This window comes from Aliiroseovarius pelagivivens (assembly GCF_900302485.1).
Taxonomy (GTDB): domain Bacteria; phylum Pseudomonadota; class Alphaproteobacteria; order Rhodobacterales; family Rhodobacteraceae; genus Aliiroseovarius; species Aliiroseovarius pelagivivens.
This window is the reverse complement of sequence record NZ_OMOI01000002.1, coordinates 737,710-794,418: the sequence shown is the minus strand read 5'-3', so window position 1 is coordinate 794,418 and position 56,709 is coordinate 737,710. Positions and strand designations below refer to the sequence as shown.

The following is a 56,709-nucleotide window of genomic DNA, read 5'->3' as shown; positions in this document are numbered from 1 at the left end:
CCTGATCAAGACGATCTATGGGGCAGGCTATATTTTTCTGGGCGATGTGCGCTGGGGTTAAACCAGCGTAACTTTGGTATCGTTGACCTGACACAGCGCGGCGCAGTCCTCTGGCAGTGGCTGATCGGTAAAGATCGCGTCTACATCCGCTACATTGCCAATGCGCACGGGGGCCTTGCGCTCGAATTTGCTGCGATCGGCGGTCAGCCACACATTGTCACTTTGCGCCATGATGGCCTGACTGACGCTGACTTCGTGCAGGTCGAAATCCAGCATGTCGCCCGACGCGTTCAAAGCAGAACATCCGATGACCGAGATATCGAAGCGGAACCGGCGGATCAGGTCGGTCGCCAACTCGCCCACCAGCCCACCATCTGAGCGGCGCAGGCTGCCACCCGACACGATCACCTGCACGTCTGGGTTTGCCGACAGAATCACCGCGATGTTGATGTTGTTCGTCACAACCAGAAGGCCTTTGTGGCGCAGCAGCTCCTGCGCGACGGCCTCGGTCGTGGTGCCAATGTTCAGAAAGATGCAGCAATCATTCGGAATTTGCTGCGCACAGGCCCGCGCGATGTCGACCTTGGCGGCTTGGTTCAACTGTCGCCGGGCATCATAGCCAATATTCGCGGTCGACGACGGCAGCACCGCGCCACCATGCACCCGGTCCAGCGCGCCTTCGTCGGACAGCTCGGTCAGATCGCGACGGATGGTTTGAGGTGTCACACCCAGCAGCTCGACCAAACGGTCGACCGTCACCTTGCCTTCACGTCGGGCGATGTTCAGGATCTCGGGTTTGCGTAGGGTCGTGCTCATGTCAGCCTCGGTGTTCGTTTCACGTCATATGACCCGGTTTCATGCGTGAAATCTAGCGCATCCTTCATTTTTCCGCTTATTACGAATATTTCCGAACATAATCATCTTCTCTTTTTCACCCATTTCAAGCAAGCTCCGCGTGAACGCGACTCACCTTTTGGGGCGAACATGCAAACGGATTTTGACCTTCTGATCATCGGCGGCGGCATCAATGGCTGCGGCATCGCGCGCGATGCTGCGGGCCGTGGACTGTCCGTCTGCCTGGCCGAGATGGGGGATATCGGCGGCGCGACCTCGTCTGCCTCGACCAAGATGTTTCATGGCGGGTTGCGGTATCTTGAGTATTTCGAGATCCGGCTGGTGCGTGAAGCTCTGACCGAACGCGAGACGCTTTTGCGCGCCATGCCACATATTTCGTGGCCGATGCGGTTTGTCCTGCCCTATCACCACAGCATGCGGTTCGACAGCTCAACACCGGCGTCTCGGCTGCTGAATGCCGTCATGCCGTGGATGAAAGGTCGCCGCCCCGGATGGCTCGTACGGCTGGGGCTATTTCTTTATGACAATCTGGGGGGACGGAAAATTCTTCCCGGTACAACCCGCGTTGATCTGCGGAGCGACCCGGAAGGCCAGCCCCTGAATCCGATGTTCGAAACCGCGTTCGAGTACTCAGACTGCTGGGTCGAAGACGCCCGGCTGGTTGTTCTGAATGCCCGTGACGCCGAAGCGCGGGGGGCCGAGATCAACCCGCGCCACAAGGTCACGAGCGCCGAACCACACGACGGCGGCTGGCGTGTGACTTTGACAAACACCGATACGGGCGACACCCGACAGGTCACCGCCCGCATGTTGGTCAACGCCGCTGGCCCGTGGATTGCCGACATGTTGGGCAAAACGCTTGGCAGCAACACGCCCGCCAACATCCGTCTGGTCCGCGGCAGCCATATTGTCACCAAGCGCCTGTTTGACCACGATAAATGCTATTTCTTTCAGGGGCAGGACGGGCGGATCATCTTCGCCATTCCATACGAGACCGACTTCACCTTGATCGGGACAACCGATGCCGATCACGTGGATGCCGACACGCCCCCGCGCTGCACAGATGACGAGCGTGACTATCTGATCGCCTTCATCAATGGGTATTTGAAGGACCCAATTGCGGCTGACGATGTGGTCTGGACCTATTCCGGCGTCCGCCCGTTGTTCAATGACGGCGAAGGCTCGGCGGCGGCAGCCACCCGCGACTATGTGCTGCGCACCGACCACGTAGAGGACGCGCCGGTTCTGAACATATTCGGCGGCAAGATCACCACCTATCGCCGCCTTGCCGAAAGTGCTTTGGAAAAGATCGGCGCAGTGCTTGGCCCGCTGCCCGACAGATGGACCGCAGGTGTTCCCATGCCGGGCGGAGACTTCCCGGTGGATGGGTTCGACACGCTGGTTGGCAAGATCGAACAGGACTTCCCTTTCCTAACCCCACGACATGCCAAGCGACTGGTCCGTGCCTATGGGACCGAGGCGCGCGACATCCTTGGAAATGCGACGTCCATGAATGATCTTGGCCAAGATTTCGGCGCGACCCTGACCGAGGCCGAGCTGCGCTGGCTGATGGACAAGGAATACGCCCAACGGGCGGAGGACGTGGTTTGGCGTCGTTCGAAACTGGGGCTTTTGCTTGATGCGGATCAGATCAACGCTATCGACGCTTGGATGTTAGCCGCACGGGAAACAGCCTAAGCTTTCTCCCATTTCAGGAAATGCTTGCGGATTTTGTTCAGCTCGCTTCCCAAAACCTCGACGGATAGCGGGTTGCAGTGGGTCGTGATCTTCAGCCCCCATTGAACCGGATCACTTTCCAGTCGCACGATGATGTTGGCCTCATTTGCGCCCATGACGCTGACGCAAATATACTCGCGTTCAAATTGGGCCACTGATCGTAGACCAGAGGTTTTGAACGCGGGCCAATCAGTCTTTTTTCGCGCCCCAAGCCCCGAGATCAAGCCGCGCCTGCTGGCCTTAAAGTGATCACGCACGATCTCTCCGAACGAGATCTCGGGCGTGGTCTCACACAGTGTTATGCCCGCTTCATCTTCGACATAAATCCCGTCATAGAGCATCGGAACAACAATCGCCCTCGAGGTCTCGCGGTGCATATAGACATTGCACAATCGGCGGAACTTGCCCTCTTTCAGCTCTTCCGCCGGCGTTCTTGTCTTCCGCTTTCCAAACATGAAACCGCCTTCATCCCATAAACCAACACACGCGCAGTTTTGCATGCGCGTGTGTCAGTCCGCCACGACTAATCGTGCCTATTGGGATTTACTCTGCCGCGATCTGGGTCGGCACTTCGACCTTCACCGCGCAGAACTTCATCTCGGCGATCTTGCCGTAGGGATCCAGCGCCGGGTTGGTCAGCAGGTTCGCCGCCGCTTCCACGTATGCGAAGGGCAGGAAGACCATGTTTTCGGCCACCGCATAATCCGCACGCGCCATCACGTCGATGGTACCGCGACGGGTGGTCAGGCGGATCATATCGCCCGGCTCAATGCCCATTTCGCGCAGGGTTTTCGGGTTCATCGAACAGTTCGCCTCGGGCTCGATCGCATCAAGAACGGTGGCGCGACGGGTCATCGATCCGGTGTGCCAGTGCTCCAGCTGACGACCCGTGGTCAGGACCATGGGGTATTCGTCATCCGGTGTCTCTGCCGGCGGAATGATCGAGGCCGGCGCGAACCGTGCGCGCCCGTTTTCACGCGGGAATTTATCCCCGAATACAACGGCTTGACCGGGATCTACGGGCGACAGTGACGGATAGGTCACGGCGTTCTGGTTCTCCAGACGGTCCCACGTGATGTTGGCCAGCGACGGCATCACCAGCTCCATCTCGGCATAGATCTGACTGGGGTGGTCATAGGTCCAGCTCATGCCCATGCGCTTGGCCAGAGCGGTGGTGATTTCCCAATCCTCCATCGCCTCGCCTGGGGCAGGTACGGCCGGGCGGCACATCTGCACCTGACGGTTGGTGTTTGACGTCGTGCCGGTCTTTTCAGCCAGTGCCGCCGCCGGAAAGACGACATCCGCATAACCAGCGGTCTCGGTCAGGAAGATGTCTTGGCTGACCAAGAACTCCATCCGACGCAACGCTTCGCGCACGTGGTTCACATCCGGGTCCGACATGGCCGGGTTTTCACCCAGAATATACATGCCTTTGATCTTGCGATCGTAAACGGCGTCCATGATTTCCACCACGGTCAGACCGGGGTTCGGGTTCAGATCTTCGACCCCCCAGACGTCACGGTACAGCGCTTGAACGCCCTCGTCCTTCACCGACTTATAGTCCGGATAGAACATCGGGATCAGGCCCGCATCGGATGCGCCCTGCACGTTGTTCTGACCGCGCAGCGGGTGCAATCCTGTGCCCGGACGGCCAACATTTCCGGTCATCAGCGCCAACGCGATCAGGCAGCGCGAGTTGTCGGTGCCGTGCACGTGCTGGCTGACGCCCATACCCCAGAAGATCATGCCGTTCTTGCCGCTGGCAAAGGTGCGGGCGGCGGCGCGCAGCTCGTCCGCGTCGATGCCGCAGATCGGGGCCATGGCTTCCGGCGTGAAGGCTTTCAGATGCTCGCGCATCGCCTCCCAATTCTCGGTGTGCTCGGCGATATAGGCATCGTCTTGCAGGCCTTCCTCGGCGATCACATGCATGATCGCGTTCAGCATCGACACGTCCGCACCGGGCTTGAACTGCAGGCGGTGGGTCGCGAAACGGCCCATGCCCACGCCGCGCGGATCCATCACGATCAGCTTGCCACCGCGCTGGGTGAACTGCTTGAAATAGGTCGCGGCAACGGGATGGTTCTCGATCGGGTTCGAGCCGATAACGATCGCCACATCCGCGTTTTCGATTTCATTGAAGGTCGCCGTTACAGCGCCTGAACCGACGTTTTCCAGCAGCGCCGACACCGACGAGGCATGGCACAGACGGGTGCAGTGGTCGACGTTGTTGTGGGTAAAGCCCTGACGGATGAACTTCTGGAACAGATACGCTTCTTCGTTGGTGCATTTGGCCGAGCCGAAACCGGCAACAGCCTCGCCGCCATGTTCATCACGCAGCTTCATCAGGCCTTTGGCGGCGACGTCCAGCGCTTCGTCCCAGGTCGCTTCGCGGAAATGGGTCAGCGGGTTGGCCGGGTCGACGTTCATGCCTTTTTCAGCGCCTTCCTTACGGATCAGCGGCTTGGTCAGGCGATGCGCGTGGTTGATGTAGTCAAAGCCAAAGCGACCCTTCACACACAGACGGCCTTCGTTTGCGGGGCCATTGATGCCCTCGGCATAGACGACCTTGTCGCCTTTCACTTTCAGGCTGACCTGACAGCCAACACCACAGAAGGGGCAAATGCTTTCGACCTCTTTGTCGAAATCCGAAGTATCCTGCACCTTGGCAGGCATCAGCGCACCCGTCGGGCAGGCCTGAACGCATTCACCACAGGCCACACAGGTCGAGGCACCCATCGGGTCCGCGATATCAAAGGTCGGAAGGGCATCGTGACCGCGGCCAGCCATGCCGATTACGTCATTCACCTGCACTTCACGGCAAGCACGCACGCAGAGGTTACACGAAATACAGGCATCCAGATTGACACTCATCGCGACGTGGCTGTCATCCAGAAGCGGCACGCGACCTTCGGCCATCTTCGGGAAGCGGCTTTGCTCGACCCCGTTCAGGTCAACCATATCCCAGAAATGCGCCGCTGCATCGTGGCGTTCTTCCGGCTGGTCGGCGACCAGAAGTTCGATCACCATCTTACGGGCGGATTTGGCGCGGGCGTTGTCGGTGGTGACCACCATGCCATCGGCCGGTTCCCGGATGCAGGACGCGGCCAGCGTACGCTCGCCTTCGATCTCGACCACACAGGCGCGGCAGTTACCGTCGGCACGCAGGTTGGGCACATCCTTGTGGCACAGGTGCGGGATAAGCGTGCCTTCACGCTTGGCCACATCCCAGATGCTTTCGCCATCACGCGCAACAACTTCGCGCCCATCAAGGGTGAATTTGATACCGTCGCTCATCCGTACCTCCGTATTCCGACTCTCAGTATAAACCATGCTCGTCGCGTCGTCAGTTCGCCATTCCCGACGCAAGGCATCGTTTTTGCGCCAGCCCCCCTTTTCGAATTGGATCCAATTCTCTAGCAATGGGCGGAAAGGAGTCGCCAATGACCACCATCACCCTGATCCGACACGGACAAGCGAATAACACCGCCACGGACGAGGCGGGCTATGACCGGCTGTCCGATCTGGGGCGTCAACAGGCGCGTTGGTTGGGCGAACATATGCGCGACACCGGCCAGCGATATGCCCGCCATTACACCGGGACTCTGACGCGCCACCAGCAAACCGCACAGGAATGGGGCACCGAGGACTTCACTGCCGATGCCCGTCTGGATGAGGTCCGCTATTTCGATCTGTCCGAACGGATGCACGCCCAATTCGGCATTCCGCATCCGACCGGGCACGGAGACTTCATCGACCACCTGCCGCTGACCTTTGCCGCGTGGCAAGAAGGCAAAATCGATGGGGCGCCCGAAACCTTCCACGACTTCCAGACCCGCGTGTCCGAGGTGATTCACGAGATTGCCGAAGGCGGCGAAGACGCGATCATCTTCACATCGGGCGGGTTTATCGGCATGGCCACGCGGGTGGTGATGGGGCTGGACCTTGGCCCGTTCACCCGCACCATTCTGCCGATCATGAACAGCTCGATCCACCGGATGCGGCTGATGCCAGCGGGGCTGACGCTGACTCAATACAACGCGGTTCCGCATCTGGAACACAAAGATCGCCACCACGCGCAAACACATTTCTAGGGGGATAACGGATGACACATCTTTGGGTCCGTGCAGAACAACGTGAAAACGAAGATCGCGTCGGTTTGACGCCGGAAGGGGCTGCTGAACTGATCAAGGCTGGCATCCGTGTGACGGTCGAGGAAAGCAGCGTCCGCGCCATCAGCATTGAGGGCTACAAGGATGCCGGGTGCGAGATCGCGGCTGAAAACAGCTGGCCCGACGCGCCGCTGGACGCGATCATCTTCGGCCTGAAAGAGTTGCCCGAGGACGGCACCCCCCTGCCCCATCGCCACATCATGTTCGGCCACGCCTTCAAGGGCCAGCACTCGGGCCGCGCGCTGTTGGAGCGCTTCAAGGCGGGCGGCGGGACGCTTTACGACCTTGAATATCTGGTGGATGAAACCGGCCGTCGTGTGGCCGCGTTTGGTTATTGGGCTGGGTTCGCGGGGGCCGCTGTCACGCTGAAAGCTTGGGCTGCCCAACAGCATGGCAAGCTGTGTGGCCCGGTTGGCGCCTACAAGAACAAAGACGCCATGATGGGCGAACTGCGTGCCGAGCTGGACGCCACCGGCGCCGCCCGCCCGAACGCCATCGTGATCGGCGCCCTTGGCCGTGTCGGTACTGGCGCGTCTGACCTGATGGAAGCGATGGGCGTCACCGTCACCAAATGGGACATGGCCGAGACCGCCAGCGGTGGCCCCTTCCCCGAAATTCTGGACCATGACCTGTTCATCAACTGCATTCTGGCCGGACCGCAAACCCCGGTGTTCGTCCCGAAGGACGCACTAACCGCCGACCGCAAACTCACCGCCATTGGCGACGTGGCCTGCGACCCCGACAGCGACTACAATCCGGTGCCCGTCTATAACAAAGCGACCAGTTGGAACACGCCTGCCTTGCGCGTGGCTGAGGATCCGGTGATGGACGTCATGGCGATCGACAACCTGCCCTCGATGCTGCCCCTGGAAAGCTCGATCGACTATGCGGGGCAGCTTCTGGCCTCGCTCATAACCTTGACTGACCTGACATCGGGCGTCTGGGGTCGGGCCGAGGACACCTTCCGCACCCATATGAAGGACATCTGATGGAGACCCTGATCGGCACACTGGCCGGGATCATCAGCACGATCTGCTGGATGCCCCAAACCATCCGCACTTGGCGCACGCGACAGACCAAAGACCTGTCGCTGTCGACCAACCTTCTGGTGCTGCTGTCGGTCACGCTCTGGCTTATCTACGGCATCATGCTGGCCGCGTGGCCCATGGTTGTCGCCAACGCAATCGCGATTGTTCTGGTGGGCTCCATCATCATCGCGAAACTGAAATTCGGCTGAAAGGAGCCTTGTTATGACAATCCACTGGTGTGGCACCGGCCTGTCGGCCATCCCCGGCCTGCGTCGTCTGATCGAAAACGGGCGCAAGGTCACGGTCTGGAACCGGACCGTCAAGAAGGCCGAAGAAGCCGTCGGCGACCTGACCAAAGACATCCGCGCCTTCTCGCTCGAAGCTCTGGCCGACGCGCTGAAGCCCGGCGACATCGCCGTGTCGATGCTGCCCGGGGACTTGCACGTCCCCGTCGCCAAGCTGTGCCTTGAGAATGGTGCGCATTTCGTATCCTCCAGCTATATCGCCCCCGAAATGAAAGCGCTGGATGGCGCCTTTAAAGAGGCTGGGCTGGCCTGCGTGAACGAAATCGGGCTGGACCCCGGCATCGACCATCTGATGGCGCATTGGCTGGTCGCGGACTACCGCGCGTCGGACGCCTATGACGCAAGCAACAAGCTGAGCTTCATTTCCTATTGCGGCGGCGTTCCGAAAATCGCGAACCCGTTCCGTTATAAGTTCAGCTGGTCGCCGCTGGGTGTGTTGAAAGCGCTGCGTTCGCCTTCGAAATCCATCAAAGACGGTGCGCCTTTCGACGTGGCCCGCCCCTGGGATGCGATCAGCAGCTATGACGCGCCGCTGCAACAGACCGAAAGCTTCGAAGTCTACCCCAACCGCGACTCGCTCCCCTTCATGGAGGATTACAAGTTCGACCCCGCATGGGACGTCGACCTGTTCGTGCGCGGCACCCTGCGTCTGAACGGCTGGGCGGATGCGTGGAAAGACGTATTTGCCGAGGTTGAAACGCTGGAAGGCGAAACAGGAGACGCCCGCCTGAAGGAAATGTCCGACCAGTTCTGGGACGAAAACTCGTATGACGACGGCGAACCCGACCGCGTCATCATGTGCGTGGCGCTGAAGGCCGAAAAAGACGGCGCGGATGCCTATCACAAAACCTATGTGATGGACGCGTGGGGCGACGGACGAGGCACCGCAATGGCGCGTCTGGTCTCGACCCCGGTGTCGCTGGCGATCGACATGGTTCTGGACGGCAAAGCGCCCGCAGGCGTCACCGCCGCCACCGCCGATCCTGCGCTGATCGACACATGGATGGGCCATGTAAACGAGCTGGCCCAACACGTCGCCGTGGTCGATCACACCGCCTGATCGCGACGTCGCAAAATGACCAGCATGGCGGATAAGCCGTGCTAGGCTGACCCAAAAGGGAGGCCGCCATGCTGGACAAACCAAAGCCGAAGTGGACAAGTTTCGAGACCGCCACCAAGGAAGATTTCCTTGCCGTCATGGAGTATGACGAGGCCTATGCAAACGCCGTCGCCGACCGGTTGCTCGTCGCTCTGAAAGAGCTGGACGAGGAAGACACCCCCTATCCGATCAACCGCTATCAGCACTCGCTGCAATCTGCCACGCGGGCCCATGCAGCAAGCGAGCCGGAAGACCTTGTCATCGCCGCCCTTCTGCACGATCTGGGCGACACGCTGTCGCCTTTCAACCACGGCGAATTGGCCGCGGCCATCGTGAAACCCTATGTCAGCGAACGCACCCACTGGATCCTGAAACACCACTGCGTTTTCCAAGGCTACTACTACAACCACCACCTTGGCGGAGACCGCCACGCCCGCGAGAAATACAAAGACAGCCCGCACTACGACGCCTGCGTGACGTTCTGCCACGAGTACGATCAGAACTCGTTCGACCCGGATTATCCAACGAAGCCTTTGGAGTTCTTCGAACCCATCCTCCGCCGCGTCTTCAGCAAGTCAGGCGGCCATATGGAGTTGAACGAAACGCGCGAGGGGTAGCCCCGCCAACAGACCCTCGACCGATCTGACACGCATGCGCGCAACACTGGACATCTTCGCAGATAGCGGACAACATTCCGACCATGCTGCGTCTTGCGATTTTTACTCTGGCCTATCTGCTCGTATCAGAAACCGCATCTGCGGAAGAGACCTGCATTGATCTGCACCTTTCGGCCCCGGAAGCTGGCGATCAGCAAAACCTGTCCAAGTTGCTGGACGACGTGCGCTCGATCGCTGACAGCTTTCCCTTCCTTCAGGACGCCATCCAATCCGAAAGGACTGAACTGTGCTTTTCAGATCAGATGAACAACGCGCTTGGCTATCTGGACGTCGAGCAGAACAAAATCGTCATCAACCAAGCCGTTCCCCACGACCTGAAAATCGGCATCCTGCTGCACGAACTACGCCACCTTTGGCAGTTCACCCATGCCATGTGCCCGACCAACAGCCTTTCCATGAAAGAATATGCTCGGGCCACTTTCGCGCTTGAGGCGGACGCAAGCGCCGTATCCCTGCTGATCGCATGGCACATGAAAGAACAGGGCCAGGACGCCGCATGGAACGCGCTGTCCCACTGGGCCTCTCACACCGACATCGCCGCCACCTTCGAAGACACCCTGCGGACCACCCAAGACGAAGGGCTGGCCGTGTCCTATGCGTTTTATCAGTGGTATGCGTCGGACGCGCGCCAAGACCGCTATTACATCGAAGCCTGCAGTGGCTATTTGGATCGTCAGGACACCGAGCACCTGATCCCGCGCTATGGCACGCTTGATATCGAGTTTTACGAGAACTTATGCAGGCTGCCGGATGGGCAAAGCTATCTGTGTGCGGATCCGTTGGGTTCGAAGGAGCAATAACCGTCCGTCAACTAGCCCGATTTCGGTCCGTGGAACGCGAACTGATAGGCCAGCGCGACGCCAGCACCTCCGCCCAGGATGTTCCCAATCGTCACGCTGATCATGTTGGACATGGCGCCGCCGATATTGACCTCGGCACCCGCAGCCCAGCCTTGCGGAAAGAAGTACATATTCGCCACCGAGTGCTCGAGTCCCAGCAGAACAAACCCGGAAATGGGCCAGATAATCGCAAGGATTTTCCCCGCCGCGGTGCGGGCGGCGAAGGTCAGCCAGACGGCTAGACACACAAGCGCATTACATAGTGCGCCGCGCATGATGCCTTCGAAAATCGGCAGGTTGGCCTTTGCCTCGGCCAGCTTTACCGCCGTGGTACCCATCGGCGCATCCAGCAGTCCCGACAGGCCGAATGCGACCGCCAACCCCACGGCGCCAATCAGGTTTCCGACATAGACAACACCCCAATTCCGCAGCAATTCATGGACCGAGATCTTGCCGTCCACCGTTGCCATGATCATCAACGCATTACCGGTAAACAGCTCGGCCCCGCCGATGATCACCAAAATCAACCCAAGGCAAAACACCACCCCGCCCAAGAACCGCGCGGGACCAAAGCTCGCGTCCACTCCGGTCATGACCATCGTATAGGCAGCAGCCCCGAACCCGATAAACGCGCCCGCCAGCATCGCCAGAACCAGCATCTGCTTCCACGGAAGATGAGCTTTCGCCACGCCCGCGGTTTCGATCAACTCGGCGATCTCAGCGGGTTTGTAGGCGTCAAAAGAGGGGCGGTCAGTCATGCGGTCGGTGTCCTATCCGTTGGGATTAGACCAGCATCTGTTTAGTGATCCGTCAAGGTTGGGGGGGCTTGGTCTGAAACCTTACAACTCTAGAGACTGCAACACGCCATCTTCTCCTACTTGCTCAACAAGCTCATCGAAGAGCAAGTTTCCAATCGAGAGATTGTTTTCGACAACCCAAAGATCTTTGGCCTTTGCGCGAATCTGTTCAGTTGGTGCTTCGCCGTTCAGGCAAAGAACTTCACCCGTTTGAATAGTGTGCACATCAACAACAAAGACCACGACAGCATCAGCGTATTCATGCGCCACGTCGACGGGATCAGCTGAGTCAAATCGGCTATCTGAAATTGGTTCGACAAACGCGCGAAACCCCATCTCGTTTTCCGTCGAGACTTCTTCCAATAAAGCTTTCCATTTGGAGGAGTCGGAAAAATCTGTTCTGACAAAAGGCGTTGTGTCTTCCAATGCGAGCTTCTCCCAAAAGTTCCATTCGGCAGCTATCTACCTGCTACGTTATTGGCCCCTTCCCAATCGGCACCACGGTCTGATCGTCTTCCGCGACCTCTTCGAAATCGAAATTGTCCAGCCGTTTTGCGCGGTTGCCTGCTTTCTCGGCCGAGATCTTGATCTCGGAAATATCTTTCGAGGCTTGGTGGAAATGACGGTCGAGGTTCGCGACGCGATCTCCCAGGCGCCCGACATCGGCGGATAGCAGGTGCAGCTCTTTGCGGATTGCGCCGGCCTGTTCGCGCATGCGGGCGTCTTTCAGGATCGCACGCATGGTGTTCAGGGTCGCCATGCAGGTGGTGGGCGAGACGATCCAGACGCGGGCCTCGAACCCTTCGCGAACCACCTCCGAGAAATTGGCGTGTAGCTCGGCATAGACGGCCTCGGACGGCAGGAACATTAGCGCGCCGTCTGCGGTTTCGCCCTCGATGATGTATTTCTCGGAAATCGCCTTGATGTGGGCGCGCACGGCGGTTTTCATCGCGCGGGCGGCCAGCGTCAGCTCTTCCGGCGTGCCCGCCCGGCGCAGCGCCTCGTACGCTTCCAACGGAAATTTCGAGTCGATCACGATCGGGCCCGGGGGGTTCGGCAGGTGGATCATACAGTCCGCACGTTTCCCGTTCGACAGCGTGGCCTGCAGGTCATAGCTATCCTTGGGCAACGCCTTGGACACGATGTCGGTCAGCTGGATTTCCCCAAACGCCCCGCGGGTTTGCTTGTTCGACAGGATGTCCTGAAGGCTCAGCACATCGCCCGACAGCCGGGTGATGTTATCCTGCGCCTTGTCGATCACCTTCAGCCGTTCCTGCAATTGCGTCAGGCTTTCGGTCGTCTTCACCGCATTGCCTTGCAGGCTTTCTTTCATCCGGTCCTGAAGCTCCGACATGGCACGCGCGGATTTCATCGCGTTGTCGTGCAGGCGGTCATTCATCTGCTGCTGCACATGGGCCAAGCGGGTCTCCATCGCTTGCAGCACCTGCGCCTGTCCTGATGCCTGCGTGTCCGACACCGTGCGCAACCCGCCCGACAGTTGATCCTGCCCCGCGCCCAGAACCTGTACCGCCTGTCCCAGACCGCCCATCTGCAGCGCCATATCTTCGGCCACGCGGGTTGATCGCCCGGCGCGGCGCAAAACCACCAGCAGCAGAATAAAAATCAGAACCGCAAGCGCGATGCCGCCGAGTGTCAAAAGCACCAGCGGGTCAGAGAGGTCATAGGTTATGTCACCGATCTGGATCATGTGCGTCCAAACAGCCTTTCGATATCAGCAAGTTTCAATTCCACATAGGTGGGGCGCCCGTGGTTGCATTGACCGGAATGGGGCGTGGCCTCCATTTCGCGCAGCAGGGCGTTCATTTCTTCCGGGCGCATCCAGCGGCCCGACCGGATCGAACCGTGGCAGGCGACGCGGGACAGAACGGCCTCGATCTTGGCCTGCACCATGTTGCTATCGCCCAGATCCGCCAGTTCGTCCAGCACGTCCTTGATCATCGCGGTGGCGTTGATCTCGCCCAGGATGGCGGGGGTTTCGCGCACGGCGACGGCGTCCCCGCCGAAGGGTTCGATGACCAGGCCCATCGCGGCCAAGTCGTCCGCGACCTCGAGTAGACGTGCAACGTCGCCCATCGACAGCTCGACGATCTCGGGGATCAGCAGCGCCTGACGGGCCACGCCGTTTTCCGCCATCTGGCGTTTCAGCTTCTCATAGACCAGACGTTCATGCGCGGCGTGTTGATCGACGATGACCATGCCCGTTTCCGTCTGTGCGATGATGTAGTTCTCGTGCACCTGCGCGCGGGCGGCGCCCAAGGGAAGCGCCTCTTGCGGGGCGTCCTGTTCGGGCGCGATCACCGGATCAAACCGCGCGGACGGGGCGGACATTTCCGCAAAACCGGGTGTCTCTGGAGCGGGCATCTGCGCCTGATAGGACGATCGCATCGCGCCAAGGCTGGGGCGGTCCATTTGATAGACGCGGGGTTCGGTCGACTCGGGCCGCATTGCGCCCAACGTCGCGCCTGCCACCGTAGTCGATGCACGATGCCCTGCATTCGCCAGTGCGTGCCGCAGCCCCGAAACGATCAACCCGCGCGCCACGCCGGGCTCACGGAATCGGACCTCGGACTTGGCGGGGTGGACGTTCACATCGACCAGATGCGGGTCGCAAGACACGAACAGCGCCGCCGCAGGGTGACGGTCGCGGGACAGGAAATCGAAATAGGCAGCCCGTAGTGCACCGGTCAGCAGTTTGTCCTTCACCGGGCGTCCGTTCACGAACAGGAACTGCGCCACCGCCGCTCCGCGTGAATATGTCGGAAGCGCTGCAAAGCCCGTCAGGCGCAACCCCTCACGTTCGGCGTCAATCGGGATGGCGTTTTCCGCAAAGTCGCGTCCAAGGATCGTCGCCAGCCGACCCGAGAGCGCATCAAACATATCGCCCGTTTCCGGGTCCGCGCGGAAGGTCACACGGCCTTCGCCCCCGCCGGATACATCGCGCAAGGTGAAGCCGATCTGCGGCTCGGCCATGGCCAGCCGCTTCACGACATCGCTGATCGCTTGCGCCTCGGCCCGGTCGGTGCGCAGGAACTTCAGACGCGCGGGGGTGGCGTAGAACAGGTCGCGCAGCTCGACCACTGTGCCGCTGGACAGGGCGGCGGGTTTCACCGGATCCGTCTGCCCGCCCGCCACGCGGATCACCGCTGCGTCAAATCCGTCGACGCGCGACGTGATCGTCAGCCGACCCACTGCCCCAAGCGAGGGCAGCGCCTCGCCACGGAACCCGAAGGTATGGATGTCCAACAGGTCTGAGCCGTCAATCTTTGACGTCGCATGACGTGACATCGCCAGCGCCAGATCGTCGGGCGCGATGCCACAACCGTCATCTGTCACGCGGATCAGTGTCTTGCCGCCGTCGGCATAGCAAACCTCGATCCGGCTCGCCCCTGCATCAATGGCGTTTTCCACCAGCTCTTTGACGGCCGAGGCCGGGCGTTCCACCACTTCACCGGCCGCAATCCGGTTGATTGCAGCATCATCCAACTGACGGATAACTGGACGGCGGATCGACCGATCCGGGCTTATATGGGGGCTGTCTTCGGGCATGGCACAAAACTTAGCATACCCACGCCCGATTCGACCATTCCGCAAAACAGCTTAATTCGACACAACGCCTTCAGGCTGACCGACCACCACAAAATGCAGCGCATCGGGGTGATAGACCTCGGATGCCACGCGGTTTGCCTCGTCTAATGTGACCGCCATAACCTGTTCGTTCCGGGTCGCGATATAGTCGATCGGCAGCCCTTCCAACTGCATCGCCACCATGATGTTGGCAATGTTGGCATTGCCGTCAAAGCGCAAGGGATACGATCCGGTCAGATAGGTCTGAGCAGCCGTCAGCTCCTCTTGTGTGATGCCTTCGCTGGCAATTTTTGCCCATTCATCGCGCACCACATCGATCGCCTCGCCGATCACTCCGTTCTGACTTGAGAACTGCCCAAGCACACTTTCGGTCCAATCGACCGGAACCAGATACGAGCCGATCCCATAGGTCAGTCCCCGCTCTTCCCGCACTTGGTTCATCAGGCGCGAAATCGAGCTTGGGCCGCCCAGAACCGTGTTGACCAGATAGGCCGCAAAGAAATCGGGATCTTCGCGTTCGATCCCGCCATGGCCGAAAAGCGCAACGGATTGCGGCGTATCGAAGGGCACGACTGTTGTGCCACCGGGCAGACCGAACTCGACCCGATCCGGCATGGCGGCGCCAGTCTGCGGCAGGCCCTCGAATAGTTGGTCAAGAAGTGGGCCAAGTTGTTGTGCGGTGATATCCCCCACGGCGGCTACATAGATCCGGTCCAGCACCATGGTGTCGCGATAGGCATTCACAATATCGTCGCGGGTCAGCGCAGTGACGCTTTCGACCGTCCCGCCATCATAGCTGCCATAGGCATGTTCCCCGTAGGCCGCTGCATCAAACGCATCACTGGCGATCGAGCTTGGATCGGTTGCGCGGGACGCAAGATGCGACAGAACCTGCGTGCGAACACGCTCCAGCGCCGTGTCGTCAAATCGTGGGTCGGTCAGCGCTTCGTGCAGAAGATCCACTGCCTGATCCCGGTTTTCCGTCAGAAATTGCGCTGAAATACCGATACTGTCTTCCCCGGCATCAAACCCGTACGAGGCTGCTAAAGCTTCACGCGATTCCGCAAAACCCTGCGCATCCATATCCCCGGCCCCTTCTTCCAGAAGGCCGACCATCAGGTTCACAGCCCCCCGCTTGTCTGGGCGATCCAGCACCGTTCCGCCACGAAAGCGAATTTCCAGCGCGGTGAAGGGAAGGGCCGGTTCGTGCACCAGCCAAGCCACATGACCGTTGGCCGAAGTAACCTCCTCCATTGCGACTTCGGCACGGGCGGGAAGGGTCAGGGCAATCAGCCCCGCCAAAACAAGAGCGATCCGTTTCATTACATGTCCTCTCCGCCTTCGGGCACCAGCCAACCGGTCACCGCCTTACGTTCGTCAAACACCGCGCGCGCGGCATTCATCACGTCTTCCGGTGTGACCGCCTGAAGCACATCAGGCCAAGCCGTGACATCTTCGATCGTCAGGCCCGAGGTCAGCGCCGACCCATACCGTTCGGCACGCGCCATCACGTTGTCCTGCGAATAGACGTCATCCGCACGGATTTGGAACTTCACACGCTCAAACTGCTCGGGGTCGATGCCGGTCTCAAGAAACTCGGCAATCTCGCGATCCAAGGCCGCTTCGGCGTCCTTCAATGACACCTCCGGAGTGGGCACAACGATCAACGAGAAACTGGTGTCGTCCAGCGATACCGAGCGATATCCCGCGCCCGCATAGACCGCGATCTGCTCATCAAACTGCAACGCCCGTCCAAGGACCGAAGTCGCTCCGTTTCCGCCAAGGATCTCGGCCAGATAGACCAGCGCAGCCGCTTCTTCCTGCGCACCACTGTCACGCTCGGGCGCCTGATAGCGGCGAAGGACATAGGGTTGCGCGACGCGCGGATCGGCAAAGCGCAGGCGGCGCTCGGCCAGTTGCGGTGGTTCCTGAACGCGCACGCGTTTCCCAAGGTCGGGGGTGGGTGCCAACGGGCCGTAATGCGTTTTGGCCAGCGCAAGCACCTCTTCGGGCGCGACATCACCCGCCACGACAAGAATCGCGTTGTTGGGCGCATAGAAGCGTTCATAGAAGGCCGAAGCGGCTTCGCGCGACAAGGTCTCCATCTCGTGCCGCCATCCGATAACCGGAATGCCATAGGGGTGGTTCAGAAAAGCAGCAGCGTTGATCTGTTCCCGAAACAGAGCACCCGGTTCGCTGTCGGTACGTTGGGCACGCTCTTCCAAGATCACGTCACGTTCGGTGGCGATATCGTCCTCGGACAGGATCAAATTGCGCACCCGATCCGATTCCATTTCCATCATCAAGCCCAGACGATCTGCAGCAATCCTTTGAAAATAGGCGGTGTAATCCTGCGAGGTGAACGCATTGTCCGACCCCCCGTTTTCGGCCACCACACGGCTGAGCGCACCCGCTTCATAGTTCTCGGTCTCTTTAAACAGCAGGTGCTCGAGAAAATGCGCGACACCGGAAACGCCGGGCTGTTCATCCGCAGCACCGGCACGATACCACAGCATGTGGACAACAACGGGTGCGCGGTGATCCTCGATCACGACAACCTCAAGCCCGTTGTCCAGTGTGAAACTGCTGACATCGTCCTTGGCCATCAGGGGCGAAGCCGGTCCCGCGCCCAAACCAACGGCCAACAATCCTGCAAGAATGAAACGCATGTAATGCTCCTTCTGTATCGGACTAAACTATCCACCCCGGCATTTGCTTCAAGCCTTGGCAACGCAGATGTGATCGAAGTTAACCCAGCGAGCGGTCCGGAAACGAAAAAGGGCCCGAAGGCCCCATTCTACGAGTCATTAACGATCCGTCACAACCTCGGGCGGTGCGGCCGGCGTCCAGATGCCCAGACGACGCAGGCGCTCTAGCTCAAGGTGCTGGTTCAGATGCATAGCCTCGTAAGCACGGTAATAGACGTTCACGTTGAACAACCGTTCCAGCACACGGCCCCGATTGTCCTTACGCCATTCAAGGTCCGATGCTTCAAGAACTTGTCGGATATTCGCGGACACGCCATAGCGGCTTGCTGCGCTGACCAGAGCCCCTTCTCCGCCGCGAAGCTTACCCGATCCAAGATTGCCACCAAGAGCCGCAATAGCGTCGGCCTTAGGTGTCGGATCGGTCAAGTTTGCCTGACCGGGAGTGGGGGCTGGCAGCTCGGAATAGCTTTTCGGCTCTTGCAGGGGTTTCGTCGGAAGAATCGCAAACTCGTCCGGGCCATCCTGTGACGCGCGCAAGTTCATCAGCGATGGATCGCTGTTGGAACATGCAACCAGCCCCATAATAATGGCACCAAAAGTCAGAAATTTCATAGACGAAACACGCATTTCACGTCCAATCCCCAAGGTAATCTATGGGTTTATTAGCCCATCTGGAAAGCCGCGTCACGGGGTCTTGTTAGACGAGGCGAAAAGAACCAGCCCAATGGCGCCTGCAAAGACGAAAATATCCGCCACGTTGAAGGAATACGGGTTCCGAAAACCACAACACGAGGTGTTCAGAAAATCGACAACGGCCCCATAATAAATACGGTCTACGACGTTGCCCAGCGCACCGCCAACCAGCAATCCTGCGGAAACCTGCGCCAGTCGCCCAACCTGTTCTTTGCGGATCCACCAGACAACCCAGATTGAAATAATCAAGGCCACTGCGATCAAGATCCAGCGGGTGACGCTTGGGTCAGCGCCGCCGAAAAGGCCGAAGTTGATGCCGGTGTTCCAACCCATCTGGTAAACCAAATAGGGCGGCCAGATCTGGACCACGCCGACGCGGTCCAGATCCAAAATATACAACGCGTGATACTTGGTCAGCTGATCCAGAAGGAACGCCACCAAAGCGGATATGCCGATCACGCGCATCATGGGCTTAGTGCCGGAAGTGGCGCATGCCGGTAAAGACCATGGCCAACCCTGCTTCATTTGCCGCGTCGATCACTTCCTGATCGCGCATCGAACCGCCCGGCTGGATCACGCAGGTGCCGCCAGCGGCGGCCGCTTCCAGAAGACCGTCGGGGAAGGGGAAGAACGCGTCCGAGGCCACAGCCGAGCCCTTCGCCAGGCTTTCGTCCAGGCCAAGTTCGGCGGCCATACGCTCGGCTTTCGATGCGGCAACGTTCGCACTGTCCAGACGGCTCATCTGACCGGCGCCCACGCCCACGGTGGCTTGATCTTTCACATACACGATGGCGTTCGACTTGACGTGCTTGGCAACTTTCCAAGCAAACAACAGGTCTTGCATTTGCGCGTCGGTCGGGGCTTTTTCGGTGACCACTTTCAGGTCATCCATGCCGACGTAACCTACGTCTTTGTCCTGCACCAGAATGCCGCCACCCACCTGCTTATAGGCAGTCAGGGCCGCACGTGTGTCGGGCAGACCATCGGTCAGTAGCAGACGCAGGTTCTTCTTGGCAGCGAAGATTTCTTTGGCCTCATCCGACGCACCGGGCGCGATCACGACCTCGGTAAAGATTTCGACAATTTTCGAGGCCGTTTCAGCGTCCAGCGGCTGGTTCAGCGCAACAATGCCGCCGAAGGCCGAGGTGCGGTCGCAGTCAAATGCCTTTTGATAGGCTTCGACCAGCGTCGCGCCCTGGGCCACACCACAGGGGTTGGCGTGCTTGATGATGGCGACAGCAGGGCTGACAGCGGGATCGAACTCGGACACCAATTCAAACGCGGCGTCGGTGTCGTTGATGTTGTTATAGGACAGTTCCTTGCCCTGAAGCTGCTGGGCAGTTGCTACACCGGGGCGGTTCGATCCGTCGGTATAGAACGCAGCCTTCTGGTGGCTGTTTTCGCCATAGCGCAAGGTCTGCTTCAGCTCACCTGCAAAGGCGCGGCGGCGCGGGGCTTCCAGCTCTAGCGCATCGGCCATCCAAGTGGATACGGCGGCGTCATAGGCGCCGGTGCGTGCATAGGCGATCTGGGCCAGCTTCTTGCGGAATTTCGGGCAGGTTGCGCCATTGTGCTGGTCCATGTCACCCAGCAGTTTGTCATAATCCTGTACATCGACGACAACGTTCACGAACGCATGGTTCTTGGCCGCTGCACGGATCATTGCCGGGCCACCAATGTCGATGTTTTCGATGCAAGTGTCATAGTCGGCGCCCTTGGCGACGGTTTCCTCGAACGGATAGAGGTTCACCACCAGCAGGTCGATCGCGCTGATACCGTGTTCCTCCATCGAAGCGACATGCGCATCGTTGTCACGCAGGGCCAGCAGACCGCCATGTACCATCGGGTGCAGCGTCTTTACGCGACCGTCCATCATCTCGGGGAAGCCGGTCACGTCGGCCACGTCTTTCACGGCCACGCCAGCGTCGCGCAGAGCCTTGGCGGAACCGCCGGTGGACAGGATCTCGACCCCACGGGCCTCGAGCGCCTGGCCCAGTTCGATCAGGCCGGTCTTGTCGGATACGGAAATCAGCGCGCGGCGCACCGGATGAAGGTCAGTCATGTCAGTTGGCCCCCCAAGGCCTGAAGTCTGTTAACTTGGCAGCTCCGCCCGGTCGCCCGTTTCAAGGTCACGCAAAACCGTTGGGGTGTCTTGCGCCTTGGCTAGCGTCCAGCGGATGCGTGTCGCATAGTCCATTGCGACGCCAGAGAGAACCACTTGTTTTGTTTTTCGGGGCTTCAGGCGTGACTTTTCCAAGTAAATGCTGCTTTGCAGCATCAGTTCACCACGCCCTTCGAAGCGGAACACCCAAATCTCGCCAGACCGAAGCGCCAGAGAAATCGCCGTGCCCCCCAGATCAACGGTCGCGTCGACCTCGGGATGCAGGTGGAAGCGCACGGTGAAGGGGACGCCTTGCAACGACGTGGCGTCCAGCGCGGTGTCGAACGCCTCTTGATCCGCGTCGGACACCGCAGCCAGTGTGTCTTCACCGGACAGCTCGCGACCTGACACGCTCAGCTCCACCTTGCGCATATGGGTTAAACCGTGGGTCGCGACATAGCCATCATGGGCGGCAACAATGCCGTTCGTTCCGACACCGACAACACGTTCCAGCGGCACCTGTTTTGGTGTCTGCACCAAGAAGGTCCGCTCGATCCCGTCCAAAACCTGCGGCTGAGACAGGCGCGACGATGACATCCCGGTCACGCCCAGCACAGAATGAGACGGCGTGGCGCGCCCCGCCTTGTGCCACTCCGGCCCAAATTGCACACCGGATCCGCAATTCACAATCACAGGACGCCGGCCCGAGGTCAGCTCGAACGCCAAAGTCGACGCGTGCCCATTGGCCGAAGCATTCCCGACAGGCGGCGGCGCACCGTCGACGATCACACTGGTGCGCCCGGCGGATAGACGGGCATAGCCCATCGCCAAATCCTCGTTCACGCCCGCCCGCACTCCGGAATTTGCCAGCGCATGATCCAGTCGCCCGTCCAAACCACGCCCACCGCCATGAAAACGTGCCAACCCGCCATCGGCATGACGAAGCGCGCGCAGGGTAGGCGCGATGCGGTTGATCGCTTCAATGTGGGCTGGCTCTGGCTCGCGGTCGCTTTCGCGCAGGGTCAGCGCGGCCCAGTTCAGCAGGGTGAACACTTCTAGAAGCTCTTCAGGGTTCCGGGTTGGAATTCCGCCCTGATCATCAATCTGATCCGTGCATTCCCGCGCCAAGGCCTGAATGGCGGCCTCCACATGAACATTGACGCCCGTCAGGCTGAATCCGGCATAGATCAGGCCCGTCAGAGCCTCGAACCGCGGCAGACCGGGTGTCGCCCCGCGCCAACGGCGTGCCAGAAACAACGTCTGCTGACCCAAAGATCGGAAGAACCGCTGACTTTGGTCAGAGGACATGCCCCGCATCAGAAACAGCGCATGGCTGATCCAGCGGATCAACCGCCGCCCGGTCAAATCCGGCGTCCAGCCTTCGCCGCGCCCATTGCCATAGGCATCAATCCAGCCAAATACCCATTCCTGCGCACGGTCGCGGGCCTCGGTGTCGCCAACACTGGCCAGATCATCCAGCCAGGCGAAGCCTTGGGTTTCTTCGATGAAGGCAGGATTGGGCGGCGGGATGTCCCACAACATGTAATCTGGCGCATTCACCAGATGCCCGGCGAACAAGAAGTTGCCAGCCAAAAGCTGCCGACCGCGTGCAAAAGATCCGATGGTCCGCGGTTCGGGTTGCGAAACAAACCCCGCCGCAGGCCGCGCCTTTGCCGCACGTCTTGCGTGCCAACGATTTGAAAATCGGGTGCTTAACCCGGAAGAACCGATCTGTGGAGCCACAGCGCGCCTCGCCTCATTCAACCTTGCCCAGGGTCATTTTGACCCGCCCCTCTTTGGAGGCTTTCGCAAAGCATACCAAGACGGCCCACGCCTGTCATGGCGAAATCAAGCGCGCGTGTTTATTTCCGACGCAGGCAGGTGATGAAGAACCCGTCCATTCCGCCCTGATCCGCCATGTAATGCGGGAACAGGCGCAACCCTTCCGGTCCAATCCAGTCGGCATCAACGCCCGGCAAACGCAGCGTATCAAGCTCGACCGACAGACCTTCATGGCGTGCCAAGGCATCGCGCACTTGCTCTTCGCCTTCGTCGATCAGCAGGCTACAGGTGCAATAGATCAGGCGGCCACCTGGCTTCAGAAGCCCCAGCGCCCGGTCGATCATGTGTTCCTGAAGCTCGAACAGCCCCGGAAACTCGCTACCATCCTTGGCATAGGGCAGATCGGGGTGACGTCGGATGGTGCCGGTGGCGGTGCAGGGCGCATCCAGCAAGATCGCATCAAACGGGCCGCCCTCGTATTCCAACGCATCACTGATGACCAATTCTGCCGACAGCTTGGTGCGGGACAGGTTTTCCTCTACCCGCTTCATCCGCCCCGCGGACACATCCAGAGCAGTGACTTTGGCGCCAGCTGCAGCAAGCTGCATGGTTTTCCCGCCGGGTGCTGCGCACATATCCAAAACAGTCTCGCCCGCCTGCGCGGCCAGAACCTTGGCGGGCAAAGCCGCTGCCATATCCTGCACCCACCAATCGCCATCCGTATAGCCCGGCAGGTTGGTGATCTGCCCCGCATCCGACAACCGAACCGAGCCGGTGGGCAGCAATTCGCCCTTCATCGTGCTTGCCAGCGCCTTGGCATCGCCTTTTGCTGTCAAATCAACAGGAGCGCCTGCGAACTGTGCGGCTTCCATCGCGGCCACAGCCTCTTTTCCGTAGTCAGCCAGCAAAGGTTTGCGCAGCCACTTGGGCAGGCGCGGGATGGGAAGCGTGTCCCACTTGGCTTTCTCGCGGTCGATTTTGCGCAGGACCGCGTTCACCAATCCCCGCGCATGTTCCGTTTCCGCCTGAGCCTTCGAGATCTCCACACAGGCGTTCACCACGCCATGCGCGGCCCCGCCATTGCAAATCTCAGAAACGCCAAGCCGCAAAATGTTCAACACACGCGGCGCAGGACGTTGCCGCAGAAACGGCCCCAGCATCCGGTCGCAACGATCCATGTCCCGCAAGGTCTGCATCACCAGCCGCTGGGCACGAGCGCGATCTTCGGCAGGCAGTTTTGCCAGACGTTTGAGCAATGCCTCGGACAACAACCGCTTCTCGACGGTTACATCATCCAGAAGGTCCACCACCACATACCGCACGTCTTTCGGGTTGCTCATCTCACGTCCTTTGCGTTTCGCTGCTTTGCGCCCTATATCATCCCCAACACCGAAACAAGGAGCGCCGCATGTCAGACGATAGCCCCAAGACCGACCAATCGAAAGAAGCTGCGCCCGAGACCCCCAAGCGTGACCTGCCGCCAGCCGCCATCCGCGCCCTTGCAGAAGCGGAAGAGCGTCGGAAAAAGGCCGAGGCCGAGGCGAAATCGCTGCCAACGGAACTTGGCGGTCGTGATGGGCCTGAGCCGGTACGTTTCGGTGATTGGGAAAAGAAAGGCATCGCCATCGACTTTTGATCGATGGCGTATGCGTTTTACTGGTTGAACACCCGGCTGGGATGCAACTCGCCCGCGCGATAGGTGCCAACGGCGACAGCCTTGCCCTCGTATGACGCCCAGGCCTCGTCGCCATATTCCACGTCCGAGGTCAGAACCATACCGGGATTGCCGTGACGCAGACGTGTCGCACCTTCCGCGTTGGCCTTCAGTTCGGGCAGATCCTGCAAGCCTTCCTCAAGCGGACGCAGATAGGCGTCCAGCTCTCCGGTCTTGGCGAGCTCTTCGATCAGGTCGATGGTCACACCGTCCTCGGCATCAAACGGCCCCGACCAGATTCGGCGCAAATTGCGCACATAGCCATGACAGCCAAGCACTTCGCCCAGATCGCGCGCGATCGAGCGGACATATCCGCCCTTGCCGCAGGTCATTTCCAGCGTCACGTGATCAGCATCCGGGCGGGACACCATCACCAGCTCCTCAACCCACAACGGGCGAGCGGCAATCTCGACGTCCTCGCCATCGCGGGCCAGCTTATAGGCGCGCTCGCCATCAATCTTTACGGCGGAAAACTTCGGCGGCACCTGCATGATGTCACCGGTGAACTGCGCCAAAGCAGCCTGAACATCTTCATCCGAAGGGCGCGCATCGCTTTCCAAAATCACCTCGCCCTCGCCGTCATCGGTGTTGGTCGCCTGCCCCAAACGCACGGTGAAAACATAGGCCTTCAGCGCGTCGGTAATGTAGGGCACGGTCTTCGTCGCCTCGCCCAAGGCCACAGCCAAAACACCGGTCGCTTCCGGATCAAGCGTGCCCGCATGGCCCGCCTTTTTGGCGTCCATCGCCCAGCGCACTTTGTTCACAACGGCGTTCGAGCTGATACCAGCGGGCTTGTCCACGACCAGCCAGCCATGGATATCGCGCCCCTTCTTGCGGCGTCCCATCAGTCTTCTCCGGCCTCGTCACTGTCCGGCTTGCGCAGATCGCGCTGCACCTCTTCCTGCTGCAACAGGCGGTGGGTGTGATCCATCTGATCGAAGGTCTCGTCCACCATGAAGCGCAGCTCGGGCGTGTGTTTGATCTTGATCGCGCGACCCACAATGCGGCGTAGCTCGCCTTTGTTGCGCGCCAAAGCCTTCACGGCCTCGGCCCCGCCCTTGCCGCCCAAGGGCAGCGCATAGACGGTTGCAATCGACAGGTCTGCGGACAGACGTACTTCGCCGATAGTAATGGACATGCGCGACAGGTCAGGGTCGTGCACTTCACCACGCATCAGGGCTTCGGACAGGGTCCGGCGGATCAGTTCGGCCACGCGCAGCTGTCGCTGGTTGGGACCACGTTGGTCTTCAAAACGGTTCTTTGCCATATCCGCCATGTATTCCTTGATGCGCTTGTGCGCAACAGGGCTTTGCCAAGCGCGCGCGCTCAGGTTAGACAACCCCAAACGAAATTCGGAGACCAAACATGAGCGATTTGCCAGGTATTGTCGTGATGGGGGCCTCGGGCCGCATGGGTCAGATGCTGATCAATGAGGTGCTGGCCAACGACAAGGCGCGCCTCGTGGGCGCATTGGAACGCCCCGGCCACGACTGGGTAGGGCGTGACGTGGGCGAATGCATGGGCGGACAGCCCGTGGGTGTCACTGTCACAGATGACGCGCTGACAACCATGGCCAAGGCGCAGGCGGTGATCGACTTCACCGCACCCGCTGCGACTGTTGATATGGCCGAGATTGCAGCCCAAGCCCGCGCCGTCCATGTGATCGGCACCACCGGTCTGACCGATGAGGATCTGGAAAAGATCGCACTTGCCGGTCGTCACGCAACGATCGTGCGTGCTGGAAACATGAGCCTTGGGGTGAACCTGCTGGTCCAACTGACCAAACAAGTTGCCGCCGCTCTGGACGAAGATTTCGATATCGAGATCATCGAATCCCACCATCACCACAAAGTGGACGCACCATCTGGCACAGCACTGATGCTGGGCGAGGCCGCCGCCGACGGGCGCGGCGTAGAACTGGCCGAGGTGTCCGACCGTGGGCGCGATGGCATCACCGGCGCGCGCAAACGTGGCGACATCGGCTTTCATGCGGTTCGCGGTGGAGACATCGTGGGCGAACACGACGTGATGTTTGCCGCCCCCGGCGAACGCATCGTTCTGCGCCATCTGGCCACCGATCGTGCCATTTTTGCACGCGGCGCCGTGAAAGCGGCCTTGTGGGGTCAAGACAAAAAGCCCGGTGAATACAGCATGTTGGACGTACTGGGTCTGTAGCCTTCGGGCGACACACTCCCGCCCAGCGCCTGCCCTGTCGGGCCGCGCAGGTTGGGGGTGGCCCGTGCCTACGGCACGGGCAGTCGCTTAGGTCAGAATCTCGGCAACTACGGGTCCGGGTTTTGGTGCTTCACCGATGTGATACGCCGCTGAAAGCTGCGCCTTGGCCGCCTCGGCATCCGCGTCCGAGGCCGCATGGATCACTGCAATCGGGTCGCCTTTCTCAAGTTTCGCCCCCAACGGCGCCAAGCGGGTCAGACCCACAGCCGGGTCGATTTGGTCCGCAGCACGCCGTCGTCCTCCTCCCAGCTCGACCACGCACAGCCCGACTTCGCGGGTGTCGATGCCGCTGACATAACCTGCCTCATCCGCGCAGAGTTCAGCAATCACGGGCGCTTGGGCCAGATGGGTTTCAGGCCGCTCGACAATATCCGATGGCCCGCCCAGCGCCGACACCATCTGACCGAATTTCTCCGCTGCACGCCCACTATCCAGCGCGTCGCGCACGCGTGCCTTTGCTGCCTGCCCATCACTCTCAGCCCCCGAAGCAACCAGCATCTGTGCGCAAAGCGCGGTCACGACGTCCTCCAACCGCGGGGTACGATGCGCGCCGGTCAGAAACTCGATGGCGTTCAACGTCTCGACCGCATTGCCTGCGGCATCGGCCAGCGGTTCATTCATATCCGTGAGAAGCGCATGACAGGGCAGTCCGGCCAAATGTGCAACGCGCTGGATCGATGCCGCCAGCTCGCGCGCATCGTCAAAGTTGGACATGAACGCGCCATTTCCGAATTTCACATCCATCACCAGTGACCCCAATCCGGCCGCCAGCTTCTTAGACAGAATCGAGGCGGTGATCAGCGGAATGCTCTCCACCGTCGCCGTCACATCCCGTATCGCATAAAGCCGCTTGTCCGCCGGGGCCAAATCGCCGGTCTGTCCAATGATGGCGCAGCCCACATTGCGCACCACCTTGTCAAAAAGAGCATTGTCAGGCTGCGAGACGTATCCCGGAATCGCATCCATCTTGTCCAGCGTGCCGCCCGTGTGTCCCAACCCGCGCCCTGAAATCATCGGCACGTAGGCTCCGCAGGCCGCAAGAATAGGTGCGAGCATCAGACTGACATTGTCGCCAACACCGCCGGTCGAATGCTTGTCCACCACTGGGCCGGGCATGTCAGGCCAGTCGAACACATCGCCACTGTCGCGCATCGCCAACGTCAGAGCGGCGGTTTCGTCTGGCGACAACCCCTTCAGCCACGAGGCCATCGCAAACGCCGCAACCTGAGCGTCGCTGGCGCTGCCCCCAGCGATGCCGTCAACCATCGCGGTGATGTCGTCGCCAGTCAGAACCTGACCATCGCGTTTCTTTCGAATGACTTCGGATATCAGCATGATCTGCTCCGTTTTCTTTCACCTTCCGATCATTCCTGCTGCAACGCAAGGGGTTGCCAAGGGTCAGGACTAGCCTCAAAAAGCGGTCATGATTACACGCGAGTTCCAAAAAGGTGACGCCCATTCCACTGCCGTTTATTCGGATTGTGAAAAATACCGCTATACGCTGACGCGTGTGTGGGAACCCGCCGGGCGCAAGGCGCTGTTCATCATGTTGAACCCGTCAACGGCGACCGAAGTACAGAACGACCCCACGGTTGAACGCTGCGAACGCCGGGCCCGCACCCTTGGGTTTGGCGCATTTCGGGTCACCAATATCTTCGCATGGCGCGACACAGATCCACGCAAAATGCGCGCTGCAGCTGATCCCGTAGGTCCGGCAAATGATGCGGCCATATTGGACAGCTGCCCGTGGGCTGATCAGGTCATTTGTGGCTGGGGCACCAACGGAGAACATCAGTCGCGCGGACCCGAAGTTGAACATCTTCTTCGGCAGGCCAGCCAGCCGACGTTTCACTTGGGTCTGACCAAAGGTGGGCACCCGAAACATCCACTATACATCGCCTACGCCCAACAACCGGAACGCTGGTTCTAAGTATAGATCTTAGGCAAAAACATTCGAACGAACTTCGACATAGATGTCACGCAGAGTGGCATCCGGGGCGCCTTCCAAAACGGCAACAACTTGTCCACCGACCGTAACCACACCATCTTTCCCATCGTCCGAAGGATTGACCTCGCAGGTCAGGTCAGAATGACCCTCTTCTTCATCCAGTGAAATGCGCAGGAAATCCCGGCCCGTTTCGAAATCAGTAACCTTAGCCACTGGGTGTCCATCTTCACCATCGGGATATAGCCAGAAGATGTCATTTCCTTCCCCTCCGGTTGCCGTATCCGACGCCCCAAAGATCAAGGTGTCATCGCCGTCACCCCCGTCCAACACATCTGACGCATGATCGTTGTGCCAGTCATAGTCATGTTGCTCCGCGCCGCTTTCTTCCATTGCGTGGCCAAAATGATCGATCACATCGTCACCGTCGCCGCCCAACAACCAATCAGCCCCAAGCCCGCCTTTCAGAATGTCATCGCCATCGCCACCGTCCAATTTATCATTATCCGTGGCATCCGAGCCCCCCGGCATTTCATCCTCATGACTGCCACCGAATAGCTGGTCATCGCCGTCACCACCTGTCAGCACATCATCACCAGTGCCGCCATCAAGGTAAGTGTCTAGACTGTCCGATCCGTCTAGTTGATCGTCGCCCTGCCCCCCAAAGGCAGCCAGAGCCCCATCGCCCGCAATGATGGTGTCATTGCCATCATTGCCAAACAGATATGCCGCTTCATCCCCTGCCCGGATCGTGTCGTCGCCAGCACCTGCATCATAGACGTCAACCGCCCCATCGCCCGAAACAACGGCCGTACCTTTAAAGGTCGAGATCTGCCCCAGATCACCCGCTGTATCAGACGCGCCAAGGGTTACCTCGTCGTCCTCATCAGTCAGCACATGTTCGTCCGTGCTGGGTACAAAGTGATCCAGCTCTTCACGCCCATAATGCGAATCGGTTTCGCTGCCTAAAAGCTGATCCAGCAAAGTCTGCTCTTTGTCTGGGCTGTCACCATCCCCGGATCCGTCGTTCGGGGTCAGGACACCACCGGAGCCACCGTTAACTGGGGCACGGCCACCAGTCCCATCAAGATCGTCAGAGCCGCCGCCATTGCCTTCGAGGTCATTCCCCACCTCATCAGTCGTGAAGCTTTCCGCCATTAAAGCCACCGGCATAAGGCTTAGAAGTAACAACCCAAATAGCATCCAATACGCCGCCTGTTTCTGTCTTGCTTGCAAATCATCCGTCACAATGATGGCGATCACCGCTTGCGAATGTATGAAACACCACGCATTCTTCGACTGAAATTTGCGGACAACTTTAATCAAATCGAAGGTTAACAAAGTGTTAACGGCTCCCACACACCGCCAAACAAGGATCGAGTGATGCCAAATTCGGACAGTGATGCAACCGACGCTCTGGCCCAGCGTGAAGAACAGCTCTCGCAAGAGGTGCGCGCCCTTCGGGCCGAGGTCGAACGCATGAACAACCATCGTTTCATTCGCCTGCATGACAGCCTGTTCAAGCTGGGGATGTTTCAATTGTATAGGGGCCTGGCCTTTGGTCTGGGGTCCGTACTGGGGGCCACAATTCTTGTGTCTTGGGTGATCTATATGCTGGGCTCGATCGACTTTATCCCGGTGCTGGGCGATTGGGCCACGCAGATCATCGACGAAATTCAGATCGCCCCGCCGCAGCAATGATTTTCTTTGCGTTTGACGCAGTTTCCTTCTATACGCCCCCATCCGCATGAAAACTGCGGGTGCCTCCATGGGCCTTGCTGGACGACATCCCGGCCTGCGCCATCCACTTTAACCTATGAAGGAGACCCCGATGTCGATCACTACTGAAGAAAAGAACCGCCTGATCAAGGAATTCGGCACCAAAGACGGCGACACTGGTTCGCCCGAAGTTCAGGTTGCCATCCTGTCGTCGCGTATTGCGACCCTGACCGAGCACTTCAAGACCCACAAGAAAGATAACCACGGTCGCCGTGGCCTTCTGAAAATGGTCGCCCTGCGCCGCAAGCTGCTGGACTATGTGCGCGGTAAAGACGAAGCCCGCTATCAGGACCTGATCAAGCGTCTGGGTCTGCGTCGCTAAGACCTGCCCCGTTTGGATAGAAACGCCCGTCTTGCAAAAGGCGGGCGTTTTCTTTTGGGGGTCGGCACCAAAAGGGCGTCCCACTTGCTTTACGTGTGGTCTGGCTTGAAATGACCCGCGTTCATCGCCCAGCCTGTGCACAGGTGAGGAGACGTCGATGAAAGAAGCAATCCGTGTTTTGATGAATATGGGCAGCCTGCACCGGCTGTTTCCGTTCTGGGTTCTTGGGCTGGTCGCTTTGGTGAACTGGTTCACGCCGTGGCTATTGCTGGCCATCGCCTATGGCGTGCTGGCGCAGTTCTTCGTCGAATACGCCATGCACCGCTTCCTTCTGCATCGCGAGCCACCCACCGATCAGGGCGTGTTCAACGAGTTGTACCGAAGCCATATCGGCCACCACGAGTTTCCCAACGACCCCGAGTTCTTTACCGGTGGCGATCACTGGTACGCATTGCGGTTCGGAGCGATCTCTTTCGTAGCACATACGCTTGTGCTCTGGCCCCTTCTCGGGCTGGGACCGGCGACGCTGTTCGCCTATGTGGCTCTGTTTGTCGGATCGGTCAGCGCCTTCACCTTCTATGAATACTGCCACACACTGGCCCATGTGAACGTGCCGAAGGGATGGTTCGGGCAGCGCGTGACGCGCACGCATCTGGCCCACCACTTTCAGGATCACGAGGCCACCTTCCACGTCAGTTTCGGCATGAACTGGATCGACAGATTGTTCGGCACCAAGCACGATCCCGACGTGGCGCGACAGCGGTTTGATCGGGAAACCATCCTGTCTATGGGCATGGACCCCGAGGATCTGCGCCTTGTCACCGCCCGCAAGGCATTCGGCATCACCAAGCACCCGCGCCGCCGCCACGGCCAGGCACATCAGCGCTAACGGTTTTGCTTTCCAAACCCCTTGTTTTCCTGTAAGGCGCACGCATCTGAGACGTGACGCTTCGACCCCGGCGCATGAAAAAGGTAGAGGGGTCGGTGGCAATGGGGCCACCACGAAAACGGAAGACCCGGAGGGCCGGGAGTGCTTCCAACTAGGAAAACATGATGTTTGACGTAACTAAAAAATCGATGGAGTGGGGCGAAGAAACCCTCACTCTGGAAACGGGCAAAGTTGCCCGTCAGGCCGACGGAACCGTGATCGCCACTCTGGGTGAAACTTCCGTAATGGCCAACGTGACCTTCGCGAAGGCACAGAAGCCCGGTCAGGACTTCTTCCCGCTGACAGTTCACTACAACGAGAAATACTATGCCGCTGGTAAAATCCCCGGTGGCTTCTTCAAACGCGAAGCGCGTCCGACCGAAAAAGAGACGCTGACCTCGCGCCTGATCGACCGTCCGATCCGCCCGCTGTTCGTACCCGGCTTCAAAAACGAAGTTCTGGTAATCTGCACCGTGCTGAGCCACGACCTTGTTAACGATCCCGACATCGTTGCGATGATCGCTGCTTCGGCTGCTCTGACCATTTCGGGCGCGCCCTTCATGGGTCCGATCGCTGCTGCACGTGTTGGCTTTGAAGACGGTGAATACGTTCTGAACCCGACTTGCGACGACATGCACCAGCTGCGCAACAACCCGGACCAACGTCTGGACCTTGTTGTCGCTGGCACCAAAGACGCCGTGATGATGGTTGAATCGGAAGCCTACGAGCTGACCGAAGCCGAGATGCTGGGCGCTGTGAACTTCGCGCACCAGGAAATCCAGCCGGTTATCGACCTGATCATTGATCTGGCCGAAGACGCCGCGAAAGAGCCGTTTGACTATCAGCCTGCTGATTACTCGGACCTCTATGCTGCTGTTAAAGCCGCTGGCGAAGACAAGATCCGCGCCGCTTACGGCAACACCGACAAACAGGAACGCGTTGCGGCCCTGTCGGTTGCCAAAGAGGAAATCGTTGCCGCTCTGACCGAAGAGCAGCAGGAAGACGCGAACCTTGGTTCGGCTCTGAAGAAACTGGAAAGCTCGGTCGTTCGCGGCGACGTCGTGAAAACCGGCAAGCGCATCGACGGTCGTGCTCTGGACACCGTTCGTCCGATCGTTTCGGAAGCAGGCATCCTGCCCCGTACGCACGGTTCGGCCCTGTTCACCCGCGGCGAGACACAAGGTCTGGTTGTGACCACTCTGGGCACCGGCGACGACGAGCAGATGATCGACGCGCTGACCGGCACCTACAAATCGAACTTCATGCTGCACTACAACTTCCCGCCCTACTCGGTCGGCGAAGTAGGCCGCTTTGGTTTCACCGGTCGTCGTGAAATCGGTCACGGCAAGCTGGCATGGCGTGCGCTGCAGGCAGTTCTGCCGTCGGCAACCGACTTCCCCTACACCATCCGCGTTGTGTCCGAGATCACCGAGTCGAACGGCTCGTCCTCGATGGCATCGGTATGTGGTGGTTCGCTGTCCATGATGGACGCGGCTGTTCCGCTGAAAGCACCGGTTGCTGGTGTTGCCATGGGTCTGATCCTGGAAGATGACGGTTCGTACGCTGTACTGACCGACATTCTGGGTGACGAAGATCACCTGGGTGACATGGACTTCAAAGTGGCTGGTACCGAAGACGGCATCACGTCGCTGCAGATGGACATCAAGGTCGCAGGCATCACGCCCGAGATCATGGAGAAAGCCCTGGCACAAGCCAAGGAAGGCCGACTGCACATCCTGGAAGAGATGAACAAAGCTCTGTCGGAAGGCCGTCAGGAATTCTCGGCTCACGCTCCGCGCATCGAGACCATGAACATCCCGACCGACAAGATCCGTGAAGTGATCGGCTCGGGCGGTAAGGTCATCCGCGAAATCGTCGAAGTGTCGGGCGCTAAGGTCGACATCAACGACGACGGCGTGATCAAGATCGCTTCGCCCAACGGCGACGCCATCGCCAAGGCTTACGAGATGATCCACTCGATCGTTGCAGAGCCGGAAGAAGGCGCGATCTACACCGGTAAAGTTGTGAAGATCGTCGACTTCGGCGCCTTCGTGAACTTCTTCGGCAAGCGCGACGGCCTTGTGCACGTCAGCCAGATCGAAAACCGCCGCCTGAACCATCCTTCGGACGTTCTGAAGGAAGGCCAGGAAGTTAAAGTCAAACTGCTTGGCTTCGACGACCGCGGCAAAGTTCGCCTGTCGATGAAAATCGTCGATCAGGAAACCGGCGAAGAGATCGCTCCGGAACAGAAGAAAAAAGAAGACTAACTTGTAGTCTTTCGCAATTGAGAGCCCCGGTGGTAACACCGGGGCTTTTTTGTTGGATGCTGGATTTGCAAGTTTCACCCGAAATGAAAAATGTCGAACCGCGCACGAAAGTCGCACTCGCCCCATAATTGACATTGATAATGTCATTATGACATGTATATTGCCACCATGACCACACATCACCTTCATAAGCTCATCTGGATGTCACGACCCTTGATGCAAGCGGCCGAGGCCTGCGTAGAAGCAGGGCTAGAAGACACCGCGCTTACGGTGCGAATGCGCGCCGTACTGGAAATCCTACGACAGCACGGCGATCAAACCGTCCCGGACATCGCTGCCCGCCTCGAGATCAAACGCCAGTACGTCCAATTGATGGTGAACGAGACACTCTCGGGCGGTTTCGTCGCGCAACGCGTAAACCCGCGCCACAAACGCTCGCCGCTTATAACCCTGACCGAACAGGGCAGCGCCCTGATAGAGCGCATCATCTTGCAAGAATTGGCGTTGATGCAAGAAATCGGCGGATCCTTCCGAGCCGAAGACATCGCGACCGCATTGGACGTCGTACAGGCTGTGACCAGCAAACTGAAAGACCTGTCAGGAGGAACGAAGTAATGCTTGGTTATCTGCTGGGCCTCGCGGGGCTATTTGGGGTTTTGGGTTTTCTATGGCTCACCCTTGGCATCAGGCGCATTAGCGCGGTCAGCATTGGAGAACCAATTGGTGAGCGGACGAAAGAGGCACTGCTGCTGATCGACCTTCAGACTGTCTTTTGGGACCACGGCCCATATTCCGACGCCGCAAAGCAATCGGCCAAAACCGCTGTCCTTCACGAGGTCGACGCAGCAAAAGCGCAAGGCCATCACGTTGTCGCACTCCGTCAGGAATGGTCGATCCCTTCGACCAAGGCCGTCGCGCAGCTGGCCATGAAAGGGCAAGCGATTAAGGGCAGCGCTGGCACAGAACTTGCAACACCTTTTGCCGGGCTTGCCGATCATGTCCTTGTAAAACGTGTACAGGACGCGTTTGAAACCGGCGAACTTGACGCACTCTTGGCCAAGCTTGACGTTGGAAAGCTGCGCCTAGCGGGTCTGGACCTGAATTATTGCGTGAAGAATACTGCGTTGGCAGCCCGCAACCGCGGGTACGAGGTTTCGGTAGTAAGCAACGCAACCCTGTCCAGCTCAACGCGCAACCAGGCTGAACAACAGTTGGCCGCGCATGGGGTGGTCCTGCACTAGCCTTTGACGGCTAAGGGAAGCGTCAAACAGGGAACAGTGGCTTTTCTTGTACCACCTTTTCACGCCCACCAGCCCCCAAAAGCCACGCATCCCGCCCCTCGATCACCACGGCAGAGATGGCTTTGCCATGCCCTGCCCCGGTGTCGATGTTCAGGCGATTCCCATAATGTGTGACCTCGTCCACCGGTGTATGGCCATGCACGATCAGCGGACCGTGATCGACGTTTGATTGGTGAAATTCTTTGCGGATCCAGCACAGGTCATCCTCGGCCTGTTGATCCAAAGGGACGCCCGGACGGATGCCTGCATGGGCGAAATAGAGATCCCCCAGCCGATAGCTGGACGGCAGGTTTGCCAGATAGTCGCGGTGGCGTTCCGGCACAGCTGCGCGGGCTTTGGGGTGCAGCTGATAGGTGCGGATCCCTTCGGGAACCTCGACCCCATAGCTGGCGAGCGTATCGATCCCGCCGATCCGTGGATGCAGCCAGTTGTGGTCGATCAAAAGCTGGGTATCGACCATGGGATGCTTTCGCAGGAACATCTCCATCATGCGGTCATGGTTGCCCTTCAGCACAACCCAGTTTTCGCCACGTGCTTGACCGTCAATCAGGTATTGGATCACGCCCTTGCAGTCTGGACCACGGTCGACAAGGTCGCCGATATGCACGACAGGCGCATCATCGTCGCCGCACCGCGCACGGTCTTCTGCGATCAGCGCGTGGGCTGCTTCCAGTTTGTCCAGATGACCGTGAATGTCTCCGATCGCATAGGCGCGCATGGGGGTGCTCCTTCTTCTGTGGCCAACCTAAGCATATGGCCCAAAAAGAAAAGCCCCGGCGAAGGGCCGGGGCTTTCCGTTGTATGTTTGACGCTTAGACGTCGAACTCAAGCGGGCTGACCGAGTTAAACAGGCCCGTGTCGCGCAGCGTGGTCAGCACATCGTCCGAGATCCGATGGTCCACGTACAACAGCGCAATCGCGTCACCACCGGTTTCCTTGCGGCCCAAGGTAAAGTTCGCGATGTTCACGCCGTTTTCGCCCATGGTTTTACCCAGCGTGCCGATGATGCCCGGCACGTCGTCGTTGGTGGTGTAGAGCATGTGGCTGCCGATTTCGGCATCGATGTTGATGCCTTTGATCTGGATGAAGCGCGGCTTGCCGTCCGAGAACACGGTACCTGCAATCGAACGCTCGCGGTTTTCCGTCACAACCGTCACTTTGATGTAACCATCAAACGTGCCGCCCTTGGCTTGCGTGGTGGTCGAGGTCTTGATGCCACGATCTGCAGCGACAACAGGCGCCGAAACCATGTTCACATCAGGGGTCTGCGGCTTCATCAGGCCAGCGATGACGGCACAGTCCAGCGCCTTCAGGTTCATCTCGGACGCGACACCATCATAAAGGATGTTCACAGCCTTCACCGGTTCGTCGGTCATCTGACCCACGAAAGCACCCAGATGCTCGGCCAGTTTGATCCACGGGCCCATGACCTTGGCTTCTTCAGCAGTCACCGACGGCATGTTCAGTGCGTTCTGCACAGCACCGGTCAGCAGGTAATCCGACATCTGTTCAGCAACCTGAAGCGCCACGTTTTCCTGTGCTTCGGTCGTTGCAGCGCCAAGGTGCGGGGTGCAGACGACGTTGGGCAGGTTGAACAGCGGGTTCTCGGTGGCGGGCTCTTCGGCGAACACGTCGAAGGCGGCGCCAGCAACGTGACCCGATTTCAGCAGGTCAGCCAGCGCTTCTTCGTCGACCAATCCACCGCGGGCACAGTTGATGATGCGCACACCGGCTTTGGTTTTCAGCAGGTTCTCGCGGCTCAGGATGTTGCGGGTCGCGTCGATCAGCGGCACGTGCAGCGTGATGAAATCAGCGCGGGCCAGCAGTTCGTCCAGCTCGACCTTTTCAACGCCCATGCTGTCGGCTTTCTCTTCCGATAGGAAGGGGTCATAGGCGACCACTTTCATCTTCAGACCCAGCGCACGATCGCAGACGATGCCACCGATGTTGCCTGCGCCGATAACGCCAAGCGTCTTGTTGGTCAGCTCGACACCCATGAACTTCGACTTTTCCCACTTACCAGCGTGGGTCGAGGCCGAGGCTTCCGGGATCTGACGCGCCACGGCGAACATCATCGCAATCGCGTGCTCGGCGGTGGTGATCATATTGCCGAACGGCGTGTTCATGACGATCACACCGGCTTTCGAAGCAGCAACTTTGTCTACGTTGTCGGTACCGATCCCGGCGCGGGCAACAACCTTCAGGTTGGTCGCGGCTTCAAGGATCTTGTCGGTCACTTTGGTGGCCGAGCGGATCGCCAGACCGTCATATTCGCCGATCTTGGCAGCCAGCGCGTCTTTGTCTTTACCCAGCGTGGGTTCGAAGTCGACTTCGATTCCACGGTCGCGGAAAATCTGAACGGCGGTTTCCGAAAGCTTGTCGGATACGAGAACTTTGGGGGCCATGGTGTTGGTCCTTCTTCAAAGATGATGGGGAAGGCTCTGCGCGTCGTTGCGCAGAGCAAATTCTTTATTGTGCTGCGATCTCGGCGTTGAACGCCCAATCAAGCCACGGCATCAGGGCCTCGACGTCCGACGTCTCGACCGTGCCACCGCACCAGATGCGCAGACCCGCAGGGGCGTCGCGATAGGCGCCAACGTCCAGCGCTACGCCTTCAGCTTCCAGGCGCTTGGCAACGGCCTTGGCGAACGTGGCGCCATCCTTGATGCGATCGTCGGTGAACTTCAGGCAGACCGAGGTGTTCGACAGCGTGGTCGCATCTTCGGCAAGGAAGTCGACCCAATCGCGCATCTCGACGAAGTCAGCGACGGCCTTGGTGTTGGCATCCGCGCGGTGGATCAGACCTTCCAGCCCGCCAACCGAACGCGCCCAGTCGAGGGCGAACAGATAGTCTTCGACAGCCAGCATCGACGGCGTGTTGATGGTCGCACCGGTGAAGATGCCTTCGATCAGTTTGCCACCTTTGGTCAGGCGGAAGATCTTCGGCAGCGGCCATGCGGGGGTATAGCTTTCCAGACGCTCAACAGCGCGGGGGCTCAGGATCAGGATGCCGTGTGCAGCCTCGCCGCCCAGCACTTTCTGCCAAGAGAACGTGGTCACATCCAGCTTGTCCCACGGCAGGTCCATCGCAAACGCGGCCGAGGTCGCGTCACAGATGGTCAAACCTTCGCGGTCGTCGGCAATCCAGTCACCGTTCGGAACGCGCACGCCCGAGGTGGTGCCGTTCCAGGTGAAGACAACGTCATTGGCGAAATCGACGGATGCCAGATCGGGCAGTTGGCCGTAGTCGGCGGTCTTGGCGACGGCATCGATCTTCAGCTGCTTCACAACATCGGTGACCCAGCCCGAACCGAACGATTCCCAAGCCAGCATCTCGACCCCGCGGGCACCCAGAAGCGACCACAGTGCCATTTCAACCGCGCCGGTGTCCGACGCAGGAACGATGCCGATCTTATAGTCAGCGGGGATGCCCAGCACTTCGCGCGTACCTTCGATGGCCGCTTTCAGCTTGTCCTTGCCAATGGCGGCACGGTGCGAGCGACCCAAGGCGGCGTCGGCCAGGGCATCAAGATTCCATGTGGGGGGTTTGGCGCAGGGGCCAGAGGAAAAACGCGGATTTGCCGGCCGCGTTGCCGGTTGTGCAATATCAGTCATGATACCCTCGCAGATATTTGCCCTTCGTTGGGGAAGGGTGTCCCACGGATCGAAGTAAGGGGCGTTTTGATGCTGCACAAGCAAAAAAGCGTCGGAAATGTCGCCTGACAGGTCGAAATTGGGCGCAGAATGACCACTATCGGAAACTTGCGTCGCGGTCGAAAACGGGGATTTCGCGCCGTTGGCCCGCCAAATCCACGGATTCAGCCTTGTGAAACAGGCCTATTCTGCCGCATGAAACGGGCAGCTTCAATTTGCCCAACAAAGGCCCGCCCTATGTATTTCGCCACGCTGATCGCATCGCCCTCTGCCCGCAACCTCGAGCCCGCTTTGGTCGAAAACCTGCGCAACGCGTGGGGCGGAGGCGACGCTGACTGGCTAGCCCCGGACGAAGCGGCCGAGTTTTCGCTGGACGCCCTGCCCGACAATCGGTGGGACGTCTGGGGCGACCTGCAGAAGATGGGTGTCGACCTGATCATTCTGCCTGCCGAGGGACGCAAAAAGAAGATGCTGCTGGCGGATATGGACTCGACCATGATCCAGCAGGAATGCATCGACGAACTGGCGGACGAGGCAGGTGTGGGCGAGCGCGTGAAAGACATCACCGCCCGCGCCATGAACGGCGAGCTGGACTTTGAAGGCGCCCTGACCGAGCGTGTTGGGCTTTTGAAAGGTCTGCCGGAAAGCGTCATCGGCGACGTGCTGGCCAACCGCATCACCTTGATGCCCGGCGGTCAGGCTCTGCTGGCCACCATGAAAGCCAACGGCGCGTATGCCGCGCTGGTGTCCGGCGGCTTCACCGCCTTCACCGCGCATGTCGCGGCCACGCTGGGCTTTGACGAAAACCGCGCCAACACGCTGAACGTGGCCGATGGCGCGCTGACGGGTACAGTGGGCATGCCCATTCTGGGGCGCGAGGCGAAAGTGCAGGCGCTGAAAGAGATCACCGCCCGCCTTGGCCTGTCCCATGACGATGTAATGGCCGTGGGCGACGGCGCGAACGACCTTGGCATGTTGGGGCTGGCTGGCGCAGGTGTGGCGCTGCACGCCAAGCCATCCGTCGCGGCAGAATGTGACATTCGCATCAACCACGGCGACTTGACGGCGCTGCTATTCATTCAGGGCTATGCGCAGTCAGACATCGTAGATGGCTGAGTTTTCAGCGGAAATCCTGCTGTTCCTGCTGGCCGCAGGGTTTGTCGCCGGGTTCATCGACAGCATCGCGGGCGGAGGCGGGCTGATCACTGTCCCCGCTCTGTTGCTGGCGGGCGTGCCGCCGGTCACGGCGCTGGCCACCAACAAGGTGCAGGGGTTGTTCGGGGCAGGTATGGCGGCAGTGACATACGCGCGAAAAGGTCATGTAAACCTGCGCAGACAGCTGAAACCTGCCGCATTGTCGTTTGCTGCCGCGCTTCTGGGCGCGCTGTCCGTCAACGCCCTGCCGACCGAGCTGATCCGCTGGATCCTGCCCATTCTGATGGTCGCCATCGCACTGTTCTTTGCACTGAAGCCGGGGCTCGATGACTCTGATCGTCACCAGCGGCTTACCCCGGCTGTCTTTGCACTGACCTTCGCTCCGCTGATCGGCTTTTATGATGGGCTGCTTGGGCCCGGTGCAGGCGCTTTCTACATGCTGGCCTTCGTCGCCATGGCAGGCCACGGCATCCTGAAAGCCACCGCCCACACAAAGCTTCTGAACTTTGCGTCCAACGTGGGCGGGTTGGCCGGGTTCCTGCTGGTGCTGTCCCCGCTGTGGATTATCGGGCTGGCCATGGGCGTGGCCCAAATGGCGGGGGCCTATGTCGGCTCGTCGCTGGCGTCACGCATCGGCGCACGCCTGATCAAACCGCTGCTGGTGATCGCCTCGTCCGCCATGGCGTTGAAGCTGATCACCGACTTGTTTTGAGCGGCAGCTAGAGCGTCAACAGCGCGTCAGACGGGCGAATGAAACCCGTGTTCAGCCCCGCAAAGTTCAGCACATCCGGATTCAGACGCTTTTTCACATCAGGATGCGCTGGGTCGAGCACGCCCAGCTTCACCAAGATCGCCGCCACAGCGCATTCTGATGCACGGGTCGAGCCGTCCTCGATCTTCAGGGCGACACCCATCTCAAGCTCGGGGATGATCGCGATGAAGAACGCCTCGGCCCCGGTTTTCAGGGCCACCTTGCCCGGCGCAGAGCGCATCAGTTCAGTACAGGCGCGGGTTTCTCCGGCCACCAGATCAGGATGCAACATCATCGCCTCACGCAGACGGACAGACGCCTTCTGGCGCGCATCCCCATCCTCTTTCGCGGCGGCAAAGCCGGCCATGGCCCGGCCCATACCCAGCAGCGTGCTGGCGTGGTTCGGGGCCGAGCAACCGTCGATGCCGAAACCGGGGCTGACCTCGCCCGTGACTTCCTCGAACGCTTGCTTGATTGCGACCTGAATGGGGTGGTCCACCTCGACATATTCCGGGTCGCTTACACCCATATGGCGGCTGAGCGTCAGGAACCCCGCGTGCTTGCCCGAGCAGTTGTTGTGAATGCGGCACGGGCTGTCGTCGGTCTTAATCAGACCCACCTTGGCAGGCTTGTCGGCGGGCCATTGCGGACCGCAACGCAGGTCATCATTGCCCAGCCCCATATCTGCCAACCAACGCGATACGCGGTCGGTGTGAATGGCGGCCCCTTGGTGGCTGGCGCAGGACAGGGCCAGCTGTTCTGTGGTCAACCCGGCCGCATCCGCCGCCCCGCTTTCCACCAGCGGCAAAGCCTGCAGCATCTTGGCTGACGAGCGTGGTAAAATCACCTGATCTGGGTCACCCCAGGCATGCACAATCCCGCCTGTTTTATCGACAACAACCGCGTGCCCCCGGTGCTGGCTTTCCAGAATGTCACCGCGCCAGACCTCGACCAACCGTTCTGCCTTACCCATATCGCTCTCCTTCTGCCCGGAAACACGCGGAAATCCGCCACCGGGGCTTTCATTACCCTGTCTTTTGACGCTAAACTGCGCTTGCAGACATGGAAACGACCTGAGCGGTCTGGTCAAGGGCCACCTAAGATGGCCGGGGACAGCGTGACGGTCCGAGGCAGAGGCAGCGGAGGCTGTATTAGACATGAATCGTTTGATCTTGGGTGCAATTGGTGCCTTTGGCCTGTCGATGGCAGCGACAGGTGTCATGGCGCAAGAAAGCTCGAACCGGGTGGCCGCAACCACCGATTGGAGCGTTTTCGTCGAGAATAACCCCACTGAGTGCTGGAGCGTCTCCAGCCCGAAGGAAACCGTGAACACCAAAAACGGCCGTGCCGTCGCGGTGAAACGCAGCGATATCCTGCTGTTCGTCAGCTATCGCCCCGGTAGCAACGTGAAGGGCGAAGTGTCGTTCACAGGCGGCTATCCTTTCGCGCCAGGCTCGACCGTGGACATGACCATCGGCAGCAACAGCTTCCAGCTGTTCACCGACGGCGAATGGGCTTGGGCCGCAAGCCCGGCTGATGACGCCAAAATCATTGCCGCGATGAAAGGTGGCGCGAAAGCCGTCGCCAGCGCACAATCTGCGCGCGGCACCAAAACGCAGGACACGTTCAGCCTGCTGGGCTTCACCGCTGCCGTTGAAGAAGCCGGCAAGCGCTGCGCCAACTAAAGCGTTTCGGTTTAATCCCGACCGTCCAAGGCAATCTGACACGCGGGGGTGAAAACCTTCGCGTGACAAGCTATATATGTTGCCCTATAGACTGCCGCCCTGCACGGTAAGGATCGCGACATGGACCCCAAGGCCCCAATCACTCAGGATGTAATGACCATCCCACGCAAGACTGACGAAGGTGGCAAGCGCAACCTCGTGGGCTTGACGCGCGACCAAATGCGGGATGCGCTGATCGATATGGGCACGCCGGAAAAGCAGGCCAAGATGCGCACAGGGCAGATCTGGCAGTGGATCTATCAGTGGGGCAAACGTGACTTTGCCGACATGACCAATCTGGCCAAAGCCTATCGCGCGCAATTGGCCGAGCATTTCGTAGTTGAAATCCCCGAAGTCGTGACCCGTCAGGTGTCCGAGGACGGGACTCGCAAGTATCTGTGCCGCATCGCTGGCGGTCACGAGGTCGAGGTCGTGTATATCCCCGAAGAGGGGCGCGGCACGCTTTGCATTTCAAGCCAAGTGGGCTGCACGCTGACGTGTTCCTTCTGCCACACCGGCACGCAGAAACTGGTGCGCAACCTGACCGCGGCCGAGATTGTCGGCCAGATCATGATGGCCCGCGACGATCTGGACGAATGGCCCGTTCCCGGTGCGCCGAAGGATGAAACCCGCCTGCTGTCCAACATCGTACTGATGGGCATGGGCGAGCCGCTCTATAACTTCGACAATGTGCGCGACGCGATGCGGATTGCGATGGACCCGGAAGGGATCCAGCTGTCGCGCCGCCGTATCACCCTGTCGACCAGTGGCGTCGTGCCCGAGATCGCCCGCACCGCCGAGGAAATCGGCTGTCTGCTGGCCATCAGTTTCCACGCAACGACGGACGAGGTCCGCGACGTGCTGGTTCCGATCAACAAGCGCTGGAACATCGAAGAATTACTGGGTGCACTGGCGGCCTATCCCAAGGTCTCGAACAGCGAACGGATCACGTTTGAATACGTTATGCTGAACGGTGTGAACGACAGTGACGAGGACGCGCATCGTCTGATCGACCACATCAAGCGCCACAATATCCCGGCCAAGATCAACCTGATCCCATTCAATGAATGGCCCGGCGCGCCGTACAAGCGGTCGTCGAATAACCGTATCCGTGCCTTTGCGAACATCATCTATCAGGCCGGTTACGCCAGCCCGATCCGCAAAACACGCGGTGAAGATATCATGGCCGCCTGCGGTCAGCTGAAGTCGGCCACCGAACGCGCGCGTAAATCACGCAAGCAGATCGAGGCCGAGGCAGGGTTGGGCTAACCCCAAAGCGCCCTCATCAGAGCAACCCGAACGATCAACGAAGCGCAGGCAGTGTCTGCGCTTCGTTTCTTTTCAGGGCTCAGCGGACCGGATGATCGCGCCCTCAACGCAGGGGAAAGGTCCGACCTTCTTTCGCCCATAGGTAGTGGTATTAGGCCATTTTTAAGGGAAATTTGACAGACTAGACACGTCTTGGCTAAATGAAATTGCTTTCTTATTGCTGGGGAGAGGTGGGCTCAATCCCAGAGAGAGCGAACGCGGGGAATTAAACCATGGCGTTGTTAACGCTTACGTTTCCTCCCGGAACAGTTGCATCCGTGTCTAAATCGTCTGGCGATTGGATTGTAGACTCGGTCAACACCACTGAAGTGGTCGTCGTCGTTGATGATTTGGACAACGACGGAACCATTTCAAATGATGAGTGGGACGCGGCCGTATCCGGGGACGGTAATGACATTGGCGATACAGGTTATCTGTATCGCGATGGCGGTGTTTCTGGCTTTCTTTATTCAACCGACGGCACCACGACTTTCACAGTTGGCCAAGATGTCACGGCCATTCGCGCCGCAATGTCGAACCATTTCGAAGCAGATGTCTCGGCCATTGTCTGCTTTGCCAAGGGGACAAGGATCGCGACACCCGCCGGTCAGAAGCGGATCGAGACCCTGACCGAAGGGGATCAGGTTCTGACGGCCAATGGCGATAGCCACACGATACGATGGATCGGACGCCGCGAGGTCTCGGCGTTTGAGATGCTCCACGCGCCAAAGCTTTGCCCGGTACGCATCCGCGCAGGAGCCTTAGGCAACCAGCTTCCCGAACAAGACCTACTGGTCAGCCGTCAGCACAGGATCCTGATCAGATCAAAGGTCGCCGAGCGCATGTTTGGGACAAAAGAGGTGCTGATCCCTGCCATCAAGCTTGTTGGATGCACTGGCATCGAAGTCGAAGATCAACCTCGGGCGCTGGAATATTTCCACATCCTTCTCGATGACCATGAAATCCTGCTGGCAAACGGTGCACCTGCGGAAAGCCTGTTTACCGGGCCGGAGGCACTAAAATCCCTCTCACCCGAGGCCGTAGACGAAATCTCGACCCTATTTCCCGAGGTGCTTGAACGGATCGCCCTACAGGGTCCGGCAGCTTTGGTTCCGTCCAATCAGAAAATAAATCGAATGATCGCGCGGCACATCAAGAACAATAAAGAGCTTATAAGTTCCTAACTAATTGCCGGTATCAATCCGCGCACAGACGGGCGGTTGGAATTCGGCCTAGTCCGCCCCAGTGGCCCTTTTCCTGAACTCACTCACATACGTAGCTTTGCCAACATGCGAACCGGTTGTTTCAGCGGTCGTTTCAATCAGTTGCTGCCCACAGGATACAAACGCCTCGACGTGATCTGGGGTAAGCACCCACGGCGGGCCGTTCACAAAATCACGTGCCTCATCGCTTACCTCGGCGACGACAAGCAGCGTTCCTTCGGGGGCAACAAAATCGGAAATGCTTTCGATAAGCTGAGATTCATATTTCGGCGGCAACGCCTGAACCGTGAAGATTTCGAGCACAAAATCGAACGCGCCGCGCCAGCCCGGCTGATCCTCCAGCAAGTCCGCTTGCAAAAACTCAACCGTGGACTCCGGAAATCGCTGCTTGCAAAGATCAATCGCAGACGCGGCAACATCGAACGCCGTGACCGCGAAGCCAAGGCTTTCAAGCTTGATCGCATCATCACCCATGCCACACCCAACAACCAGGGCCGTCTTCCCTTCGCCAGATACCGGATGCACATCAAGCCATCTGGAAAAGGACGGATGGGTATCCATATTGGCCCACGGAACGCCATCTCCGCTTTTGCTGGCACCAGAATAAAGTGGCTCAAACCAGTCCGAAGGACGGTCTTCGTCGATCGAGAAGGACGGTCGGGTTTTGGGAGGTGCGTCTTGCATGGTTCGTTCGCTTCCGTGCGTAGATTGACTTGGCTGGATCAAGTTGCGGCCATTTCTGGCGTGGCTTACCGCCCCGGCAGTTCGTCCCGCGCCTCGCGACTTGGCCAGTTGTCAATCGCATCCACCGCTTCCTGCGCGGTTTCGACGAACTTGAACAGGTCCAGATCCTCGGCGCTGATGGTGCCGGCATCGGACAGGGCCTCCCAGTTGACGATCTTGGTCCAGAAGTCGCGGCCAAACAGCAGGATCGGAACCTTTTTCATACGGCCGGTCTGGATCAGGGTCAGGCTTTCAAACAGCTCGTCCAGCGTGCCGAAGCCGCCGGGGAAGATGGCGATCGCCTCGGCGCGCATCAAGAAGTGCATTTTGCGGATGGCGAAATAGTGGAAGTTAAAGCACAGGTCCGGCGTGACGTATTCGTTGGGTGCCTGTTCGTGCGGCAGCACAATGTTCAAACCGATGGACACACCGCCCGCGTCTTCTGCGCCGCGGTTGCCGGCCTCCATCACGCCGGGGCCGCCGCCGGTGACGACGACATTCTCGCGATGGCCGTTCACCTTCGAGCGCAGGGTTAGCAAACGCGCGAACTCGCGTGCTTCGTCATAGAATTTGGACAGGTCGGCCAGAGTTTTGGTGCGGGCGCCGTCCTTTTTCGACGGTTCGGGAATGCGCGCGCCGCCGAACAGGACGACGGTGCTTTCCACGCCATATTCCTGCATCATCAGCTCGGGCTTCAGAAGTTCCAGCTGAAGACGCACCGGGCGCAACTCGTCGCGGCACATGAAATCCTGATCGTCATAGGCCAGCTTGTAGGCTGGCGCGCGGGTCTGTGCTGTATCCGGCGTCTGATGCGCGGTTTCGCGGTCCTGATGGCTGTCACGAAGCGGATGGTTGCGGTCGTCTTTCATGGCACTGGTCCTGTCACAATTTGCGTCTCTACCTCAAGGCGTAGCGGCTTTAGCGCTAAAGGACCAGAGCCTGATGCTCACCTTCGCGCGATGAAAACGTCGCTTGAGGGGGGCTTGTCGCCGCAGATGGGCGCACCCGCCCTGATCGTCGTTGCGAAAAAGGGACATGGGCCTTATAGCCCTTGTGCAACATACACGCGCCTACGGAGATACCGACATGTCGAATGCCCAATTGGAAGCCGCCATCGAAGCCGCCTGGGAGGCGCGCGATACAATCACCCCGTCCACCGGCGGTGAAACCCGTGAAGCCATCGAAGCAACCCTGAACGCGCTGGACAGCGGATCGCTTCGCGTTGCTGAACGTCAGGAAAACGGCGACTGGCACGTGAACCAGTGGGCGAAGAAAGCCGTGCTGCTGGGTTTCCGCCTGAAAGACATGGAACAGCAAGATGGCGGCCCGCAGGGCGGTCACTGGTGGGACAAGGTCGACAGCAAATTCAAAGGCTGGGGTGACGCAGAGTGGACCGAGGCAGGCTTCCGCGCCGTGCCCAACTGCATCGTACGCAAATCGGCCTATATCGCGCCGGGCGTGGTTTTGATGCCGTCGTTTGTGAACCTTGGCGCTCACGTTGACGAAGGCACCATGGTCGACACTTGGGCCACCGTGGGTTCGTGCGCCCAGATCGGTAAAAACGTGCACCTGTCGGGTGGCGTTGGCATCGGCGGCGTGCTTGAGCCCATGCAGGCCGGTCCGACCATCATCGAAGACAACTGTTTCATCGGCGCCCGTTCGGAAGTCGTTGAAGGCTGCATCGTGCGCGAAGGCTCGGTTCTGGGCATGGGCGTATTCATCGGCCAGTCGACCAAGATCGTCGACCGCGAAACCGGCGAAGTGATGTATGGCGAAGTGCCGCCCTATTCGGTTGTTGTGGCCGGCTCGATGCCCTCGAAGAACGGCGTCAACCTGTACTGCGCGGTGATCGTGAAGCGTGTTGATGCGAAAACCCGTTCGAAGACGGGCATCAACGACCTGCTGCGCGATTGATGCGCATCTACGGCATCATTGCGATGCTCTTGGCGGGCCCGGCATTTGCGGGCCCGTTTGACGGCACCTATGGCCTTGAAGGCTGGAGCTGTGGCGAAGTCGGCATGGATGGCGGTGCTTTGGCCATTCGTGACGGCATTTTCTATGGCGTAGAAAGCCGCTGCGACCTGACCAACCCCGTTGATATACGCGGCATGAACGCCACCCTCTACGATGCGGAATGCGCTGGCGAGGGCGAGGTTTACGGCTATCGCATGATGGTGATGAAGACCCAAGAAGGGATCAACATCATCAATGACGGTTGGGTGACACAGCTGAGAAGCTGCCCGTAGTCTTTACCGCGGGCCGCCGAACCATTTCACAGACAAGTCAGAATAGGCGCCGGTTTCGATCAGGCGCAGAAGTGCGACATTGATGTCTTCGCGCAGGGGGCTGCCTGTGGGAAGGGCGATGCCGTAGCTCTCGGGGCGGAACACGCTGTCCAGCACTTCGCCATAACGTGCGCCTTCATTCTGGGCATAGTGGGCCAGAATTGGACCGTCGAAGATGACGGCGTCCAGCTCGCCCTGCTCGAAATCGCCAAGCAGCGCATCCAGGGAATCATATCCCGAATAGACCATGCCGCGATCTTCCAGGAAGATCGACGCCGTTGACCCTTCGGTCGTGCCAACGCGTTTGCCATCCAGATCGGACACCGAATGGATCGAACCCGAGATCGCGCTGACCGTAAGGGATGCGGTGATGTGGGCGACGAAAACCGACACCACAAACAAGCTTGAGATAACAAGAAATGTGCCGAACAGACGCCCGAAGGTCGACCGCGGCATGCGTTCTTCAAAGCCGCCATTCACCACAAGATTTAGCGCCCACCAGAAAGATGGGAACATCGCCTGACGCGCGTTGCCTTCGAAATAGGGCTGCTTGTCGCGTTCAAAGAACCACATCAACATGCCGCCGCCCAGAAGCAGCGCAAACGCGGCCAGAATGGCCAAGGCCAGATCAAGGCTGAACAGCGTCGACCAGATGGTGTCTCGTTCCTGATTGCGCGGGACCATGATGCGCAGACCACCGTGATAGATGGGTTGCGAGAAATCCATGCGCGCTTCGCGATCGCGGGTGATGGAAATGTTCGCAATCGCTCCGTCTGCGGTGATGCTTTCGACGCGATCCAGCATATCAGGGAAGCTGTCAACAATCTCGAAACTGACGGTCTGCCCCATCTCGGTGGCGATGGCGGTCATCAGATCAACGGAAAAGCCCGTTGGCGCGTCCCCATCGGACATCGCAAATGGCGGTCGCTCGACCGTTACAAATTCCAAATCAGATGCCTGAGCATATGACACGGTGGTCATACAAATCACTGCCAGACACACAGCGGCCAAGTGGCGGAGCCTTTGTGTAATCATCGTGTTTTCCCCAAAACTGTTCTATTCACATACCCCGGCAGGCAGTGGCTGCCAACTGTTTGCGTTTGTCCCTTGCGCTTTTCGGGACGATCTGCCACGCCTTTTTCATGACCAAGACAACCAAGACCAAAAAACCTCACAAAGTATATACACTTCTGGTTGAGGTGGGGCGGAAAGACGATGACGGGCTGCCTGATGGCGCCACCGGTGCCGCGTTGGTGTGCTATGCATCCGGCGTCGACGAAGCCGAAGCCGTGCGCGAAACAGTTGCGATTTTGAAGCAGGCTGATTTGGCGCCCCTAGACGTCAGCGGATACGGATCGCTGGATGACCGTCTGGCCGAAGGCCACGACATCCCCGCCGAGGAACGCAAGCTGATGGGCCGCGCTTTGGCCGAAAACAGCGTGATCGTCGCCCAGATGACCCCGTTCTTTGATGACGAGAAAAGACCTCTGCAATGATCTTTTGGGATCTGGACGGCACGCTGGCCGATCCCAAGCCGGGCATCACTGGCAGCGTGATCAAGGCGCTGAACGATCTTGGGCTGCCCGCCCCCAGCGCAGATGATCTGGAATGGGTGATCGGCCCTGCTCTGCTCTGGAGCTTCGAAAGGCTTGGCGCCCCCGATCCGGAAGCTGCATTGGATGCTTATCGCAGGCATTACACCGGCGGCGGCATGTATGACTGCTCTGTCTATGACGGGATTCCACGCGTGCTGGAAGATCTGGCAGCGCAGCATAAGATGAGCATCGCAACCGCGAAGCCCCATACTTATGCCCGCAAGATCACCGCGCATTTCGGTCTGTCCCAACACATGATCCACGAATTCGGACCCGAGCTGGACGGCACCCGCAACGACAAGGCCGAGCTGTTGGCCCACGCCCTGTCCGTCACCGGGGTTGATCCCGCACGCTGTGTGATGATCGGGGATCGGCATTACGACCTGAAAGCGGCGCGCGCCAACAATATGGCGTTCATCGCAGTGGGCTGGGGCTATGGCGGGCAGGACGATCTGTCAGACGCGGATGCCCATGTAAAAACGCCCGACGAATTGCCGGGCGTCATCGGGTCTCTGATCGGGTAACGCGTCAAGGCGTCACGATCGTGACGAAGCTGTCGGGCACCGATGGATCCTGCATCGCGAACTTGTCCAGAGGAATGCTCAGAACCGCCATATCTCCGCTGTCGGACAGCTGCCCATTGGTTTCGACGATCTGACCCTCGATCGTGAAGGTCAGACTGCGCCCCACCAACATCTGCTGCATCATCACAAGCATCCCGGGATCCATGCCACCTTCGGCCACGCTGGCTTTCATCTCGGCCAGATCGAAGGAGACGCGCAGGTTGCCGTCCTCCAACCGTTCGATCTTGGCCGTCTGGTCCGGGTCCATACCTTCTTTTGAGGCTTCCAGCTCGGCGATCATTTCGTCGATCGTTCCGGTCATCTCGGTCGTGCATTGATAATCCCCGTTATCAAGCGTTGTCGCGACACCGTCCTTGCACGTGTCCTCTCCGCTCGAGGCCATCATCTGATAGCCCTCTGGCCCCATCGTCACCGTCGACGAAACGGTGGCATTATCGCCGTCGATCTTAAGGGTCAAATCCATGTCGACACAGGCGGCAAGGGGCAAAAGGAATAGAAGGAACAGGAGTTTACGCATCGGGCGCTCCGAACTGGGGTTGCAATATATAGGCAGGGTAACGGCAGCGTGGCGCGTGGTCCAGCATGACACGGCACAACGGGGTATCACGGGCAGGGTTTCGCGGGGATGGGACGTTTTCACCGGTCACAGCACCTGCTATGAATGGCGGGAATGGAGAACTCGATGACCAACACCCAACCTGCCCCGATGGACCCCGTGGACCTGACCCAACGACTTGTGCGCTGCGCGTCGGTTACGCCGGACGAAGGCGGTGCGCTGACGCTGCTTGAGGGCATCCTGACCGGGGCCGGGTTCACCTGTACCCGTGTGGATCGCGGCGAAGTGTCAAACCTGTTTGCCCGCTGGGGGTCCAAGAATGCTCGTACGTTGGGCTTTAACGGCCACACGGATGTGGTGCCGGTCGGTGATGTAGATGCTTGGAGCGTCGATCCCTTCGGCGCGGAAATCCGCGACGGATACCTCTATGGCCGCGGCGCGACCGACATGAAATCAGGCGTGGCCGCATGGGTCGCCGCTGCGGTGGACTTCACCCGAAATGCGCCCGAGGATGCGTCGCTTGTCATCACCATTACGGGTGACGAGGAAGGCCCGGCCACGGATGGCACCGTCGCCATTCTGGACTGGATGGAAGCGCAGGGTGAAAAGATGACCGATTGCGTCGTCGGCGAACCCACCTGCCCCAATGACATGGGCGAAATGATGAAAATCGGGCGGCGCGGATCAATGACCGCCTATTTCACCGCGCGCGGCGTGCAAGGCCACGCGGCATACCCGCATCGCGCGCTGAACCCAGTGCCTGCGCTGGCCCGCCTGATGGCTGATCTGGCAGCGCATGAACTGGATCAGGGCACCGATCACTTTGACGCCTCGACGCTGGCCGTGACCACGATCGACACCGGCAACCCGGCGACCAACGTGATCCCCGCCGAAAGCCGCGCGACGGTGAACATCCGCTTCAACGACGCCCACAGCTCGGACAGCCTGACCAAGTGGTTGCAGTCCGAGGCCGAGCGGGTTGGCAAGGATACCGGCGTGGACATCGAGATGGTCGTGACCGTCTCGGGCGAAAGCTTCGTAACGCCCCCCGGCCCGCTGTCTCAGCTTATTTCGGACGCTGTTCAGGCGGAAACGGGTCTGGTGCCAGAAGCGTCCACATCCGGCGGCACATCAGACGCGCGTTTCGTACAGCACCATTGCCCGGTGGTCGAATTCGGCCTGGTCGGGAAAACTATGCATGCGGTGGATGAACGGGTTGAAGTCGCCCTGATCCCGCAGCTCAAATCCATCTACACCCGCATCATTCAGGATTACTTCGCATGAGCAAACTGCCCACCAAGAAGGACATCCTGAATTGGATTTCCGAGAACCCGACCCAGACCGCAAAGCGCGACATCGCGCGCGCCTTTGGCATTCGCGGTGCCGCACGGATCGATCTGAAACGCATCCTGAAAGAGCTTGAGGCCGACGGCCATCTGCAGAAACGCAAGAAGACCTATCGTGACTCGGATAAGCTGCCCCCGGTCTCTGTTCTAAGCGTCAAAGGCCCGGATGCGGATGGCGATCTGTTTGCCTATCCGACCGAATGGACCGGCGAAGGCGCTGCACCCCGCGTACTTCTGGTGGCGAAAGACGGTGACCCCGCACTGGCAGAGGGCGAACGCATTCTGGCCCGCCTGACCGAGGTGAAGGACGAAGCCCACGCCTATGAAGGCCGCCTGATCCGGCGCATTGGCACCAACCCACAACGCATTCTGGGCATCTTCCGCAAGGGCTCGGAAGGCGGTCGGATTGTGCCGATTGATAAAGGTGCCGACAAGGAATGGCGCGTCGAGCCCGGCGCAGATGACGGCGCCAAGGACGGTGAACTGGTCGAGGCACAGCGCTCGGGCCCCAAGTCCCGCATGGGTCTGCCCCGTGCGCGCGTCGTGGCCCGTTTGGGCGACCCGACCGCGCCTAGGGCGGTTAGCCTGATCGCCATTCACCAGCACGGCATCCCCGACGCCTTCCCCGACCGCGTGATCGTGGAAGCCGACGCCCATAAACCCGCGGGCCTAAAGAACCGCGAAGACCTGCGGCACCTGCCGCTGATCACCATCGACCCATCCGATGCGCGCGACCACGATGACGCGGTCTATGCACATGCCGATGACACCCCCGGAAACCCCGGTGGTCATGTGGTCTGGGTCGCGATTGCCGACGTGGCGCATTACGTGACGCCCGGATCTGCACTGGATAACGAGGCACGCAAGCGTGGCAACTCCAGCTACTTCCCCGACCGCGTGGTGCCGATGCTGCCCGACCGCCTGTCGGGTGATCTGTGCAGCCTGCACGAAGGCGTCCCGCGCGCCTGTCTGGCGGTCCGCATGGTGTTGGACGCGCAGGGCAACAAGAAAAGCCACAGCTTCATTCGTGGGCTGATGCAATCCCACGCCTCGCTGAACTATGCCGAGGTTCAGGCCGCGCAGGATGGCCAGCCGAACGAGAAATGCGCGCCCCTGATGGACGAGGTCATTGCGCCGCTTTATGCCGCCTATCGGTCCGCCAGACTGGGCCGCGAGGCGCGGCAACCGCTGGATCTGGACCTGCCCGAACGCAAGATCGTGCTGGACGAGGATGGCAAAGTCGCCTCGATCGATTTTGCTGAACGGTTTGATGCGCATAAGCTGATCGAAGAATTCATGATCCTCGCCAATGTCTCGGCCGCGGAAGAGCTGATGCGCCTGAAGCGCCCGCTTCTGTTCCGTGTCCACGAAGAGCCAAGCCCCGAAAAGCTGGAGGCCCTGCGCGAGGTTGCGCAGGCATCCGGCTTTACGCTGGCCAAGGGGCAGGTTCTACAAACCCGCCACCTGAACAACCTGCTGGCGCAGGCCGAGGGCAGCGAATTTGACGAACTGATCAACATCTCGACCCTGCGGTCGATGACGCAGGCCTATTACTTCCCGGAAAACTTCGGGCATTTTGGGTTGTCGCTGAAATCCTACGCGCATTTCACATCACCCATCCGGCGCTATTCCGACCTGATCGTGCACCGCGCACTGGTGTCCGGACATGGTTGGGGTGATGACGGGCTGTCGCCGCAGGATGTGGAAACGCTGGAAGCGACCGCGAAGCACATCTCGGAAACCGAACGCCGCTCGATGCTGGCGGAACGTGACACGACCGACCGCTATCTGGCGGCCTATCTGTCCGAACGCGTGGGTGGCGAGTTCACCGGCCGTGTATCCGGCATCGCGCGCTTCGGGTTGTTTGTGAAGCTGGATGAAAGCGGCGCAGACGGTCTGGTGCCGCTAAGCACGCTGGGCAACGAGTATTTCCGCTTCAACGCCGATGAACAGACCCTAACAGGCGAACGGTCGAACTTCACGCTTGGCTTGGGTCAACGCGTTGTCGTGCGCCTGACCGAGGCCATCCCCACCACAGGCGGGCTGGCGTTAGAGATGCTTGAGGTCGAAGGCCGCAAGCTGCCGCGCAGCTCGGCGCGTAGTGGGGGGAAATCTGGCCGTAGAAAACCCATGACCAATGCCAAACATAAAGCCAAAATTAAGAGGAAGGTGAAACGATCCCGGCGGTAACGCCGGATGGGGAGGCAAGGTCAATCGTGACGGAAGCACTTGGGGACGCAAAGAAAAGCTTTGATCAGTGGCTAGACGGCTACATCGCAGAGGCAACGCAGTCAGGGATCTCGCAAGAGACCCTTCAACATGCGATGCCATATCTGATTTTGGATCCCGGCATTCACGAGCGACAATCCAATCAATCCGAATTTGCCCTGAATATCTCTCAATACCTTGACCGCGTTGTCACAGTCGAGCGGGTCAGCAAGGGACGCGCCACGTTCCGAAACCAGCGCCAGATCCTGAATGATATCGCCGAAACCTATCACGTTGATCCTCAGGTCATTCTGGCAATCTGGGGGGTCGAGACTGACTATGGCAGGATCCGTGGCGAGCATTCGGTTCTGACGGCTCTGGCCAATCTGGCGCATGACGGGCACCGCGCCGCCTTCTTTGAAAGCGAACTGACCAGCGCACTGTCGATCGTAGAGCAGGGCCACGCGGATGCCGCGACGATGGAAGGCTCTTGGGCCGGCGCTATGGGGCATGGGCAGTTCATGCCCTCGAGCTTCCTGAGTTTTGCTGTGGATCATGACAAGGATGGGAAATGTGACATCTGGTCTAAGGATCCGACAGACGGGTTGGCGTCCATTGCCAACTATCTGGCCCGGCACGACTGGCATGAAAGCCAGCCTTGGGGGATCGAAGTCCTATTGCCGGATGGGTTTGATTTCACCCTGACGGGTCCAGAACACCGCCTGCCGATTGCCGAATTGAACGGTATGGGCGTGCGCACCATGGATGAAACCACCCTACCGGACTATGGCGATGCATCGGTTCTGTGTCCGTCAGGCGCCACCGGTCCGGCCTTCGTGGTCAATCACAACTTTCACGTAATCCTGACCTATAACCGGGCCGAGGCTTACGGCATCGCAGTCGGGCATCTATCGGATCGTCTGGCCGGATCGCGGGCTAAGATCACCCCTTGCCCAGAGGATCTAACCCCGCTGACGCGCAGCCAGATGGCCGAGCTTCAGACCCGCCTGACCAAGGTCGGATTTGACACGCAGGGGGCCGATGGGTTCACCGGACCCAATACCCGCACAGCCCTGCGCGCCTATCAGAACGAGGTTGGCTTGATCCCCGACGGGTTCGCGACACGGGCGCTGTTGGACGGACTGCTCCAGAACGCCTGAGCCACGTGTTCAGCTTGGGTTATTCGAACTCCATCTCGGCATAGACCTGACCCGCGTTCTTCGTGGCCAGCTCTTCAAACGTGTCGTGATGAGCGAAGGGGGACTGGTCGACGTAATAGGCCTCGTCCAGCGTGCCGCCATCTTCCAAAAGTTTACCGACCTCACCACGTAGATGCTTGAGATAACCGATCGTGTGCTCTTCGACCTGCGCCATGTTGGTTGGATAGCCGTGACCGGGGATCACATAGGTCGCGCCAATGGGCGCAAAGACAGTTTCCCAGGTCTCGATCCAGCAGCTTGTGCAGGTGTCTTCAAAAATGGGCGGGATGCGATTGTGGAACGCCATGTCTCCGGCGATCATCAGACCGTCTTCGGGCAGCCAGACTTGGATATCACCCGGGCTGTGAGCGAGGCCAGAGTACAGCACCTCGATGGTCTTACCGCCCATCGTGATGACCTCTTTTTCCTCGAACGTGCGGGTTGGGCCCATCGGCTCGGTGCCTTCCCAGTTCTCCTGCGCATACCGCTTCATGCCTTCGAAAAGCTGACCGGCGTATTCTTCAAACTCATGGGCGGCGTCCACGTGGGCCAGAACCTCGACGCCTTGGCTGATCCAATAGTTGTTGCCCAGCATCGCGTGGCCCTGACCGTTCTCATTGATCACAAGTTTCACAGGCTGGTCAGTGACTGCCTTGATCTCGGTGTGGAGCGCCTCGGCCAGTTTGTAGTTCGCACCCGCGTTCACCACGATCACACCGTCACCTGTCACGATGAATGAAAGGTTGTTGTTGTGACCAGTGTTTTCATAGGTCGGAGGCGCGGTGGCACCAATTGCGGACCAAACATCCGGAATCACCTCGACCGGTTTTTCGTAAAGGACAGAGTCCGGGTACTGGTCGGCAATATCCTCATCCGCAAGTGCAGGCAGGGCGAGACAGGTCAGGATGGCGGTGGTGATACGAAACATGGGATCCTCCGGAAATCAGTTCCGGATAGATTGTCACATTCGCATGTGTTGTTCTAGTAGAAAGAGAACGCTTTCCGCCGGGAGAGTCTAGGCCTCCGGCGGGGATATTTTCGGCAAGGAAATAAGGTCAGCCTTGCACGGCGTCAGCAGCGGTGCGCAGGGCGCGGATGTTGTCGCCATAGACCTCGGGCGTGTCGACCGTGCCACCTTTGAACACGGCCGAGCCTGCGACGAAGCAGTCAGCACCGGCTTCGACCAACGGGCCGATGGTGGTGGGATCAACGCCGCCATCCACCTGAATGTGAATCTCGCGATCACCGATCATTTCGCGTACCTGACGCACCTTGTCGACCGAGGACGGGATGAACTTTTGTCCGCCAAAGCCGGGGTTTACGCTCATCACCAGCACCATGTCACAAAGCGGCAGCAGGTGCTCGATCACCGAAGCGGGCGTGCCGGGGTTCAGGCTGATGCCTGCCTTGGCACCTGTCGCCTTGATGGCTTGAAGCGTGCGGTGGGGGTGAGGGCCAGCCTCGTAATGGGCGACGATCATGTCGGCGCCAGCCTCGGCATAGGCTTCGAT

Annotated in this window: 57 protein-coding genes (2 of these 57 cut by a window edge); 29 read left to right on the top strand and 28 right to left on the bottom strand. The window is 59.5% G+C overall.

Features of this window, described 5'->3' with window-relative positions; all coding sequences use genetic code 11:
* A protein-coding gene (locus ALP8811_RS16040; RefSeq protein ID WP_370738911.1) for a response regulator transcription factor crosses the window boundary here: on the top strand, positions 1-61 show its end. Its footprint begins 629 nt before the window's first position; only the last 61 of its 690 coding nucleotides appear in the window; its start codon lies off the left edge, out of view; the stop codon is at positions 59-61.
* Here the strand turns inward: ALP8811_RS16040 and ALP8811_RS16035 are convergent.
* Entirely contained in the window at positions 58-816 is a 759-nt protein-coding gene (locus ALP8811_RS16035) for a DeoR/GlpR family DNA-binding transcription regulator (RefSeq protein ID WP_108858254.1), read from the bottom strand. The two genes, ALP8811_RS16040 and ALP8811_RS16035, sit on opposite strands and share 4 nt — an antisense overlap.
* A 168-nt stretch (positions 817-984) precedes the next feature.
* Between ALP8811_RS16035 and glpD the strand changes: the two genes are divergently transcribed.
* Positions 985-2,553 carry a glycerol-3-phosphate dehydrogenase gene (gene glpD / locus ALP8811_RS16030; RefSeq protein WP_108858253.1) on the top strand — a complete coding sequence of 523 codons (1,569 nt, stop codon included), beginning with the start codon at positions 985-987 and terminating at the stop codon, positions 2,551-2,553.
* On the opposite strand, the gene ALP8811_RS16025 is transcribed toward glpD, so the two are convergent.
* Complete coding sequence (locus tag ALP8811_RS16025; protein WP_108858252.1) at positions 2,550-3,047, bottom strand: hypothetical protein; 498 nt, start codon at positions 3,045-3,047, stop codon at positions 2,550-2,552. The two genes, glpD and ALP8811_RS16025, sit on opposite strands and share 4 nt — an antisense overlap.
* A gap of 88 nt (positions 3,048-3,135) precedes the next feature.
* Entirely contained in the window at positions 3,136-5,886 is a 2,751-nt protein-coding gene (gene fdhF, locus ALP8811_RS16020; protein WP_108858251.1) for a formate dehydrogenase subunit alpha, read from the bottom strand.
* A 146-nt stretch (positions 5,887-6,032) separates the two neighbouring features.
* Between fdhF and ALP8811_RS16015 the strand changes: the two genes are divergently transcribed.
* The 6 genes from ALP8811_RS16015 (at position 6,033) to ALP8811_RS15990 (ending at position 10,670) form a co-directional block, all read left to right on the top strand.
* The gene (locus ALP8811_RS16015) at positions 6,033-6,683 is read left to right on the top strand and encodes a histidine phosphatase family protein (protein WP_108858250.1); all 651 of its coding nucleotides are present in this window, start codon (positions 6,033-6,035) and stop codon (positions 6,681-6,683) included.
* A gap of 11 nt (positions 6,684-6,694) precedes the next feature.
* Positions 6,695-7,750 carry a saccharopine dehydrogenase gene (locus ALP8811_RS16010; RefSeq protein WP_108858249.1) on the top strand — a complete coding sequence of 352 codons (1,056 nt, stop codon included), beginning with the start codon at positions 6,695-6,697 and terminating at the stop codon, positions 7,748-7,750.
* On the top strand, positions 7,750-7,998 hold the full coding sequence (locus ALP8811_RS16005; protein ID WP_108858248.1) for a SemiSWEET family sugar transporter: 249 nt from the start codon (positions 7,750-7,752) through the stop codon (positions 7,996-7,998). Before ALP8811_RS16010 ends, ALP8811_RS16005 begins: the two co-directional genes overlap by 1 nt.
* Before the next feature lie 13 nt (positions 7,999-8,011).
* On the top strand, positions 8,012-9,154 hold the full coding sequence (locus ALP8811_RS16000) for a saccharopine dehydrogenase family protein (protein WP_108858247.1): 1,143 nt from the start codon (positions 8,012-8,014) through the stop codon (positions 9,152-9,154).
* Positions 9,155-9,222: 68 nt separating this feature from the next.
* Entirely contained in the window at positions 9,223-9,810 is a 588-nt protein-coding gene (locus ALP8811_RS15995; protein ID WP_108858246.1) for an HD domain-containing protein, read from the top strand.
* A gap of 83 nt (positions 9,811-9,893) precedes the next feature.
* Positions 9,894-10,670 carry a DUF6782 family putative metallopeptidase gene (locus tag ALP8811_RS15990; protein WP_108858245.1) on the top strand — a complete coding sequence of 259 codons (777 nt, stop codon included), beginning with the start codon at positions 9,894-9,896 and terminating at the stop codon, positions 10,668-10,670.
* 11 nt (positions 10,671-10,681) lie between these two features.
* Here the strand turns inward: ALP8811_RS15990 and ALP8811_RS15985 are convergent, their stop codons facing one another.
* From ALP8811_RS15985 to ALP8811_RS15935, 11 genes are all read right to left on the bottom strand, one after another.
* On the bottom strand, positions 10,682-11,467 hold the full coding sequence (locus ALP8811_RS15985) for a formate/nitrite transporter family protein (protein WP_108858244.1): 786 nt from the start codon (positions 11,465-11,467) through the stop codon (positions 10,682-10,684).
* Between the two features lie 81 nt (positions 11,468-11,548).
* Positions 11,549-11,932, bottom strand: coding sequence for a DUF6924 domain-containing protein (locus tag ALP8811_RS15980; protein WP_146184042.1), 384 nt, complete (start codon positions 11,930-11,932; stop codon positions 11,549-11,551).
* Positions 11,933-11,975: 43 nt separating this feature from the next.
* Positions 11,976-13,214, bottom strand: a complete 1,239-nt coding sequence (locus ALP8811_RS15975) for a DNA recombination protein RmuC (protein ID WP_108858242.1) — start codon at positions 13,212-13,214, stop codon at positions 11,976-11,978.
* On the bottom strand, positions 13,211-15,073 hold the full coding sequence (gene mutL, locus ALP8811_RS15970) for a DNA mismatch repair endonuclease MutL (protein WP_108858241.1): 1,863 nt from the start codon (positions 15,071-15,073) through the stop codon (positions 13,211-13,213). Before mutL ends, ALP8811_RS15975 begins: the two co-directional genes overlap by 4 nt.
* Positions 15,074-15,124: 51 nt before the next feature.
* The gene (locus ALP8811_RS15965) at positions 15,125-16,435 is read right to left on the bottom strand and encodes a M16 family metallopeptidase (protein WP_108858240.1); all 1,311 of its coding nucleotides are present in this window, start codon (positions 16,433-16,435) and stop codon (positions 15,125-15,127) included.
* Positions 16,435-17,781 carry a M16 family metallopeptidase gene (locus tag ALP8811_RS15960; protein WP_108858239.1) on the bottom strand — a complete coding sequence of 449 codons (1,347 nt, stop codon included), beginning with the start codon at positions 17,779-17,781 and terminating at the stop codon, positions 16,435-16,437. Before ALP8811_RS15960 ends, ALP8811_RS15965 begins: the two co-directional genes overlap by 1 nt.
* Before the next feature lie 138 nt (positions 17,782-17,919).
* Positions 17,920-18,432: a DUF3035 domain-containing protein gene (locus ALP8811_RS15955; RefSeq protein WP_245924686.1), complete on the bottom strand. Its 513-nt coding sequence runs from the start codon at positions 18,430-18,432 to the stop codon at positions 17,920-17,922.
* 72 nt (positions 18,433-18,504) lie between these two features.
* Complete coding sequence (gene lspA / locus ALP8811_RS15950; protein ID WP_306418718.1) at positions 18,505-18,981, bottom strand: signal peptidase II; 477 nt, start codon at positions 18,979-18,981, stop codon at positions 18,505-18,507.
* 4 nt (positions 18,982-18,985) lie between these two features.
* Positions 18,986-20,575 carry a bifunctional phosphoribosylaminoimidazolecarboxamide formyltransferase/IMP cyclohydrolase gene (gene purH / locus ALP8811_RS15945; protein WP_108858237.1) on the bottom strand — a complete coding sequence of 530 codons (1,590 nt, stop codon included), beginning with the start codon at positions 20,573-20,575 and terminating at the stop codon, positions 18,986-18,988.
* A 30-nt stretch (positions 20,576-20,605) separates the two neighbouring features.
* Positions 20,606-22,207, bottom strand: a complete 1,602-nt coding sequence (locus tag ALP8811_RS15940; protein WP_370738909.1) for a heparinase II/III family protein — start codon at positions 22,205-22,207, stop codon at positions 20,606-20,608.
* Between the two features lie 269 nt (positions 22,208-22,476).
* On the bottom strand, positions 22,477-23,736 hold the full coding sequence (locus ALP8811_RS15935; RefSeq protein ID WP_108858235.1) for an RsmB/NOP family class I SAM-dependent RNA methyltransferase: 1,260 nt from the start codon (positions 23,734-23,736) through the stop codon (positions 22,477-22,479).
* Between the two features lie 68 nt (positions 23,737-23,804).
* Here ALP8811_RS15935 and ALP8811_RS15930 point away from each other — a divergent pair, with 68 nt between their 5' ends.
* Positions 23,805-24,032 (top strand): DUF1674 domain-containing protein, encoded by a 228-nt coding sequence (locus ALP8811_RS15930; protein ID WP_108858234.1) that lies wholly within the window; start codon positions 23,805-23,807, stop codon positions 24,030-24,032.
* Between the two features lie 17 nt (positions 24,033-24,049).
* Here the strand turns inward: ALP8811_RS15930 and truB are convergent, their stop codons facing one another.
* Entirely contained in the window at positions 24,050-24,955 is a 906-nt protein-coding gene (gene truB / locus ALP8811_RS15925) for a tRNA pseudouridine(55) synthase TruB (protein ID WP_108858233.1), read from the bottom strand.
* Entirely contained in the window at positions 24,955-25,377 is a 423-nt protein-coding gene (rbfA, locus tag ALP8811_RS15920; RefSeq protein WP_108858320.1) for a 30S ribosome-binding factor RbfA, read from the bottom strand. Before rbfA ends, truB begins: the two co-directional genes overlap by 1 nt.
* Positions 25,378-25,475: 98 nt before the next feature.
* Here rbfA and dapB point away from each other — a divergent pair, with 98 nt between their 5' ends.
* Positions 25,476-26,285 carry a 4-hydroxy-tetrahydrodipicolinate reductase gene (dapB, locus tag ALP8811_RS15915; RefSeq protein WP_108858232.1) on the top strand — a complete coding sequence of 270 codons (810 nt, stop codon included), beginning with the start codon at positions 25,476-25,478 and terminating at the stop codon, positions 26,283-26,285.
* Positions 26,286-26,372: 87 nt separating this feature from the next.
* On the opposite strand, the gene deoA is transcribed toward dapB, so the two are convergent.
* Positions 26,373-27,680, bottom strand: coding sequence for a thymidine phosphorylase (gene deoA, locus ALP8811_RS15910; protein WP_108858231.1), 1,308 nt, complete (start codon positions 27,678-27,680; stop codon positions 26,373-26,375).
* An 88-nt stretch (positions 27,681-27,768) separates the two neighbouring features.
* On the opposite strand from deoA, the gene ALP8811_RS15905 reads away from it, so the two are divergent.
* Entirely contained in the window at positions 27,769-28,275 is a 507-nt protein-coding gene (locus tag ALP8811_RS15905; RefSeq protein WP_108858230.1) for a DUF1643 domain-containing protein, read from the top strand.
* Between the two features lie 9 nt (positions 28,276-28,284).
* On the opposite strand, the gene ALP8811_RS16525 is transcribed toward ALP8811_RS15905, so the two are convergent.
* Complete coding sequence (locus ALP8811_RS16525) at positions 28,285-29,493, bottom strand: calcium-binding protein (RefSeq protein WP_181363789.1); 1,209 nt, start codon at positions 29,491-29,493, stop codon at positions 28,285-28,287.
* Positions 29,494-29,673: 180 nt separating this feature from the next.
* Between ALP8811_RS16525 and ALP8811_RS15895 the strand changes: the two genes are divergently transcribed.
* From ALP8811_RS15895 to ALP8811_RS15870, 6 genes are all read left to right on the top strand, one after another.
* Entirely contained in the window at positions 29,674-29,991 is a 318-nt protein-coding gene (locus tag ALP8811_RS15895) for a DUF5665 domain-containing protein (RefSeq protein WP_181363788.1), read from the top strand.
* Positions 29,992-30,121: 130 nt separating this feature from the next.
* Positions 30,122-30,391, top strand: a complete 270-nt coding sequence (rpsO, locus tag ALP8811_RS15890) for a 30S ribosomal protein S15 (RefSeq protein WP_108858227.1) — start codon at positions 30,122-30,124, stop codon at positions 30,389-30,391.
* A gap of 157 nt (positions 30,392-30,548) precedes the next feature.
* Positions 30,549-31,280, top strand: coding sequence for a sterol desaturase family protein (locus ALP8811_RS15885; RefSeq protein WP_108858226.1), 732 nt, complete (start codon positions 30,549-30,551; stop codon positions 31,278-31,280).
* A 164-nt stretch (positions 31,281-31,444) separates the two neighbouring features.
* Positions 31,445-33,586 (top strand): polyribonucleotide nucleotidyltransferase, encoded by a 2,142-nt coding sequence (pnp, locus tag ALP8811_RS15880; RefSeq protein ID WP_108858225.1) that lies wholly within the window; start codon positions 31,445-31,447, stop codon positions 33,584-33,586.
* Between the two features lie 168 nt (positions 33,587-33,754).
* Positions 33,755-34,201 carry a MarR family winged helix-turn-helix transcriptional regulator gene (locus ALP8811_RS15875; protein ID WP_245924685.1) on the top strand — a complete coding sequence of 149 codons (447 nt, stop codon included), beginning with the start codon at positions 33,755-33,757 and terminating at the stop codon, positions 34,199-34,201.
* Positions 34,201-34,827, top strand: coding sequence for a cysteine hydrolase family protein (locus ALP8811_RS15870; protein ID WP_108858224.1), 627 nt, complete (start codon positions 34,201-34,203; stop codon positions 34,825-34,827). The genes ALP8811_RS15875 and ALP8811_RS15870 overlap by 1 nt, the downstream gene beginning before the upstream one ends.
* Positions 34,828-34,849: 22 nt before the next feature.
* Here the strand turns inward: ALP8811_RS15870 and ALP8811_RS15865 are convergent, their stop codons facing one another.
* The 3 genes from ALP8811_RS15865 to ALP8811_RS15855 form a co-directional block, all read right to left on the bottom strand.
* Positions 34,850-35,605 carry a metallophosphoesterase gene (locus ALP8811_RS15865; protein WP_108858223.1) on the bottom strand — a complete coding sequence of 252 codons (756 nt, stop codon included), beginning with the start codon at positions 35,603-35,605 and terminating at the stop codon, positions 34,850-34,852.
* A 94-nt stretch (positions 35,606-35,699) separates the two neighbouring features.
* A complete protein-coding gene (serA, locus tag ALP8811_RS15860; protein WP_108858222.1) occupies positions 35,700-37,292 on the bottom strand; it encodes a phosphoglycerate dehydrogenase in 1,593 nt (530 codons plus the stop codon).
* Between the two features lie 64 nt (positions 37,293-37,356).
* Positions 37,357-38,502, bottom strand: coding sequence for a phosphoserine transaminase (locus tag ALP8811_RS15855; protein ID WP_108858221.1), 1,146 nt, complete (start codon positions 38,500-38,502; stop codon positions 37,357-37,359).
* 276 nt (positions 38,503-38,778) lie between these two features.
* Here ALP8811_RS15855 and serB point away from each other — a divergent pair, with 276 nt between their 5' ends.
* Together serB and ALP8811_RS15845 are read left to right on the top strand one after the other, a co-directional pair.
* On the top strand, positions 38,779-39,657 hold the full coding sequence (gene serB / locus ALP8811_RS15850) for a phosphoserine phosphatase SerB (protein WP_108858220.1): 879 nt from the start codon (positions 38,779-38,781) through the stop codon (positions 39,655-39,657).
* Entirely contained in the window at positions 39,650-40,408 is a 759-nt protein-coding gene (locus ALP8811_RS15845; RefSeq protein ID WP_108858219.1) for a TSUP family transporter, read from the top strand. The genes serB and ALP8811_RS15845 overlap by 8 nt, the downstream gene beginning before the upstream one ends.
* 7 nt (positions 40,409-40,415) lie before the next feature.
* On the opposite strand, the gene ALP8811_RS15840 is transcribed toward ALP8811_RS15845, so the two are convergent.
* Positions 40,416-41,420: an asparaginase gene (locus ALP8811_RS15840; RefSeq protein ID WP_108858218.1), complete on the bottom strand. Its 1,005-nt coding sequence runs from the start codon at positions 41,418-41,420 to the stop codon at positions 40,416-40,418.
* Between the two features lie 184 nt (positions 41,421-41,604).
* On the opposite strand from ALP8811_RS15840, the gene ALP8811_RS15835 reads away from it, so the two are divergent.
* From ALP8811_RS15835 to ALP8811_RS15825, 3 genes are all read left to right on the top strand, one after another.
* Positions 41,605-42,132 carry an invasion associated locus B family protein gene (locus ALP8811_RS15835; RefSeq protein ID WP_108858217.1) on the top strand — a complete coding sequence of 176 codons (528 nt, stop codon included), beginning with the start codon at positions 41,605-41,607 and terminating at the stop codon, positions 42,130-42,132.
* Positions 42,133-42,252: 120 nt separating this feature from the next.
* A complete protein-coding gene (rlmN, locus tag ALP8811_RS15830) occupies positions 42,253-43,440 on the top strand; it encodes a dual-specificity RNA methyltransferase RlmN (protein ID WP_108858216.1) in 1,188 nt (395 codons plus the stop codon).
* Positions 43,441-43,757: 317 nt separating this feature from the next.
* Positions 43,758-44,663 (top strand): Hint domain-containing protein, encoded by a 906-nt coding sequence (locus ALP8811_RS15825; protein WP_245924684.1) that lies wholly within the window; start codon positions 43,758-43,760, stop codon positions 44,661-44,663.
* A gap of 48 nt (positions 44,664-44,711) precedes the next feature.
* Here the strand turns inward: ALP8811_RS15825 and ALP8811_RS15820 are convergent, their stop codons facing one another.
* Both ALP8811_RS15820 and ALP8811_RS15815 read right to left on the bottom strand, forming a co-directional pair.
* The gene (locus ALP8811_RS15820) at positions 44,712-45,386 is read right to left on the bottom strand and encodes a class I SAM-dependent methyltransferase (protein WP_108858215.1); all 675 of its coding nucleotides are present in this window, start codon (positions 45,384-45,386) and stop codon (positions 44,712-44,714) included.
* Positions 45,387-45,451: 65 nt separating this feature from the next.
* Positions 45,452-46,294 carry an LOG family protein gene (locus ALP8811_RS15815; RefSeq protein WP_108858214.1) on the bottom strand — a complete coding sequence of 281 codons (843 nt, stop codon included), beginning with the start codon at positions 46,292-46,294 and terminating at the stop codon, positions 45,452-45,454.
* 217 nt (positions 46,295-46,511) lie between these two features.
* Here ALP8811_RS15815 and dapD point away from each other — a divergent pair, with 217 nt between their 5' ends.
* Together dapD and ALP8811_RS15805 are read left to right on the top strand one after the other, a co-directional pair.
* Positions 46,512-47,339: a 2,3,4,5-tetrahydropyridine-2,6-dicarboxylate N-succinyltransferase gene (gene dapD, locus ALP8811_RS15810; RefSeq protein WP_108858213.1), complete on the top strand. Its 828-nt coding sequence runs from the start codon at positions 46,512-46,514 to the stop codon at positions 47,337-47,339.
* A complete protein-coding gene (locus tag ALP8811_RS15805) occupies positions 47,339-47,671 on the top strand; it encodes a hypothetical protein (RefSeq protein WP_245924683.1) in 333 nt (110 codons plus the stop codon). Before dapD ends, ALP8811_RS15805 begins: the two co-directional genes overlap by 1 nt.
* Positions 47,672-47,674: 3 nt before the next feature.
* Here ALP8811_RS15805 and ALP8811_RS15800 read toward each other — a convergent pair whose 3' ends face one another.
* The gene (locus ALP8811_RS15800; protein ID WP_245924682.1) at positions 47,675-48,691 is read right to left on the bottom strand and encodes a transporter substrate-binding domain-containing protein; all 1,017 of its coding nucleotides are present in this window, start codon (positions 48,689-48,691) and stop codon (positions 47,675-47,677) included.
* A 161-nt stretch (positions 48,692-48,852) separates the two neighbouring features.
* On the opposite strand from ALP8811_RS15800, the gene ALP8811_RS15795 reads away from it, so the two are divergent.
* Complete coding sequence (locus ALP8811_RS15795; protein ID WP_108858316.1) at positions 48,853-49,206, top strand: DUF8846 family protein; 354 nt, start codon at positions 48,853-48,855, stop codon at positions 49,204-49,206.
* A complete protein-coding gene (locus ALP8811_RS15790; protein WP_108858211.1) occupies positions 49,203-49,829 on the top strand; it encodes an HAD hydrolase-like protein in 627 nt (208 codons plus the stop codon). Before ALP8811_RS15795 ends, ALP8811_RS15790 begins: the two co-directional genes overlap by 4 nt.
* A 4-nt stretch (positions 49,830-49,833) precedes the next feature.
* On the opposite strand, the gene ALP8811_RS15785 is transcribed toward ALP8811_RS15790, so the two are convergent.
* Positions 49,834-50,406, bottom strand: a complete 573-nt coding sequence (locus ALP8811_RS15785) for a hypothetical protein (protein WP_108858210.1) — start codon at positions 50,404-50,406, stop codon at positions 49,834-49,836.
* A gap of 165 nt (positions 50,407-50,571) precedes the next feature.
* On the opposite strand from ALP8811_RS15785, the gene dapE reads away from it, so the two are divergent.
* Genes dapE through ALP8811_RS15770 form a run of 3 tightly spaced genes read left to right on the top strand, consistent with a single transcriptional unit; the run spans position 50,572 to position 55,159 of the window.
* A complete protein-coding gene (dapE, locus tag ALP8811_RS15780) occupies positions 50,572-51,729 on the top strand; it encodes a succinyl-diaminopimelate desuccinylase (RefSeq protein WP_108858209.1) in 1,158 nt (385 codons plus the stop codon).
* Complete coding sequence (gene rnr, locus ALP8811_RS15775) at positions 51,726-53,981, top strand: ribonuclease R (RefSeq protein WP_108858208.1); 2,256 nt, start codon at positions 51,726-51,728, stop codon at positions 53,979-53,981. Before dapE ends, rnr begins: the two co-directional genes overlap by 4 nt.
* 26 nt (positions 53,982-54,007) lie before the next feature.
* Positions 54,008-55,159 carry a lytic murein transglycosylase gene (locus ALP8811_RS15770; protein ID WP_245924681.1) on the top strand — a complete coding sequence of 384 codons (1,152 nt, stop codon included), beginning with the start codon at positions 54,008-54,010 and terminating at the stop codon, positions 55,157-55,159.
* A gap of 19 nt (positions 55,160-55,178) precedes the next feature.
* Here ALP8811_RS15770 and ALP8811_RS15765 read toward each other — a convergent pair whose 3' ends face one another.
* A complete protein-coding gene (locus ALP8811_RS15765) occupies positions 55,179-56,126 on the bottom strand; it encodes an MBL fold metallo-hydrolase (protein WP_108858207.1) in 948 nt (315 codons plus the stop codon).
* Between the two features lie 127 nt (positions 56,127-56,253).
* A protein-coding gene (gene rpe, locus ALP8811_RS15760; protein ID WP_108858206.1) for a ribulose-phosphate 3-epimerase crosses the window boundary here: on the bottom strand, positions 56,254-56,709 show its 3' portion. It continues 237 nt past the right edge of the window; the window shows 456 of its 693 coding nt (coding positions 238-693); its start codon lies beyond the right edge, outside the window; the stop codon is at positions 56,254-56,256.

Coding starts and splice junctions, on each gene's coding strand:
- ALP8811_RS16035 (WP_108858254.1), bottom strand. CDS start 816: ATGAGCACGACCCTACGCAAACCCGAGATCCTGAACATCGCCCGACGT.
- glpD (WP_108858253.1), top strand. CDS start 985: ATGCAAACGGATTTTGACCTTCTGATCATCGGCGGCGGCATCAATGGC.
- ALP8811_RS16025 (WP_108858252.1), bottom strand. CDS start 3,047: ATGTTTGGAAAGCGGAAGACAAGAACGCCGGCGGAAGAGCTGAAAGAG.
- fdhF (WP_108858251.1), bottom strand. CDS start 5,886: ATGAGCGACGGTATCAAATTCACCCTTGATGGGCGCGAAGTTGTTGCG.
- ALP8811_RS16015 (WP_108858250.1), top strand. CDS start 6,033: ATGACCACCATCACCCTGATCCGACACGGACAAGCGAATAACACCGCC.
- ALP8811_RS16010 (WP_108858249.1), top strand. CDS start 6,695: ATGACACATCTTTGGGTCCGTGCAGAACAACGTGAAAACGAAGATCGC.
- ALP8811_RS16005 (WP_108858248.1), top strand. CDS start 7,750: ATGGAGACCCTGATCGGCACACTGGCCGGGATCATCAGCACGATCTGC.
- ALP8811_RS16000 (WP_108858247.1), top strand. CDS start 8,012: ATGACAATCCACTGGTGTGGCACCGGCCTGTCGGCCATCCCCGGCCTG.
- ALP8811_RS15995 (WP_108858246.1), top strand. CDS start 9,223: ATGCTGGACAAACCAAAGCCGAAGTGGACAAGTTTCGAGACCGCCACC.
- ALP8811_RS15990 (WP_108858245.1), top strand. CDS start 9,894: ATGCTGCGTCTTGCGATTTTTACTCTGGCCTATCTGCTCGTATCAGAA.
- ALP8811_RS15985 (WP_108858244.1), bottom strand. CDS start 11,467: ATGACTGACCGCCCCTCTTTTGACGCCTACAAACCCGCTGAGATCGCC.
- ALP8811_RS15975 (WP_108858242.1), bottom strand. CDS start 13,214: ATGATCCAGATCGGTGACATAACCTATGACCTCTCTGACCCGCTGGTG.
- mutL (WP_108858241.1), bottom strand. CDS start 15,073: ATGCCCGAAGACAGCCCCCATATAAGCCCGGATCGGTCGATCCGCCGT.
- ALP8811_RS15965 (WP_108858240.1), bottom strand. CDS start 16,435: ATGAAACGGATCGCTCTTGTTTTGGCGGGGCTGATTGCCCTGACCCTT.
- ALP8811_RS15960 (WP_108858239.1), bottom strand. CDS start 17,781: ATGCGTTTCATTCTTGCAGGATTGTTGGCCGTTGGTTTGGGCGCGGGA.
- ALP8811_RS15955 (WP_245924686.1), bottom strand. CDS start 18,432: ATGAAATTTCTGACTTTTGGTGCCATTATTATGGGGCTGGTTGCATGT.
- lspA (WP_306418718.1), bottom strand. CDS start 18,981: ATGATGCGCGTGATCGGCATATCCGCTTTGGTGGCGTTCCTTCTGGAT.
- purH (WP_108858237.1), bottom strand. CDS start 20,575: ATGACTGACCTTCATCCGGTGCGCCGCGCGCTGATTTCCGTATCCGAC.
- ALP8811_RS15935 (WP_108858235.1), bottom strand. CDS start 23,736: ATGAGCAACCCGAAAGACGTGCGGTATGTGGTGGTGGACCTTCTGGAT.
- ALP8811_RS15930 (WP_108858234.1), top strand. CDS start 23,805: ATGTCAGACGATAGCCCCAAGACCGACCAATCGAAAGAAGCTGCGCCC.
- truB (WP_108858233.1), bottom strand. CDS start 24,955: ATGGGACGCCGCAAGAAGGGGCGCGATATCCATGGCTGGCTGGTCGTG.
- rbfA (WP_108858320.1), bottom strand. CDS start 25,377: ATGGCAAAGAACCGTTTTGAAGACCAACGTGGTCCCAACCAGCGACAG.
- dapB (WP_108858232.1), top strand. CDS start 25,476: ATGAGCGATTTGCCAGGTATTGTCGTGATGGGGGCCTCGGGCCGCATG.
- deoA (WP_108858231.1), bottom strand. CDS start 27,680: ATGCTGATATCCGAAGTCATTCGAAAGAAACGCGATGGTCAGGTTCTG.
- ALP8811_RS15905 (WP_108858230.1), top strand. CDS start 27,769: ATGATTACACGCGAGTTCCAAAAAGGTGACGCCCATTCCACTGCCGTT.
- ALP8811_RS16525 (WP_181363789.1), bottom strand. CDS start 29,493: ATGCTATTTGGGTTGTTACTTCTAAGCCTTATGCCGGTGGCTTTAATG.
- ALP8811_RS15895 (WP_181363788.1), top strand. CDS start 29,674: ATGCCAAATTCGGACAGTGATGCAACCGACGCTCTGGCCCAGCGTGAA.
- rpsO (WP_108858227.1), top strand. CDS start 30,122: ATGTCGATCACTACTGAAGAAAAGAACCGCCTGATCAAGGAATTCGGC.
- ALP8811_RS15885 (WP_108858226.1), top strand. CDS start 30,549: ATGAAAGAAGCAATCCGTGTTTTGATGAATATGGGCAGCCTGCACCGG.
- pnp (WP_108858225.1), top strand. CDS start 31,445: ATGTTTGACGTAACTAAAAAATCGATGGAGTGGGGCGAAGAAACCCTC.
- ALP8811_RS15875 (WP_245924685.1), top strand. CDS start 33,755: ATGACCACACATCACCTTCATAAGCTCATCTGGATGTCACGACCCTTG.
- ALP8811_RS15870 (WP_108858224.1), top strand. CDS start 34,201: ATGCTTGGTTATCTGCTGGGCCTCGCGGGGCTATTTGGGGTTTTGGGT.
- ALP8811_RS15865 (WP_108858223.1), bottom strand. CDS start 35,605: ATGCGCGCCTATGCGATCGGAGACATTCACGGTCATCTGGACAAACTG.
- serA (WP_108858222.1), bottom strand. CDS start 37,292: ATGGCCCCCAAAGTTCTCGTATCCGACAAGCTTTCGGAAACCGCCGTT.
- ALP8811_RS15855 (WP_108858221.1), bottom strand. CDS start 38,502: ATGACTGATATTGCACAACCGGCAACGCGGCCGGCAAATCCGCGTTTT.
- serB (WP_108858220.1), top strand. CDS start 38,779: ATGTATTTCGCCACGCTGATCGCATCGCCCTCTGCCCGCAACCTCGAG.
- ALP8811_RS15845 (WP_108858219.1), top strand. CDS start 39,650: ATGGCTGAGTTTTCAGCGGAAATCCTGCTGTTCCTGCTGGCCGCAGGG.
- ALP8811_RS15840 (WP_108858218.1), bottom strand. CDS start 41,420: ATGGGTAAGGCAGAACGGTTGGTCGAGGTCTGGCGCGGTGACATTCTG.
- ALP8811_RS15835 (WP_108858217.1), top strand. CDS start 41,605: ATGAATCGTTTGATCTTGGGTGCAATTGGTGCCTTTGGCCTGTCGATG.
- rlmN (WP_108858216.1), top strand. CDS start 42,253: ATGGACCCCAAGGCCCCAATCACTCAGGATGTAATGACCATCCCACGC.
- ALP8811_RS15820 (WP_108858215.1), bottom strand. CDS start 45,386: ATGCAAGACGCACCTCCCAAAACCCGACCGTCCTTCTCGATCGACGAA.
- ALP8811_RS15815 (WP_108858214.1), bottom strand. CDS start 46,294: ATGAAAGACGACCGCAACCATCCGCTTCGTGACAGCCATCAGGACCGC.
- dapD (WP_108858213.1), top strand. CDS start 46,512: ATGTCGAATGCCCAATTGGAAGCCGCCATCGAAGCCGCCTGGGAGGCG.
- ALP8811_RS15805 (WP_245924683.1), top strand. CDS start 47,339: ATGCGCATCTACGGCATCATTGCGATGCTCTTGGCGGGCCCGGCATTT.
- ALP8811_RS15800 (WP_245924682.1), bottom strand. CDS start 48,691: ATGACCACCGTGTCATATGCTCAGGCATCTGATTTGGAATTTGTAACG.
- ALP8811_RS15795 (WP_108858316.1), top strand. CDS start 48,853: ATGACCAAGACAACCAAGACCAAAAAACCTCACAAAGTATATACACTT.
- ALP8811_RS15790 (WP_108858211.1), top strand. CDS start 49,203: ATGATCTTTTGGGATCTGGACGGCACGCTGGCCGATCCCAAGCCGGGC.
- ALP8811_RS15785 (WP_108858210.1), bottom strand. CDS start 50,406: ATGCGTAAACTCCTGTTCCTTCTATTCCTTTTGCCCCTTGCCGCCTGT.
- dapE (WP_108858209.1), top strand. CDS start 50,572: ATGACCAACACCCAACCTGCCCCGATGGACCCCGTGGACCTGACCCAA.
- rnr (WP_108858208.1), top strand. CDS start 51,726: ATGAGCAAACTGCCCACCAAGAAGGACATCCTGAATTGGATTTCCGAG.
- ALP8811_RS15765 (WP_108858207.1), bottom strand. CDS start 56,126: ATGTTTCGTATCACCACCGCCATCCTGACCTGTCTCGCCCTGCCTGCA.